A 55,067-nucleotide genomic window follows, 5' to 3' on the forward strand; every position below is an offset into this window, starting at 1 on the left:
TGGCGATCAGACAGATCCGTTCGCGGACCTGCTCACCGATCGCCTTCGGGCGTCCCCCGCTCCATTTTGGGTCCAGCGCGTCGAACCCCCGCTCGTTGAACGCGTGGATCACATCCCGCACATACTCCGCGCTGACCTGCAACAACGACGTGATGTCCCGCACCGCCCGGCCCTGGCCGGACATCATCACCACGATCGCCCGCCGCAACCGGATCGGATCCTTGCTGGTCCTGGTCACCCGCTGAAGCTTGCGGCCCTCCTCCATCGACAACGACCGCACGAACACCTCGGGCCGACGAGCCACAACCACCTCCCACACTCGATTTACGGGAGACAGCCTGACCCACCACAACCAAGATCAATTACCGGGTCAACCTATCGAGACGAGCCACTAGGTCAGCGCTTCCCAGCGGTCCCCAGGCGCTCGTTCGCCTGGGGACCGCTTTGTTGCGCCCGCCGAATGGGTGAAGCCGGTGGGCCGGGCGCAGCTCGCCCGTTGCGCCACAACGGGCGCGACCAGGTGTGGGAGGCGATTTCTGGCAACTGGCAAGACTAGGGATGCTCACGCAGCGCACCTACGGTCCCACGTACGTGGCCGCAAGTTCACTCGATCGTGGACAGGCCGTCGTTGACGTGAAAGGACCGTTCCCGGATGAAGAAGCGCTACACGGCGGCACTGGCGTCCCTGGGCTTGGCGATCACCGGTCTGGCGGCGGTCCCCGCCGCGGCGACCGTCGCCGAGGCCGCGCCGGGCGCCTACGACCAGTTCATCGTCACCTTCGACAGCGCCGCGACCCGGCAGGTGGCCCACCGAGGCCTGACCAAGGTGCGCGAACTCGGCGCGGGCGGTGTCGTGGTGAAGGCGGCCCGCGGCGTGGACCGGGTGGGCGCGGAGCGGCTCATGGCCGACCTGCGCAGGCAGTCCGGCGTCGTCAGCGTCGAGCCGGACCTGCTGATGACCGCCCAGGCCACGCCGACCGACCCGCGCTACCCGGAGCAGTGGCACTACTTCGAGGCCGCGGCGGGCATGAACCTGCCCGCGGCCTGGGACACCGCCGACGGCGCGGGCGTGACCGTCGCGGTGCTCGACACCGGCATCACCGCGCACGCCGACCTCAGCGCGAAAGTGCTGCCCGGCTACGACTTCATCAGCGACGCCACCATCGCCCGCGACGGCGACGGCCGCGACGCCGACCCCAACGACGAGGGCGACTGGCACGCCGCGGGCGAGTGCGGCTCGACCACGCCGAGCAACTCGAGCTGGCACGGCTCGCACGTCGCGGGCACCGTCGCCGCGGCGACCGACAACGGCGTCGGCGGCGCGGGTGTCGCGCCGAAGGCCAAGATCCTGCCGCTGCGCGTCCTGGGCAAGTGCGGCGGCCGAACCTCCGACATCGCCGACGCGATCACCTGGGCCTCCGGCGGCCGGGTCAGCCGGGTCCCGGCCAACCCGAACCCGGCCAAGGTCATCAACATGAGCCTCGGCGGCTCCGGCGCGTGCAGCGGCACCTACCAGCGCGCCATCGACGCCGCGGTCTCCCGCGGCACCACCGTCGTCGTCGCAGCGGGCAACTCCAACGCGAACGTCTCCGGCTTCACCCCGGCCAGCTGCCGCAACGTCGTCAGCGTCGCCGCCGCCGACCGCGAGGGCAACCGCGCCTTCTACTCCAACTTCGGCGCGGGCATCGACGTCACCGCCCCCGGCGGCGAGGTCCGCGACGAGACCGACGCCCCCGGCACCCGCACCAAACCCCAAGACGGCGTCCTGTCCACCGTCAACAGCGGCACGACGACCCAGGCCGCCGACGACTACAAGACGTTCATGGGCACCAGCATGGCCGCCCCGCACGTCGCAGGCCTGGTCGCCCTGATGCTCGGCGAGACCCCGCTGCTGCCGTCACAGGTGGAAACCGCCCTCAAGGCCAACACCCGCCCGCTCCTCGGCTCCTGCTCCGACGGCTGCGGCGCAGGCCTGGTCGACGCCGCTGCGACCATCGCCGCCATCTGACCCACCCCTGCCAGTCAGCCGCGGGCTGACAAGCCTTGGGTAGGTCTCGTCGCAGGCGTGGGTGCCAGCGACGAGACCTACCGGCGGCCACCGCGCCGGAGGTAACCAGGGGTTTCGGGGTATTTCTCGGCCTGGATGTCAGCGAGGGCGAACACCACGCCGTGGGCTTGGACCCGACCGGCGACCGGCCGCACAACGGGCCACTGCCCAACAGCGAACCCACACCGCGGGCGCTGTTGGGCAAGCTCGCCGCCCACGGGCCGCTGCCGGTGGTGGTCGACCAACCACCGGCGATCGGCGCGCCGCCGGTCGCGGTCGCCCGCGCCTGCGGGCACCAAGCCGCCTACCTGCCCGGCCTGGCCATGCCTCGCATCGCCGACCTCTACCCGGGACGGCAACCGCATCCGCGGCCTGCTCACCGGCACCCACCCGGCTCCAGAACCCGCCATCGGCCCGAAGATCGCGCGCCGTGCTGGAAATCCTGACTCGCCGCCGCGGCCCGACCGGCATCGCCCAAGCGGGCCGCCGCAAGCTCACGGCGATCGCCGCCACGCCCGTGCCCCGCTTGGGCGACACGCTCATCGCGGCGATCATGACCGCGCTGGAGGAACAGACTGCCGTCGTCCCAGGCACCAACGCCGCCCTGATCTGCCTGGCCCGCCGCTGCGATGTCCTGTTCACCATGCTCCGCGACAAGACCCACCACCGACACCCCCGAACCGCTCCCGCTCCGACCCCGGCGTGACAACCACGTAGGGACACCCCCCGCTTGCCCAGCCCCAGGCTTCCGCCCCTGAGGTGGCTCCCACCGCGCCCGTCGCGGTGAGAGCCACCTTCGTGGTGATCAGGGCAAGAGATCACGGATGGCGGCGTCGAGCAGCGCCCCGGCGTTGGCGTGGCCCGCGCTGTTGGGCTGGATCAGCGTGAGACGTCGCGACCCCTGCGGGGCAGCGGCGCAGATGGCGTCGAGCTCGCTCGGGTACCGCGTCTCCGGCGGCCCGCACACGCCCTCGACCCATTTCTCCGGCCGGGGCTGGCAGACGTCGTGTCCCTGGCTGGCCCTGGCGAGGTCGAGGAAATGGGCCCCGTGCTCGACGGAGGCGGCGGCGATGACGAAGTTGAGCGCGTTGTTCAGTTCCCGTAGCCACCCCAGGTCGCCGTAGGTGATCGAGCCCAGCGCAGACGCGGAGAAGTGCGTGAGGTCGTCGCGGCGGCAGGTCGCCGGGTCCTCGGGCACGATCGACGGGTAGCCGATCGTGATGATCTCCGCTCGGGGAGCCCGCGCCCGCACCGCCCGGAGCATGGCCCGGTACTCCCTGGCGATTCGGGCGAACTTGGCCTCGACGGTCTCCCCGTCCGGCGGGCTGTCCCGGTGCAGGTCATGGCAGGGCGTGTCCCGGTCAGGCTTTTGCGCGCCCGCGGGCACGCAGTCGAGCAGCAGCTTGCCGAATGGCAGGTCGTCCGCACCGATCCCGATCGTGACCAGGTCGGTGCCCGGGTTCAGCGCCTCCACCTGTGGCGGCACCTCCGGCCACCCGTCCGGCGGCGCGCCACGACCGGTCGGCTGTTGCAGGTTGCGCACCACATCGGCGATGGTCGCGCCAGAGCAGGCCGCGTTGATCACCAGTCTCACCGGCGTCTCGGGCGGGTCCGCCGCCAACCGGTCGGCCGCGACCATCGGGTACGCCGCGTCCGTGCGCTCGCACCCGTCCATATGCCCCATGGGCTCCCCGGCGAAAACACCCGCCGTGGACGAGTCGCCCAAGGCGACCCATTCCCACGTCTCGGGCTCCGCGCTCGCCGTCGGCGCGGCAAGGCTCGACACGAGCGCCAGCAGAGCCGCCAGCACGCCCCACAGAGCCTTGGCCCGATTCATCACTCCCCCTTTCCAGGAACGGATCGACGCCGAACCGGCGCCTCTCCTCCTTGCTACGCCGAGCCGGCCTCGGCGCGACACCAGGTGCAACCGATCGGGTGCTTTCGGTAGCCGAACGGGTCATATCCCTTGCCAGGGCCCCAATCCCGTCCGACCTGATACTTTGATCATCTCGGCATCGGCGCCGGTGAACATCCGAATCCGCGATCACCGCGCTCACGATGGGATTTCCGCGATGAACCAGCCGCCGCGCGCCTATCCCTTCCGCGAACCGCACCGGCTCACGCTGGAACCCGAGTACGCCAGGCTTCGCGAAGAGGAACCGGTAAGCCGGATCAGCCTCCCCTATGGCGGAGAGGCATGGCTGGCCACCCGGCACGAGGACGTCAAAACGGTGCTCGGCGACTCGCGGTTCAGCCGGGCCGCGCTGCTGGGCCGCGACGTGCCCAGGACGTCCCCGCGACTGCTGCGCGACGCGACGCTGCACACGATGGACCCGCCCGAGCACAGCAGGCTGCGCAAGCTGGTGTCCAAGGCGTTCACACCGCGCCGCGTGGACCTGCTGGGGCAGAAGGCACGTGCGGTCACCGAGGATCTGCTCGACCGCGTCCAGGAGCAGGGCCCGCCCGCCGACCTGATCGAGGGACTCGCCGCGCCGCTGCCGATCGCGGTCATCTGCCAGATGCTCGGTGTCCCGGTCGCCGACCGGGAGCGGTTCAGCGGCTGGATCGACGTCGCGCTGGCCACCACCGCGTTCGAGCCGGACGAGATCGTGCGGGCATTCGACCAGCTCAAGACCTATCTCGCCGAACTGGTCGCGCACCGCCGCGAACACCCTTCCGACGACCTGCTCGGCGCGCTGGCGCAGGCCAGGGACGTGGAGGACCGGCTCAGCGAAGACGAGCTGGTCGTCCTCGGGGTGACGCTGCTCTACGCCGGGCTGGAAACCACCTCGAACCACATCGGCAACTTCGCCTACAACCTGCTGACCCACCCCGCGCAGTCGGCGCTGCTGCGCGCGGACCCGACCCTGCTCGACACCGCGATCGAGGAACTGCTGCGCTTCACCCCCACCGTCACCTCGGCCGGTTTCACGCGCATCGCCACCGAGGACGTCAAGCTCGGCGGCGTCCTGATCCGCGCGGGCGACGCGGTGATGGTCCAACTCGACGCGGCCAACCGGGACGACCGGGCCTTCGAGCGCCCCGACGAGCTGGACGTGACCCGCAAGGCCACCGGCCACCTGGCGTTCGGCCACGGCCCGCACTTCTGCGTCGCGGCGCAGCTCGCCAGGGTCGAGCTGCGGGTGGCGATCGGCGCCCTGCTCCGCCGGTTCCCCACGGTGCGGTTGGCGGTTCCGGAAGAGGAGCTTTCCTGGCGGCGGGGCAGGATGGTGCGCGGCCTCGACGCGCTTCCCGTGACCTGGTAAGTGGTGATTGTTCAACGCCAGCTTGGACAGGTGCGTTATCCCGAGAACCGAACTATGGTGCCCGTCATTCATCCGAGGGAATGGCGGGTTCAATGGCGAAGCTGCGAACCAGAGGCGTGGACAAGGCAAGACAGACCGTCGCGGGAACCTTCGACCGGTCAGCCGAAACCTACGAGTCGGTAGGCGTGGACTTCTTCAAGATCTTCGCCCACCATCTCCTGACAGACGTACCCCTGAATCCCGGCTCCCGGGTCCTGGACGCGGGCTGCGGTCGCGGCGCGGTCCTGTTCCCCGCCGCCGCGTTAGTCGGTCCTACCGGTTCGGTCTTCGGCATAGACCTCTCCCCCGCCATGGTCGACCGCACCGCGCACGAGATCAACGCCCGCGGCCTGACCAACGCGAACGCCGTCGTGATGGACGCCCAGGAACCCGACCTGCCGCCACGGTCCTTCGACACCATCCTGTCGTCGTGCGTCGTGTTCTTTCTCCCCGACCCGATCGCCGGTCTACGCGCCTGGCGCGACCTCTTGAAGCCCGGCGGCAGACTCGGCGTGACCACCTTCTGCGGAAACGACCCTCGCTGGTCGGCAGTGGAGGACGTGTTCCGCCCGAACATCCCCCCAGCCATGCTCTGGGCCATGGCCAATCCGGCCAGCCCCTTCGCCACCACCGACACCTTCCACCGAGCCCTGGAGTCGGTCGGCTACCGCCACCCGACGTCGAAGATCCGAACGCATGAGATCACCTTCACCGATCCCCAGCAGTGGATCACCTGGTCGTGGTCCCACGGCCAACGCGTCTTCTGGGAGCTGATCCCCCGCCAAGACCTCCCCGCCGCGCGGTCCGAAGTCCTGGCCCGCCTGGAGCCGCTACGCGAACCGAACGGCGCTCTCCGCATGTGCCAACAGGTCCGGTACACGGTCGCCCACCGCTGACACACCGCTTCCGTACCGTGGTCCCGTGCGCAGACACATCGAGTTCGACCGCTTGCACAACTTCCGGGACATCGGCGGCTACCGCACCACCGACGGCAAGACCGTGCGGTGGAAGAGGCTCTACCGAGCCGACACCCTTTCCAGACTGCAAGGCAAGGACTGGCAACGCTTCTTGTCCTTGGAGCCGCGCACGGTGATCGACCTGCGCTACCCCTGGGAAATCACAAGAGACGGCCGTGTGCCCGATTACCCCGGTCTCGGTTACCACAACCTCAGCATCGAACACCGCCCGTACGACCAGGCCGCCCAAGCCACCGACGTCGACCCTGTCCCCTACCTCGCCGCCCGCTACGCCGAGGTGGCGGAAGACGGCGCCACGGAGATCCGCCGGGCCTTGGAACTAATCGCCAACCAGGAAAACGCCCCCACCGTCGTCCACTGCACATCCGGTAAAGACCGCACCGGCCTGATCAGCGCCCTCGTCCTATCCCTGTTAGGCGTATCCGAGGAGGACATAGCCACCGACTACGCCCTCACAAACCTCGCCACCCCACACCTGATCACCCTCTGGCGAACCTCCTACCCGGACAAGACCCACCTCTGGCCCGGATACGGCCAAGCCCCAGCCACCCTCATGCGCCTGTTCCTGGCCAACCTGGCCGAAGCCCACGGCTCCGTGCGCGGTTATGTCACCAAGCGCCTGGGCTTGCCGGAAGAGTCGATCGACACCCTGCGCGGCCACCTTCTGGCCGAACCGTCCTGTTGAGACAACCGAATCCCGCTTGCCCCATGAGAGCTGGAAGATCCGCGAAGATCACGGGGCCAACCGGTGGTCAGGGGTGGTGGGGCGGGTCGGGCTCGAACCGACGGCCAAGGGATTATGAGTCCCCTGCTCTGACCAACTGAGCTACCGCCCCCAGCGTGATGGATCTTACCCGGGGCATCGCGGTCTGGACGCGATGCCCGACCTTGATCCGCGAAGAGCCGGGAAAACAAGGAACCCCAGGTCAGTGACCTGGGGTTTTGGCTCCTCCAGCTGGACTCGAACCAGCAACCCTTCGATTAACAGTCGAATGCTCTGCCAATTGAGCTATGGAGGAAGGTCGCTCCGCTGGGCCGTGGCCCAACGAGCGGTAACTCTAGCGCATCGCCGTGAGCTGTCGCGCCGGGGTCCCCCACCGCGCGCCGCAGCGGCTCGCGGGCCGGTAGGGGAGGATGTGCGCAGGACAAGACTACCGGGAGGCGAGCACTGTGATGGGGTTCCTGTTGGGGGCCGGAGTGGGGTACATCCTCGGCGCCAAGGCGGGCCGAAGCCGCTACGACCAGATCGTGCGCACCTACCGGAAGATCGCCGACCATCCCGCGGTGCAGGGGGCGGCTGGGATCGCCCGGGCGAAGCTCGGGGAGAAGGTGGGGCGGGGCTAGGCCCTGTCTCAGGACCTAGGCGAAGCGGAGCCGGTCGCCGGTGCCGATGACGCCGGGGCGGGTCACGCGGGCGTAAGCGCCCAATGTCAGGTCGTACGGGGTCAGGGACGCGAGCAGGTGGGGGCGGGCCGGTAGGGCGTTCTGGGCCTGACTGAGCATGGCGCAGCGGGTGACCAGCCGGGTGATCTCCAGTTCGGCCGTCCCGATCCGGACCCGCCTGCCCACCCAGGCGTCCTCGACGCGGTCCGCGCCGTCGACGTCGACCACGACGTTCGGGCGGGCCCTCGGCCACTCGGCGCCGGACCAGCGCAGCGAGGCGCTGGTGATCAGGTGCACGGGCGCGGCGTCGAGGTGGGGCACGTCGCGCTCCTCGACCACCGCCACGGGCCTGCCGACGACCTCCGACACCGCGTCGTGGACCTTCGAGTCCGTCGTGGCGAACTCGCGGCCGTCGGGCAGGCCCACGACCGTGCGCACGCCCCAGACCTGCTTCGACCACATGTCCAGCAGCCCCGGCAGGCGGACGAACCGCCGGGTGCTCTTGCCCGACCCCAGCTTCCCGTCCTCGGTGCGCAGCGCCCACCGCCGGTCGCCGATGACGCCGCGCTCGTCGAGTTCGAGCACTTCGGCGCGCTCGCCGCGCAGCGACTTGACCGGGTAGCGGGCGAGCACCCGCACCGAGGTCACGGGGTTCTCGCGACGAAGAAGATCCGGCGGAACGGGAACCACGTGCACCCGTCCGCCCGGCGCGGGTACGCCTCGGCCAGCCGGGGCGCCAGGGCGGCCTGGAACTCGGCCCACTCGTCGTCGGACAGCGCGGCGCGGATGGGCCGCAGCGCCGTCCCGGTGATCCACTCCAGCACCGCGTCCTCGCCGTCGAGGCGCTGCACGTAGGTGGTCTCCCAGGCGTCGATCTCGCAGCCCGCGCCGGACATCACCTCGGCGTACCCCTCAGGGGCCAGCACCGAGTCCTCTTCCCGCAGCTGAACGGGTTCGAGCCGGTCCCGCCACCGGGATTCGGCCACCAGGGCGCGCACCAGCCGGTGGGACGGCGCGGCGAAGTTCCCGGGCACCTGCACGGCGATCCAGGCGCGGGAGGGCAGCTTGGCCGCCCAGCGGACCAGCAGCTCGGCGTGGTCGGGAACCCACTGCAGCGCGGCGTTGCTGATCACCACGTCGGTGCGGTCGCCGGGGTCCCAGTCCCGCAGGTCCATGTCCCGCGCCGCGACACCGCGCTGCCGCGCCGCCTCCACCATTTCGGGCGAAGAATCGATGGCCGTCAGCCGCGTGTGCGGCCAGCGCTGCGCCATCGTGATAGTCAGGTTGCCCGGCCCGCACCCCAGGTCGACCACCTCGCGCGGGCTCTCGGCGCGCACCCGGGCGAGCAGGTCGAAGAACGGGCGGGCGCGGTGGTCGCCGAAACTCAGGTACTTCGCGGGATCCCACATCGACGCCTCCCAAGTAAACCGTACGTACGTACTTTTTACTGTAGTTGGTGGATCAGGAGTCCGCGAGCCCGTTCACCTGACCCATCTTCGCGGCGACCTCGGCGGCGATCGTCCGCACGACATCGAGATCGGTGTCCGGATCCGACCGGACCTGCAGCACCGTGCCGTCCTGTCCGGGCACTTTGCGCTGCACGAACCACGCCCCGCCGCCGGGCAGGTCGCGGTGATGCCGGGACCGGATCGAGCCTTCGACCCGCCGATACACGGCCTGCGGCAGCTTCCCTGGCGCCACCACGACGAACCGCCGCGGCGGCCGGTCGGCCAGCAGCACGGCCTCGCCCACCCGCTCGACCTCCTCGGCCTCCACGATCACGAACGCGCCGCCGCCCCAGGTCGCCTTGGACACCAGGTGCCACCCGATCCGCCGGGGCCCGTCGCCGTCGGGAACCCACAGGCCCAGCGAGGTGGCCACCAAGTGCCCGCCGTCGCGGACCTCGGCGGCGGTGGCCACCGCCTCGTCCGGCGCGAGCCGACCGGTGAACCCCTTCGGCAGCCCGCCCAGAAGCCTGCTCAGGAAACCGGTCATTTCATGCTCCCGGCGGCCTGCTCGCCCAGCGCCTTGTACCACTCCTCCATCGCCACCAAGTCGCCCCACAGCGCCCGCGCCTCGTCCGGCTGCTCGACCGGGGACACCCGCTGCAACCGCGACTTGATCTCGGCGATCTGCCGGGCGACCAGCTCACGCTGCAACGCGGCGAGGATCGCCGAGGCATAGCGCTCGGCCGCGGCGTTCTTGTTCGGCAGCGGCATCGGCTCGACCCCGAGTTCGCTTACCAGCTTGCGCACCGTCGGCGCGGCGCAGTTCTTGGCCACGACCTCGAGCAACTCGGCTCCCGCGAGACCGGAGGCCGCGCCGCCCGCGTCCAGGATCGCCCGGTGCAGCGCGGCGTAGGCCGGGTCGGTGAAGACCTCGACGGGCAGCGAGTCGTACATCGGGCCGGCGAGCGCGGGCTCCTGCAACGCCAGCTTCAGGACCTCGCGCTGAGCGTGCAGCCGCGGGTTGCGCGGGTCCGGCCGCGCGGGCCCCTCGACGTCGACGGCCAGCGCGCCCTGGTTCGGGTCCACCTGCCGGGCCCGGCGCGACGACGTGGCGACCGCGCCGCCCGCGCTCTCCCGGACCCGCCGCACGACCGTGGCCGTGTCCTCCCAGCCGACCCACCCGGCGAGCTGGCGGGCGTACTCGTCGCGCAGCGCGTGGTCCTTGATCCGCGCGACCATGGGGACGGTGCGGCGCAGCGCCTCGACCCTGCCCTCGGCGTTGTCCAGGTCGTGCGTGGCGAGTTCGGCGCGGATCGCGAAGGCGAACAGCGGCCGCCTGCGCGCCACGAGGTCGCGCACCGCGACATCGCCCTTCTCCTGCCGCAGCTCGCACGGGTCCATGCCGTCGGGGGCGATGGCGATGAAGGTCTGCGCGGCGAACTCCTGCTCGCCCTCCTCGAACGCCTTGCGGGCCGCCTTCTGCCCGGCCTCGTCACCGTCGAAGGTGAAGATCACCTCGCCGCGGAAGGCGTCGTCGTCCATGAGCAGCCTGCGCAGCACCTTGATGTGCTCCGCGCCGAACGCGGTGCCGCAGGACGCGACAGCGGTGAGGACGCCCGCGGCGTGCATGGCCATGACGTCGGTGTACCCCTCCACGACGACGACCTGGTGCCGTTTGGCGATTTCCCGCTTGGCCATGTCGAGGCCGAACAGCACCTGCGACTTCCGGTAGATGGGGCTGTCGCTGGTGTTGAGGTACTTCGCCTGGATCTGGTCGTCGTCGTAGAGCCTGCGCGCGCCGAACCCGACGACCTCGCCGCCGATGTCCTTGATCGGCCACAGCAGCCTGCGGTGGAACCGGTCGATCGGCCCCTGCCGCCCCTCCTTGACCAGACCGCCCTTGATCAGCTCCGCCACCTCGAAGCCGCGGCCGAGCAGGTGCTTGGTCAGCTTGTCCCAGCCCGCGGGCGCGTATCCGCAACCGAACGTCGCCGCGGCCGCCTCGTCGAACCCGCGCTCGGCCAGGAACTCCCGCGCCTTGATCGCTTCCGGCCCGCGCAGCTGCTCCGCGTAGAACTCCGCCGCCGCCTTGTGCGCGTCGATAAACCGGGACCGCGTGCCCCGGTCCCGCTGGACGCTGGTGCCGCCGCCCTCGAAGGTCAACTGGAGCCCGACCCGCTCGGCGAGCCGCTCAACGGCCTCGACAAACGACAGGTGGTCGATCTTCATGACGAAGGCGATGACGTCGCCGCCCTCGCCGCAGCCGAAGCAGTGGAAAGTGCCGTGCGTCGAGCGCACGTTGAACGACGGGGTCTTCTCGTCGTGAAAAGGGCAGAGCCCCTTGAGCGCGCCGCCACCGGCCCGGCGCAGCTGGACGTACTCCCCCACGACCTCATCGATCCGGCTGCGCTCGCGAACCAGCGCTATGTCGCTCTCCCGGATGCGTCCTGCCACGGTCCCCGAGTCTAGGCGCGCGCGCCGAACCACAGCGCTCAGGTCGCTACGACGTTCAGGCGACCTCGACGTCCGGCGCGCTCGGCTTTCCCGCGCCCAGGTCACTCGGATGGTCCAGACCTCGGTCATTACGATGAACGGGTGAGCGACAGCGACCTGGCCCAGCGGTTCACCGAGCACCGGGCCCATCTGCTCGGTGTCGCCTACCGCCTGACCGGCACGCTGTCCGACGCGGAGGACGCCGTCCAGGAATCCTGGCTGCGACTGTCCGGTGTGGACGAACAGGCGCGGGCGGAGATCCGCGACCTGCGCGCCTGGCTCACCACCGTCGTCGGCCGCCTCTGCCTCGACCGCCTGCGCTCGGCCACCGCCCGCCGGGAACGGTATGTCGGCCCATGGCTGCCCGAGCCGGTGGTCACGCCGTTCGGCGCGCCGCCGAGCGAGGACCCGGTGGACGCGGTCGTCCGCGACGACGGGGTGCGCATGGCCGCGCTCGTCGTCCTGGACCGGCTCACCCCGGAGCAGCGGGTCGCGTTCGTGCTCCACGACGCGTTCGGCGTCCCGTTCGGCGACATCGCCGCCACCCTGGGCTGCTCGGACGCCGCCGCCCGCCAGCACGCCTCCCGCGCCCGCCGCGCCGTCGCCGACGCGGACCCGCCGCCACGCGTCGCCATGGCCGAGCAGCGCGTGCTGATCGAGCGGTTCCTCACCGCCCTGGCCTCCGGCGACCTGGCCCAGGTCGTCACCCTCCTGCACCCCGACGCGGTCCTCGTCGGCGACAGCGACGGCAAGGCCCGCACCGCGCGCCAACTCGTCCTCGGCCCGGACAAGATCGGCCGCTTCCTGCTCGGCCTCCTGCGCCGCTACGGCGCGGCCACCACCGGCGCGGGCGACTTGGTCCTGGTCAACGGCGACCTGGGCATCCTCCTGCCCGACATCCCCGCCGACGACCCCCGCCGCGCCCTGAGCCGCCGGGTCACCACGTTCGCGGTCCGCGACGGCAAGATCGCCGCGATCTACGACGTGGTCAACCCGGACAAGCTCACCCGGGTCCAGCCGTAACCCTCCGGGCGTCAGTCGCGCCTTTTCTTCAGGTAGGCGGCGAGTTCGTCGTAGGCGCCCGTGTCGTTGCCGTAGAGGGCGTAGTTGCGCGCCATCTCCAGCCACTCGCCGACGCTCGGGCGCACGGCGCGGGCGGCGTCGGTCAGGTGGCGCTGGGTGATCGGCTCGATCCGCCCTGAGGTCAGCGAGGCGTCCATGGCCACCTCGGTAGCCTGCTCGCAGATCAGCGCAAGGTCGGCTCCGGACCGGCCCGAGGTGATCTTGGCGAGCTTCGCCAGGTCGAGCCGGTCCGTGGGGCGACCGCGCAGGTGGAAGCGCAGGATCGCCTCCCGCGCGGCGAGGTCCGGCGGCAGCACCAGCACGGTCCGGTCGAACCGGCCAGGCCGCAGCAGCGCGGAGTCGATGTCCCAGGGGTGGTTGCTGGCTGCCAAGACGAACACGCCGTCGTTGTCCGTGCTCGCGCCGTCGAGTTCGGCGAGAATCTGGTTCACCACGCCGCGCAGCGCTGACCCGCCACCGCGCAGCTGGGACCGCTTCTGGCCGAGGGCGTCGATCTCGTCGAAGAACAGCAGGCACGGCCGGTTGCGGCGGGCGGTGTCGAAGATCGCGCGCAGATTGCGCTCACTGCTGCCGATCCACATGTCGAGCACGTCGCCGAGGCCGATCTCGTAGAAGCTCGCCCCCAGCTCACCCGCCAGAGCACGGGCGACGAGGGTCTTGCCGCAGCCGGGCGGGCCCCACAGCAGCAGCCCGCCGCGCAGGGACTTGCCGAACCGCAGCCGCAGTTCCGGGTTGCGCAGCGGCTTCAGGAACGACAGCTCCAGCCGCTTCTTCACCTCGGTGAGGCCGCCGACGTCGGCCAGCGTGATCCCGGCCGCGCCGAGCGTGCCGACTCCGGACTCGACCACCGGCTCGCTGGTGGTCCAGCGTTCGAGGATCTCGTCCGCGGTGTCCGGGACCGCCGAGGCCGAGGCCGAGGCCGGGGCCGCCGGGGGCGGGGCGAGCGCCGCGGCGAGGCGGCCGTACGCGGTCGCCTTGGCCTCGTCGCCGACCGCTTCGGCGGCCGCGGCGGCGACGCGCAGCGCGTCGACGTTGTCCGGTTGAGCGGTAAGCACGGCTGTGGCCTGGGCGAGGGCGTCAGCGGGGCGGTCCGCGTCGAGCAACAGGGTGGCGAGGTGGACCCGCACCGGATGGTTGTCCGCGTCGGACGCGAGCACGCCGAGCAGGGCCTCGATCACCGGATCATGCGTCACGCGACGCACGGTACTCCGGCCCGATCTCGCCCCTGATCGACGACTTCTTTACCGTGTGCCGGAAAGTGCCCGCGATCTGCCACTGGGGTGTGAAATGGACGACGTCACCGACGCCGCGCTGCGGCGCGGCCAAGCGCTGCTCGAACTCGGCCGGGCGCGGGAAGCCGAGACGCAGTTGCGGACGGCGCTCGCCGCCCGACCCGAGGACACCTCAGCGCGGGTCATGCTCGCGCAGGCGCTGCTGAGACAGCAGAAGTACGACGAGGCCCACGAGGTGAGCCGCGCCGCACTCGCCGACGCCCCGGAGGACGTCGTCGCACACGCCGTCCACGCCGGTTCGCTGGCCGGGCTCAAGCAGTACTCCGACGCGCTCGCCGTGCTCCGCGGCGGCCTCGCGCTGGCCCCGCACCTCGCGAGCCTGCACCTGCAGGAGGCGTCCATCCTGCTGGCCGACGAGCGCCCCAAGGACGCCCTGGCCAGTGTGGCCAGGGCGCGCGCCATCGACCCCGAGGACTCCGCTGGCGCGACCCTGCAAGCGGCCGCTTTCCATGCGACAGGCCAGTTCGACAAGGCCGACGCCGCGGTGGCCGAGGCCCTGCGCCTGGACCCCGAGAACGCCGACGCCCACCGCATCCAGGGCCTGCTCGCCCTGCGCCGCGGCGGCGGCGAGTCCGCGGTCCAGTCCCAGCGCACCGCCCTGCGGCTGGACCCCACCGACGAAGGCGCCCGCGAGGGCCTGTCGCTGGCCATCAAGAGCCGCAACCCGCTCTACGGTCTCCTGCTGAGGTTCCACTTCTGGATCAGCACGTTGCCCAGGGGCCTGCGCATCGCGGTGCTGATCGCCCCCTTCCTGCTCAGCCGCGTGCTTCGGCCCTACGAGGGGCAAATCTGGGCCGCGGTCCTGCTCGGCGTGGTGATCGGCCTGGTGGTGCTGAACTGGGCCCTCGAACCGATCATGAACTGCGTCCTGCTCCTCAGCCGCGACCGCCACCTGGTCAGTCCCCCGGCCCGCATCGCCACCTACGGGTTCGTCGGCTTCGCGGCCGCCGCCATCGCCTGCCTGGTGGCAGGCAAAGTCAGCGGCCTGGACGGGCTGCTCACCCTCACTCTCGGCCTCGCCCTCTGGGCATTGGCCACCGGCCTCGCCCACACCGTCCGCCCGGGACTGCGCAAGGTGGTGCTGATGGCGGCGGCCGCCGTGGGGGTGTTGGCCGCCCTCGGAGTGGTAGCCGCTCTCGTGGACGCGCCGGGCGCAGCGGTCGCCGGAGCGCTGGTGCTCATCAGCGCCGTCGCCGCCACGTGGTTCACCGTCCTGGCCCGGTAAACGCGGCCAGGCGAACGGCCCGACACCGTCCACAAGGGACAGCTCACATCGCCCGCGAACTCCTCCACCCCAAGTTCGCGGGCGATGCGACGCGGGCGCGAAAGGCTGCCACTGCCTGAGAGCGCCGTAGACGATCCCGTTGTCGCGGTAGCCGCGCGCGGCCCCGTCACGGTGGGCGCGCGGCCTCGTCGCAGTCGCCGCCGCAGGTGATCAGCCACACCTGTGGCGTGGTGTTCCCGTGCACCTCTTCGATCGGGAACTGCTTCTTCGGCACCTGTGTCACCCAGGCGACCGCGAACACCGGGACCGCGCCGGAGTGTCAGGGCGTGGGAACCCGGCAGGCGTCACCCGAGGTGAAGCCCTGTTCGGTGATGCCCAGGGCGCTGTTCATCCTGGCGCGCTGGTTCTCCAGCGCTATCTGATAGGTCAGCTCGATCACTCCCTTCTTTCCGAAGGCCGCCGTCAGTTCGGCGACCTGCTCGTCGGTCACGGCGACCGGGTTCGCGGTCATCGCGTCGGCGTAGGCGATGGCGAGTCGCTCGTCGGCGCTGTAGGCGTCGGACGCGGCGTAGTCATCGATGTGCTTGAGCCGCTCGATGTCCAGTCCGTCGAGGCGCTGCAGCATGGTGCCGAAGTCGACGCACCACGAGCAGCCCAACCGCTGCGCGACCCGGTACACGGCCAACTCTCGGATATTGGCCGGAAGGACCCGGGACGCGCGTTCGGCGCCGAGTTCGTGCTTGGCGGCGGCCATCATGAGCTTGCGGTGGTGCGCCAGCACGGTGAACGGCTCGGGCACCGCGCCGAAGCGGCGCTTGGCGAACCAGTACATGGCGCGCAGCAGCGGTCCGGCTTCCCGGACGCTCACACCGGCGATACGGGACATGGCGTTCTCCTCGCTGTGGCCTGCCCCCAGATCAGGGCAGTTCACCAAGAGGACGAGGCGCCTCGCCCGGGTGTGACAGCTCGACTCACGACGGATCGGTGACGCGGGCCACGAAGTACACCACCCCCGTCCCCACGTGTCGCACCACGAACAGGAACGGCCGGTCCACGGTCACCTCGACCGGTTCGGCGGGCAGGGACATCAGGCGCATCATCACGGCGGTGGCCGCCGCGCCCTCGAAACCCTGTTCGTCGACCTTGAGCACCGACTCGTGCAGCACGGCCTGCACAGCCAGCGGGTCGGGGCTGATACCGGTGAGGTCGGCTTCCGTCGAGAACACCGTCCGCACGCCCAGTTCGAGCAGCGGCCTCGTCAGCTCGGCCTGAGTGGACACTTCGAGCTTCGGCAGGCGCAGCAGGACCTGCCTGGTGCTCGGAGCGTCCAGCAACGCGCCCAAGGACTCCCCGGTCAGGCCGGGCTCGACCTCGGCCAAGTCGCCATCCGGAAGCAGGACAACGGCTTCGACGCCGCCGACCGCGGGCAGGCTGACAACCTGCCACCCGTCCAAAGCCGCGTAGCCCACGCTCTCGTTCAGCGTCATCGTGGGCACCTCGACAGAACCCGCTGGAGCGTGGAAAGGCCGAGGCCGGGTCGCGTCCGAGTCGAACACATTGCGCCAGCCGCACTTCAGGTAGAGCGCGTTGACCAATGACGACACGGTGTCCGACCTGATCGTGCCCTCCGGCAGCAACTCCGGGATCAGGCCGCGCGTGGTCTCCGAGACATCGGCGTTGATCGTGTCGCGGGCCTTCTCCGGCTCGGCCCGGAACGGCGCGTTGCGCACCGCGCCGCTCGACCACCGCGCCAGCTCGTCGGTGAAGGTTCGCTCGATCGAGATCGCCACGTCGGCCCAGAGCGTGTTGGACACCGCGATCAGCGGCGTGTCCTCATCCGGTCGGGGCTCGTCCAACCGGGCCGCCCCGGCGAGCGCCTCGGTCACCTCGTCCAGCTCGCCGAGCAGGGCGACGAGTTCGGCCTGGCTGTCCCCGTGGGCGCCGTGAGCCAGCAGGCCGAGTGCGCTGGCCACGGAAAACGGCGACCAGCACACCTGCTCGCGCGGGTCTGGTGCGACCGCGCGATGCAGGGCGAGGGTGAAATCCAGGTGCGACACAGTTACTCCCGACTCGGTGGTGACCGTGCCTTCGAGTGTGCCGGCTCAGCCGGGGGTGGCTCGGAAGTTATCCACAAGCACCGCGTGCCACATGACCGCCTGCGCGTCCGTGAGCGAGGCGACCTGGTCGACCACCACTCGCAGCCGCCGCGCGTCGTCGCCCGCCGCGTGCCACGCGGGTTGGAACGCGGGCTCGAGGGCGTCGGGCGCCCGGTCAGCCAGCACCGCGACGAGCCGTTCGATGAGTTCACGCTGCCCCGCCTGGAGAATCCGGCGGTCCGGGTCGCTCAGGACGTAGTGGACGGCGGTCGCCTTGAGCAGCGCGACCTCGGCCGCGACCCGCCCGGGCACCACCAGGTCCGCCGCGTACCTGGTCAGCGGCCGGTCGCCGTGGACCCGCCTGGTCCCGGTGACCGCGGCTGAGGCGAACCGGCCCACAAGCTCGCTGGTCAACCGTTTGAGCGCGACCTGCGCGCCGAGCGTGCCGTCGTACTCACGGGCGACGAGATCGGCGACGACCGGCAGGCCGAGCAGCCCGACGGCGGCCTCTTCGAGGCACGACACCGGCTCTGACGAGAAGTGCTTGGCGGCCAACTCGGCGACGACGGCGCGTTCGGCGGGGTCCGCGAGCGCGGCAAGAGAGATCCGTCCCGCCCGGACGCCGTCTTCGACGTCGTGCACCGAGTAGGCCACGTCGTCCGCCCAGTCCATTACCTGCGCCTCTATGCAGCGGACGTCCTCCGGCGCGCCTTCGCGTATCCAGGTGAAGACCGGCAGGTCGTCCTCGTAGACACCGAACTTGACCATTCCCGCCCGGCGTGGCCACGGGTACTTGGTGGCGGCGTCGAGCGAAGCGCGGGCCAGGTTGAGGCCGTGCTCCGCGCCGTCCGCGCCGAGCACCTTCGGCTCGAGCCGGGTCAGGATGCGCAGCGTCTGGGCGTTGCCCTCGAACCCACCGCACCCCTGCGCGGCCAGGTCCAGGGCCCGCTCGCCGTTGTGACCGAAGGGCGGGTGGCCGATGTCGTGGGCAAGCCCGGCGGTGTCGACGATGTCGGGATCACAGCCCAGTTCCTCGGCGATCCCTCGACCGATCTGGGCTACCTCCAGCGAGTGAGTCAACCGGGTACGCGGTATCCCGTGCACTTCCGAACCCTCGTTCGGCCCCACTACCTGCGTCTTACCGGCCAACCTCCGCAAGGCGGCGGAATGCAAGACCCGAGCGCGGTCGCGGCTGAACGGACTGCGGACAGCGGGCCACGCCCCGGGCAGAGTCGAACCCTTGGGGGACTCGGCGAACAAGCGCTCACCGTCGTGCTCGGTGTAACCGGAACTCACAGAGGGAGACTACGTGCCTCAGCCGACTTCCCCGTCGATCGCGATCCGATCGGCGGACGCGTTGGTCGACCGGTAGTACAAGAGCGCGGCGGTCTCCCGCAAGATGTACCGGGCCTGCGTCTCGCGGGTTCGCACGATCGGGCCGGTGTGCGTCGGAGAGGTCCACGCGTCCAGGCCTGCGTCCTTGGCCATCGTGCGGGCACGCAGCGAGTGCCATGGGTCGCTGACGATCACCGCTGACGCCCAGCCGCGCTTCTTCACCTCGACCGCGACCGCCCGCAGGGTGCCCAGCGTGTCGTTGCCCTCGCCGACCTCGATGACCTTGTCCTCGGGGATGCCCCGGTCCACCAGCCAGGCACGGCCCGCCTCGGCCTCGGTGAACTTGTCGCCGACGCGCCGCCCGCCGCCGGTGACCACATATCGGGCGACGCCCTCGTCGTAGAGCGCCTTCGCCTGCCGCAACCGGGCCTCCAGGACCTTGGAGGGCTTGCCCGCGTACTGAGCGGCGCCGAGGACGACGACGACGTCAGCCGGGTCGCGGTCATCGATTCTGGCCACCTGCCACACCCGAAAACCGGTTCCGCCGACGACCAGCAGGCCCATCAGCACGAAGCCGAGGAGCAACCGGCGCAGGAAACGGCGAACAGGGTGGGGGTTGGGAGGCACGATTCGCATCCTTCCAGAATCGGCGTCGCGTGGTGCGGCGCGGGCAGGATACGCCAGAGACGAGCGCCACCCCGCCGAAACGCCCGAGTTATCCACAATGCGCGAACTCATCCACAGATCTCGAGGACCCCTGTCAATCGAGAGCCGCGGCCGGTTACCTCGAAGCCATGCACTCAAACCGCGCACTCCTCGATCTCGATCATCTGCCCGGTGTCTTCCCACACGGCGTGGCCCGGGCGTCCGAACTCGTCTCACTCGGGCTGTCCGGCCGCAGCATCCGCAACCGGTGCCTGCCCCGCGGGCCATGGCAACGGCTGCAATCCGACGTCGTCCTGCTCACCGACGCTCCTCCCACCCGCGCGCAGCGGCTGAAGGCCGCGCTGCGGGTCACCAGCCCGGAGGCGGTGGTGACCGGGCGGGAAGCCATGTGGCTCAACGGAATGCCGGTCACGCCCCTCGGCGCGATCCATCTCGTCGTGCCGGACCACGTTCGCGGGCGCGCGGACGGCTCCGTCACCGTCGAGCGGACAATCCGGATGCCGGACCCGTTGTATCGCAGGGGATTTCCCACCGCCCCACTCGCCAGGGCCACAGTGGACGCGTGCAGGCGCACCCCGTCCGCGGGCGAGATCCGTGTCCTGGTCAGCGAAGCGGTGCACCGCGGCGGCGTGCCGCTGAGCTTGCTCCACGAAGAACTGGCCCGAGGTCCCAGCGCCGGGACGACACTGTTGCGGCGCGTGCTCGCCGAGATCGACCGGAAAGTCCGGTCGGCGGGCGCCCGGATCGCGGCGGAACTGGTCGACCTGGCCGGTCTCCCCCAGCCGACGTGGACAGCGCGGTTGAGCACTGTCCACGACGTGCACCTGGCGGTGGTGGACGCGTGGTGGGACAACGTGGGGCTTGCCTGGGACGCGGACATCCACCGGCCGTGGGCGCCGCGCCCCGGCCTGCTCGCGTCGACCCGGGCGGCGCGCCTCACCGCGGCCGGGATCGTCGCGGTCCGCACCGAACCCCCGCGCGTCCGCGACGACACCGCGGCCGTGGTGGAAGAGCTACGCGGCGCTTACCGCTTGGCGTCCGCCCGACCCAGACCGGAGGTGATCGTGTCCTGATCGCGGAGATCCCATGACAGGAGGCCCAAGCTGTGTCGTGCCTCGCACAGCCGTCCGGACCACGGAACCGGCCGGTGTGCATCGCGCGAGCCAGCCCACGTCCCTCGGCCCACGCGGACAGCCGAGTGGACCCGACCCGAAACGCGAGGTGACAATGCCCTGCATTTCCTAGAACTCAGCAGCCGACGAGCTGCCCGGCGAGATACGACTCCAGACGGTCGATCGAGATTCGCTCCTGGGACATGGTGTCGCGTTCGCGCACCGTGACCGCGTGGTCGTTGAGCGAGTCGAAGTCGATGGTCACGCAGAACGGGGTGCCGATCTCGTCCTGCCTGCGGTAGCGGCGGCCGATGGCGCCCGCGTCGTCGAAGTCGACGTTCCAGTGCTTGCGCAACGCGGCGGCGACGTCGCGGGCCTTGGGCGAGAGGTCCGCGTTGCGCGAGAGCGGGAGCACGGCGACCTTGACGGGCGCGAGCCTGCGATCGAGCCGCAGCACGATCCGCTTGTCGACGCCGCCCTTGGCGTTCGGCGCCTCGTCCTCGACGTAGGCGTCGAGCAGGAACGCCATCATCGGACGGCCGACACCCGCGGCGGGCTCGATGACGAACGGCCGGTACCGGGAACTGGTGGCCTGGTCGAAGTAGGACAGGTCCACGCCGGAATGGTTGGAATGGGTGGTCAGGTCGAAGTCGGTGCGGTTGGCGATGCCCTCCAGCTCGCCCCATTCCTGACCGCCGAACTGGAAGCGGTATTCGATGTCCACAGTCCGCTTGGAGTAGTGCGACAGCTTCTCCTGCGGGTGCTCATAGACACGGAGGTTGTCCTTGGTGATTCCCAGGTCGGTGTACCAGCGCATACGCTCGTCGATCCAGTACTGGTGCCACTCGTCGTCGGTGCCCGGCTCGACGAAGAACTCCATCTCCATCTGCTCGAACTCGCGCGTGCGGAAGATGAAGTTGCCCGGGGTGATCTCGTTTCGGAACGACTTGCCGATCTGGCCGATGCCGAACGGCGGCTTGCGACGGGAGGTGGTCTGCACGTTCAGGAAGTTCACGAAGATCCCCTGCGCGGTCTCCGGGCGCAGGTAGTGCATGCCGTCCTCGGTCTCGACCGGTCCGAGGTGGGTCTTGAGCATCATGTTGAACTCGCGCGGCTCGGTGTACTGGCCGCGAGTGCCGCAGTTCGGGCACGGCACGTCGGAGACGTCGTTCTCGGCGACGTCTTTGCCGGTCCGGGCGGCGTACTCCTCGGCGAGCTGGTCCGCGCGAAAACGCTTGTGGCAGGAGGTGCATTCGACCAGAGGATCGTGGAAGGCGGTGACGTGCCCGGAGGCGGCCCACACCTGGCGCGGCAGGATCACCGACGAGTCGAGGCCGACGACGTCGTCGCGACCCTGCACCATCGCCTTCCACCACGCGCGCTTGATGTTGTCCTTGAGCTCAACGCCGAGGGGGCCGTAGTCCCAGGCCGACCTCGTGCCGCCGTAGATCTCTCCGCACGGGTAGACGAACCCACGGCGCTTGCAGAGACTGACGACGGTGTCGATCCGGTCGGCTGGCACTGACCCTCCATGCGGGCGAACTCAAGGTCGGCGAGACAAACAAGGGTAGTCCGCAACGCGTGCGGGCCTGCCGGGGGCTTGCGCGCTCGACCCGCTCCAGACGACGGCCGCGGCGTCGTCCGGAAGGGAAAGAGGCAACGGACCCGAGGACGAGTGGGGAGCAGAGCGGCCTGGCGGCTGTTCCTGCGCTGGTCGCTCAGGCCTGCGGGCGAACGCCGGTCTGAGCTGTGGTCAGGGGGCGCACTCGCAGGCCTTCCGGACGTCCCTGCGCGGGTGCCGGAGGGCCCTCCGGCACCCGCGCAGGACTCCGGGGCGACGCTTGGGGCTCCCTGGGCGGCTTTTCCGGGCGTCGGCAGGGCCTCTTCGGCGGACCTCTTTGGGCGTCGGCGGGAGCACCCCGGGCCGACCTGTGCGGGCGTCCACGGAAGCGACCCCGGCGAACCTCTGCGAACCTCAGCGGGCGTCAGCGGCAGACACCCAGCGGACCTCTGCGAACCTCAGCGGGCGTCAGCGGGAACCACCGAGCGGACCTCTGCGAACCTCAGCGGGCGTCCACGGGAGCCACCCGGCGGACGCTCCGCAGGGTCAGCGGGGGCACCCCGGGCGACCATCTCCGGGCAACAACGGGGGCCACCCCACGTGACCCTCTCCGAGTAACAACGAGGGGGACCTCCCCAGGTGCCCCTCTCCGGGCAACAGCGGGGGCCACCCAGGTGAACTTCTCCGAGTGACGGCGGAGGGTTCCCCGGGCGTCGACGGGTGCGCTGCCGTTGGGCTCACCGGGCTGTGGTCGGGCCGCCTGCCTCGCCGAGGTTGACGGTGTCCGCGTCGGCGGCGAGCAGGCTGGTGTGCCTGCGGGTGGCGCCGGGGGCGGCCTCGACCACGACCTCGTACGCGGCGGGTTCGGTGGTGTCCGCTTCGGCGAGGAGCGGGATGACATGGGCACGGACGTCGAAAGGAGACAGCGACTTGCGATAGGCGGAGACGGAAGCGAACTCCACGGTCAGCACCCACCTGGTCGCCGACTCGGTGGACCGCGCCAGCAACCCCCGCACGCAGCCGGGCTGGGCCAGCAACAGCTCCAGGGCATACTGCGCGCGGGTGGTGAACGGCTCGGGCTCGGCGACGGTGAACCTGGCGATCAGCAGCACGCGCGGGAGCCTTTCCTGGACGGCAGTGCGAGGATGCAGCACCGTAGCCCAACCGCCCCGGGAGGCACTGTGCGGCGAACGCGGTCGTTGAAGGCGCCACTGCTCGCGGGGAGCGGGCCGTTGGCTCGGGTGCCGCCGGTGGCGGCTTTCGCCCTCGTCATCGCGGTGTTCACGGCGGGGGTGCTGGTTCGCGGCTGGCTTGGCGCCGGGTTGCTCGGGCTGCTCGCGGCCGGGGTGCTGGTGCTGCTCGCGGCCACGTGGCGGGTGCTGTCTCCCGCGCACCGGCTCGGGCGGGTGCTGGTCCTCGGCGTGCTCGTGGCGGTCATCGTCTCCGTGCTGTGACCACGGCGCGCACCTCGCTGCCCGCCGTGAACTGCGGAAGCGCCTAATATGAACACGGTAACCATCATCCGGGCAGGCGACTCCGCCGCCGGTCAGCGAGGAGAGGACGACGTCGATCGTGACCTCGGAAGCCGCGTCGCACGAGCTGCGGGCAGCCGCCGAGCAGCACGAACACTCGCCTGACCGGCCGGTGGTCGAGCCGGTGCACCGGCGGCCTGCCGTGACCCTGACCGCGGCGGGCGACCTGCTGCGGGCGCTTGCCGCGCCCGTGCGGATCGCCATCGTGCTGGAGTTGCGCGAAGCCGACCGGTGCGTGCACGAGTTGGTGGAGGCGCTCAATGTCGCCCAGCCGCTCATCAGCCAGCATCTGCGGGTGCTCAAGTCCGCGGGCGTCGTCTATGGGGAGCGACACGGCCGCGAGGTCGTGTACCGGCTCGTGGACGAGCATCTCTCACATATCGTGGTGGACGCTGTAGCGCACGTGGAGGAAGGCGACGCCCGGTGACGATGACTGACCGATCCTCGGCGACCGTGCCCGGCAGGCGCTCCACGCGCCAGCGCACGGCCGTCGCACAACTGCTCGACCAGCTCGACGACTTCCGCTCAGCGCAGGAACTGCACGAGGAACTGCGCAAGCGCGGCGAGGGGATCGGGCTGACCACGGTCTACCGAACGCTGCAATCGCTGGCGGACGCGGGCGAGATCGACGTCCTGCGCACCGATTCCGGCGAGGCCATCTACCGACGGTGCTCCAGCCACCACCATCACCACCTGGTGTGCCGCTCGTGCGGCCACACCGTGGAGGTGGAGGGCCCGGCGGTGGAGCGCTGGGCGGACCGCGTGGCCGCGGAGAACGGCTTCTCCCAGATCAGCCACACCGTGGAGATCTTCGGGACCTGCGAGCGCTGCGCCTGACCATCGCCGCTGACGGCCGCCTTCGACCGTTGGGCGGCTAGCCTGCCTCGCGCGGCCGGATGCCGTCGGACCCAGGCTTGGCCCGTCCGGCACCCGGCTTGGGCGGGTTACTGCTCGTAAGGGTTTTCCGGCTGGGTGATCTCGGTGACGCCCTCGACGGACAGCGTGGGGACGTAGTCGGTTTCCTTGGTGGCCGAGCCGGGCTGGACCTGGCCGGTGACCTCGACCCAGGTGTCGTTGGCCAAGCCCGACGCGGCGGGGCCGTCCAGTTTCACCTTCACCGGGAACGCGTCGGCCGCGCAGCAGGCGATACTGAGGCGAGCCAGGAAAGTGTCGTCGCCCTGGACGACGATGAAGCCGGTCAGGCGCACGGTGCGGCCGTTGAGGGAACCGCCGGAGTCCCAGGCGGCGCGGGCGGCGAAATCGCTCATCGCGATCGAGACGATGTCGCTCTGGGGGATGGCGGGGAACAGGGCCGAGCCGTCGGTGCCCGACGAGCGGCTGGCGGCGGCCCGGTTGTCGCCGCGCATCACCGAGTCGGAACCCAGGGCGGGCGGGGCGATGAGGAAGATCGCCAGCACCGGCAGGAGCAACAGCCATGCGCTGCGGGCCGAGTGGTTGTGGTCGCCGTGGTCGCTCTCGTGGGCGTCCGAAGCGCTGGTCTGCCCCCCTGCGGGGCCGTGGGCGCCCTGCGGGGCACTGGAGTGCTCCCCGCCGCCGCCCTGCGGACCGGCCTGCGCGCCCGCGGGGGCGTCAGGCGAGGCGATGTGGGCGGTGACAGTGTCCACCGGGGTGGCGTGCGCGGCGTGGACGCCGTCGGTCGCCGAGGCGGTGGAACCGGCGCCCGCGTCGGCGTGGCGGGCGGCCAGGAGATCGCGGCCGATGGACACCACGGCCAGCAGGACCATGATCAGGCCGCCCGCGATCAGCCAGTACTGGTGGGCGGGCTTGACGTAGAGCAGGTAGGTGCCGGTGAACGAGATCTTCAGCAGCGCGCCGCCCACCAGGACCAGCAGGATGTTCTGGGTTTCCCGCCTCATCCGACACCTCCGAGGAAGACGACGCCCGAGAGGACCGCGCAGACCGTGGCCACGACGAACGTGGCTGGACCGAAGCGGACCGCGAAGGACTTGCCGAAAGTGCCAGCCTGCAGGGCGAACAGCTTGACGTCGATCGCCGGGCCGACCACCAGGAACACGAGCTTGGGCAGCAGCGGCATCCCCGAGATGGACGCCGCCACGAACGCGTCCGCCTCACTGCACAGGGCCAGCAGGACGGCGAGAGCCGCCATCACGATGACACCGAGGATGATCTGCTCGCCCAGAGTGTTGACCCACTCGCGGGGGATGGCGACGTTCAGGACCGCCGCGGTGAGGCCGCCGATGACCAGGAATCCGCCCGCGTCGACCAGGTCGGCGCGGGAGGTCTCGAAGAACATGCGCCAGCGGGAGCGGCCGTCGAGGTCGGGCATCCGGCGCAGGGCCCGCTCGATGATCCACTCGGCCTTGCCGAAGCGGGCCCAGAGCCAGCCCATGACGATCGCGGTGCCCAGCGAGCCGACCAGGCGGGCCAGCACCATGCCCGGGTTGTTGGGGAACGCGACGTTCGTCGCGACCAGCACGATCGGGTTCACCGCGGGCGCGGCGAGCAGGAACGCCAGGGCGACCGAGGTGGGCACCCCCTGCTGCATCAGCCTGCGGGCCACCGGGACAGCCGCGCACTCGCAGGTCGGCAGGGCCACGCCCGCGACCCCGGCCACCGGGACGGCCATCGACTGCCGCTTGGGCAGGAGCCGGTTCAACGCCGACGCGGGCACGAACGCCGCGATCGCCCCGCTGATGAGCACACCCAGCACCAGGAACGGCAGCGCCTGCACGCAGACGGCGACGAAGATGGTCGAGCCGGTCTGGATGGCCGGGACGTCGAGCCAGGTCGCCAGCCAGCTCTGCCCCACCAGGGCCGCGATCAGCAGGACGCAGAGCACCTCCAGGGAGGTGATCCGCCGCTTCGGCTCGGCCGGGGCCGTGGCCGGCCGGTCCGCGACCGCCACCGGCCCGACCTGGGTTTCGGTGGGCTCAGCGGAGCTGTGCTGTTGTTCGCTCATGAACGCCTGCCGCCCGTCTGGGTCCAGCGGTGCAAGAGGGTCACCCGCCGAATGATGCCGGCCCGCGCATCACTTGTGGGGACCGCTGGCGGCACTTCGCCCACTGTCCGTTCCCAGCAGCTCGCCGCGCAACTGGGAAGCCGTGGAAACCACCAGCATGAGCAGGGTGCCGAGCGCGGGCGCGGTGAGCCCGTCGGCCGGGAAGGCGTAGCGCAGGGTCACGTCCATCCCCCGATCGGTGTGGACGACGCCGAGCGTGCCGAACAGGCCCTGCCCCGCGCGCTCGGACGCCGACACCGCCAGCGCGGGCTCGTCGGGCAGGTCCCAGGCGACGACGCAGGTCAGGCTGAGGACGATCAGCCCTTCGGCGAGCTGCATGGCCTGCACCGCGCACGGGACGTCGGCGTGCCGGAAGGTGAGCGCGCCGTCGTCGTCGACGCGGACGTCGTGGTAGTGCTCAAGGGCCTCGCGGGCCTTGCTGAGCAGGCTCGCGATGTTCGCCGCCTCCGTGGTCATGCGGGTCCTCCCTGGTTGAGCCGCGCGGCGACCTCGGCCGAGTCGGCTGCCGCGCCGAAGCGGCGGTCGCGGCGGGCGTAGGTCTCGACGGCGCTCCACAGCTGGAGCCGGTCGAAGTCGGGCCACAGGATGTCCTGGAAGACCAGCTCCGCGTACGCGGACTGCCAGAGCATGAAGTTCGACGTGCGCTGTTCGCCGGACGGGCGGATGAACAGGTCCACGTCGGGCATGTCGGGCTGGTACATGTGCCGCCCGAGCGTGCGCTCGTCCACCTTCTCCGGGTTGATCTTCCCGGCCGCCACGAGCCGGGCGACCTCCCGGGCCGCGTCGCCGATCTCGGCCCGGCCGCCGTAGTTGACGCACATGGCGAGGTTCAGCACGTCGTTGTGCTTGGTGCGCTCCTCGGCCACCTCGAGTTCCTTGATGACGCTCTGCCACAGCCGCGGCCTGCGCCCCGCCCAGCGGACCCGGACGCCCATCTCGTCAAGCTCGTCGGTGCGGTCGCGGATGACGTCGCGGGAGAAGCCCATCAGGAACCGGACCTCCTCGGGGCTGCGCCGCCAGTTCTCCGTGGAGAAGGCGTAGAGCGAGAGCCACTTGACCCCGATCTCGATGCAGCCGCGCGCCGCCTCGACGACCTGGGCCTCACCGCGCTTGTGCCCCTCGATCCGGGTGAGTCCCCGCTGGTTGGCCCAGCGGCCGTTGCCGTCCATCACGATCGCCACGTGCTTGGGCACGAACTCGGCCGGAATCGCGGGCGGACGCGCGCCGGAGGGGTGCGGATCCGGGGGCGCGATCGGCCGCCCCGCCTCACGCCTGCTGATCCGCCGCCGTCGCAGCACCACACACTCCTTCGCATCCCGGGACTTGGCACGCCGACCCTACTGACCCGCCCGGCCCAACCGACGCGGCACCGTGGCCTAACCCTTCTGGCACTCCATCATCCCGGACCCGCCCACCCCGAGACGCCGGTTATCCACATACCCACGATTCATCCACAGATTTCGCGCACCCCTTCCACCAGCCCCGGCACCCGATAGACTGGAGCGGGGCGGTCCCCCGGGAAGGGTGGGCCATGCCGTCCGCGCGCGCGAGCGGCGCTCACCAGTGGTGGGCTGGTTTGGCGAGGCGGTCGGGCGAGGCGGTCGGGCGAGGCGACTGGGGGGCGGGGCGGTCTAGTCAGGCGGCTGGGGAACGCGGCTCAGCAGGTCGGGCTGACCAAACCGGTTGGGCGGGACTGGTCTGGGGCAACGGCTCAACGGACGGGACAACCAAGCGGTTGAGCAGGACGGTTTTCAACCTGAGCGGACTGACCACGCAGTCAAGCGGCACGGTGCCGGGCAGGACCTGGCCAGGTAGTCAAGCGGCGCAGTCCAGCAGGACGGGACGGCCACGCGATCGAGCAGCGCAGTCCAGCAGGACGGGACGGCCACGCGATCGAGCAGCGCAGTCCAGCAGGGCGGGACGGCCACGCGATCGAGCAGCGCAGTCCAGCAGGGCGGGACGGCCACGCGATCGAGCAGCGCAGTCCAGCCAGGTGAGCCCGGCAGGCAGTCGGGGGGCGACTCGGCAGGGCGGGCCGCCAGGGGCAGGGCGGGGCTAGGCATCCGCGGCACGACGGGCACTGCGACGCGAGCCGTCAGACAGCGCCCATGGCGGGGAGGGGCGAACTGGCCTGGCACCGCCTGCGGGTTAGTCGGGGTCTGCGGGCGGTGTAGGCGGGCGGGGGTCGAAGGGGCGGCGTTCGACCAGGGGGAGGGAGCGCAGTTGGCGTTCCAGGTGCCATTGGAGCAGGGCCGCGACCAGGCCGCTGGTCTCGCGGCGGGCGGCGTCGGTGGCGCGTTCCGCGGTGTCCCAGCCGCCGGTGGCCAGGGCGTTCATCAACGTCAGGGACTCGTGGGCGGGGCTGGCGGAGCCGGGGGGCTTGCAGCGGGGGCACACCGAGCCGCCCGCTGGGACGCTGAAGGCCCGGTGGGGGCCGGGGTCGCCGCAGCGGGCGCATTCGGTGATGGCGGGGGACCAGCCCGCGAAGGCCATGGCGCGGAGCAGGAACGCGTCCAAGACCAGCGACGCGTCCCGGTGGCCGTCGGCGAGAGCGCGCAGGGCGCCCGCCACCAGCAGGTAGAGGCGCAGGACGGGTTCGCCCTCTTCCGCTGACATGCGGTCGGCGGTTTCGAGGACGGCGCACGCCGCGGTGTAGCGCTGGTAGTCGTGGACCAGGCCCGCGCCGAAGGCGTCGAGGGTGTGCACCTGGGTGATCACGTCCAGGGTGCGGCCGGTGTAGAACTGCACGTCCACATGGGCGAACGGCTCGACCCGGGCGCCCAGCCGCGACGTGGTGCGGCGGACGCCCTTGGCCACCGCGCGGACCTTGCCGTGTTTCTGGGTGATCAGCGTGATGATGCGGTCGGCCTCGCCGAGCTTCTGCACGCGCAGCACGACCCCCGTGTCGCGGTACAGGCTCACCGGGTCATTCTCGCACGCGCTATAGCGCCGCCAGGCCCACGATCAGGAAGATCAGGGCGGTCACACAGCCCAGGCCGCCGAGGATGTTGCCGATCAGGCAGATCGTCTTCGTCGTGTTCGACGCCGACTCGGCCATCTGGTAGTTGCCCTGCATCTTGTACTGGGTGACCTCGTTCGACTTCATGATCGCGAGAATCCCGAAGATCAGGCCGCCGATGAAGATCGTGGCGATCGCCCAGCCCTTGTAGTCCGGGATGGCGTTGATGTCGCCGTAGCCGGGCTGGCCGTACCCGTAGCCGGGCTGCCCGTAGGGGGCGGGCTGGCCATAGGGCTGCTGCCCGTACGGCGCGGGCTGGCCGTAGGGCTGCGGCTGCTGGCCGTACGGCTGGCCGTAGGGCGGCTGGCCCTGCGGTGGCTGCTGGCCGTAGGGCTGCGGCTGGCCATAGGGATTGGTCACGTTGGTCCCCCTCGAACACCGACTCAGTGCGCGAGAGCGTAACGGGTGCCGCCGACAGACTCGCCGGGGATGTCCGCAACCGCGGTCGCGCTCACACGTACAGCCCAGTGAAGGGCAGGTTCCTGGCCGCGAACCACAGCGCCAGCACGGTGACCGCCGCGTGCGGCGCCCACCGCCAGTGCAGCCAGCTGCGCACGTGCCTGGCCCGCACCCGGCCGACCGCCCAGGCCACCGTGCTCCACGCGAACAAGACCAGGAAGACCAGCGACACCGCGTTGTAGTGCAGCGCGTCGAGCAGGCGGCCGTGCAGCAGGCTGTAGACCATCCGGAACCCGCCGCAGCCGGGGCAGCAGATCCCGGTGAGCGCCTTCGTCGGGCATTCCGGGAGCCAGCCGCCCGGGGTGGTCGGATCAGCCAGCGCCACGGCGACGCAGCCAGCGGCGGCGGCGCCGACGAGGGCCAGCGGCGGGCCGAGGGCGGCGGGCAGGGACCGGCGGGGAACGTACACGGCTACGCGAGGATGACGACCGTGCCCGCCGCCCAGTCGTGCAGGCCGCGCAGGCGGCGCTCGTCGTAGGCCGCGGTCAGGAAACAGATCAGCGGGAACACCCACAGCACCGCCGCGCGCACCGCCGCCCGCTTCCAGCCGGGCTGGTCGCCGGTGGCGTCGTGGGCGATCTCCACGCCGAGGATCTTCTTGCCCGGGGTGGTGCCGCGCGCGCCGACCAGCGTGGTGTCGTAGACGAACCCGACCAGCGACACCGCGACGACGATCGCGACCGCGCGCAGCACCGGGTCGGTCAGCCCCGGCAGGGACAGCACCGCCAGCACGGCGGGCACGCCGACGACCGTCGTGTCGATCAGCCGCGCGCCGACCCGGGCGCCGAGAGTGGCCAGCGGGACGACGCCGCGCGCGCCGACCGCGACGCGCTCGATGTCCGGTCGGTGCTCCATTTCAGAATCCCAGTCGGCGCAGCTGCTTGGGGTCGCGCTGCCAGTCCTTGGCGACCTTGACGTGCAGGTCCAGGTACACCCGGGAGCCCAGCAGCGCCTCGATGTGCTTGCGGGCGGTGCTGCCGACGTGTTTGAGCCGCTCGCCGCGGTGGCCCAGCACGATGCCCTTCTGGCTGGCCCGCTCGACGTAGAGCAGCGCGTGCACGTCGATCATGTCGTCGCGGCCCTCGCGGGGGACCATCTCCTCGATGGTGACCGCGATCGAGTGCGGCAGCTCGTCGCGCACGCCCTCCAGCGCGGCCTCGCGGATCAGCTCGGCGACCAGGGTGGCCTCCGGCTCGTCGGTCAGCTCGCCGCCGGGGTAGAGCTGCGGGCCCTGGGGCAGCCGGGCGACGAGCAGGTCGGCGAGGGTGGACACCTGGAAGCCGTCCACCGCGGACACCGGCACCAGCTCCGCGAACTCCATGACCTCTTGCAGCGCAAGCAGTTGCTCGCCCACCTGGTCGGGCGAGACCAGGTCCGTCTTGGTGACGATGCCGATGACCGGGGTGCGCTTGGCGACCTTGGCCAGCTCGGCGGCGATGAACCGGTCGCCGGGCCCGACCTTCTGGTCGGCGGGCACGCACAGGCCGACGACGTCGACCTCGGACCAGGTGTCCCGGACGATGTCGTTGAGCCGCTGGCCCAGCAGCGTGCGCGGCCGGTGCAGGCCGGGGGTGTCGATGATGATGAGCTGCGCGTCGTCGCGGTGGACGATGCCGCGGATGGCGTGCCGGGTGGTCTGCGGCTTGCTGGAGGTGATCGCGACCTTGCTGCCGACGAGGGCGTTGGTGAGCGTGGATTTCCCGGCGTTGGGCCTGCCGACGAAACAGGCGAAGCCGGAGCGATGGCCCTCGATGGTGCTGGTCACCGACTCATTGTGCCTTCCGCGCCCCGGGCGGGGTGATGCGGTGCAGCTCCAGCGTCGCGGGCAGCGGCGCGACCCCGGGGCCGCCAGCAGCGAGCCAGGTGTCGATGTCGTCGACGGCCGCGTCGGTCAGCACGAACCCCAGCCACACCGGTTTCCCGCCCTTGGCCTGCACGACGACGACGTTGGACGTCGCGCAGGTGTCGAGGCATTCGGCGACCCTGACCATGGCGCCGTGCCGGGCGGCGACGTCCTTGATGCGGGCCAGCTGGTAGCCGTGGTCGACGTCGGGGTGCTTCTTCACGGTGCCGCAGCAGCAGTCGCGGCACACGGTGACCCGGACGCTCATAGGACCACCTCACTTGTTCGGTGGCCCCGCGCGCCTGCGCACCGCGTCAATGGTTCACTCGCAAGCTCGCTCACCTGAGCACGTCGATGACAGCGCCGGAGGCGTCGGCGAGCAGCACCGGGGCGGCCTCGGCCAGGTCGCGCACGGCGGCGACCGACGCCGCGTCGACCTCGCCCGCGTCGGTGACCACGGCGGCGGCCTCCAGGCCACCGGCCCCGCTGGACACCGCGGCGGCCACAGCGGCCTGCAGCGCGGTGAGCCGCAGCGAGGGCAGCGCGACGGTGGCCGCGGCGTAGGTGCGGCCGTCGGTGTCGCGGACGGCGGCACCCTCTGCCGCGCCGGTCCTGGCCCGACTCGACCGGGCCAACGTGACGATCTTCGCGTCCTCCGGGTCCAGCTCAGCCACGCTCGCCGCTCCTCTCCCACTCCTGGTCGTCGGCGGCGCCGGTCCGCACGCGCGGGTCGACCGCCCCGTCGGCCTGCGTCGGTCGCACGACCACCGAGGTGATGCGCATCCGGCCGCGGTTGTCCTTGCCGCCCTCGGCCCGGAACCGTAGCCCGCTGATCTCCGCCTCCGCACCCGGCAGTGGCACACGTCCCAACCGCTGGGCGAGCAGGCCGCCGACGGTCTCCACGTCCTGGCCTTCGAGTTCCAGGCCGAACAGGGCGCCGAGATCCTCCACCGGGAGCCGGGAGCTGACCCGGACCGCGCCGTCGGCCAGGTGCTCGACGGGCGGGCGGTCGTCGGTGTCGGACTCGTCGGTGATCTCGCCCACGATCTCTTCGAGGATGTCCTCGATGGTGAGCAGGCCCGCGGTGCCGCCGTACTCGTCCACGGCGATGGCCAGGTGGTTCTTGGAGAGCTGCATCTCGCGGAGCAGGTCGTCCAGGCGCTTGGTGTCGGGCACGAACGTGGCCGGGCCCATGGTGTCGGCGACGGTCTGGGTCTCGGCGGACTCAGTGCGCTCTATCGAAGCGCGGACCAGGTCCTTGAGGTTGACCACGCCGACGATGTCGTCCACGCTCTCGCCGATCACCGGGATACGGGTGTAGCCGGTGCGCAGCGACAGCGCCAGCGCCTGGCGCACCGACTTCGCCTGCTCGATCCACACCATCTCGGTGCGCGGCACCATGACCTCGCGGGCGATCGTGCCGCGCAGCTCGAACACCGAGTGGATCATCTCGCGCTCGTCGGCGTCGACGACGCCGCGCTCCTGGGCCATGTCGACCAGCTCGCGCAGCTCGACCTCGGAGGAGAACGGGCCCTCCCGGAAGCCCTTGCCCGGGGTGATGGCGTTGCCGACGAGGATCAGAAACCGCGACAGCGGGCCGAGCACCGAGCCAAGCACCCGCACCGGGCCCGCCGCGATGAGTCCCACGCCGTAGGGGTGCTGGCGGCCGATGGTGCGCGGGCCGACGCCGACCAGGACATAGGACACCACGGTCATGCCCAGCACCGCCGTCAGCCCGGCGACCCAGCCGGGGCTGACCGAGCGCATACAGACGAACGCGACCAGGACCGTGGCGGCCAGCTCGCAGCTCAGCCGCAGCAGGAGCAGCAGATTGATGTGCCGGGGCCGCTCTGAGACGACCGCCAGCAGCTGCTTCGCGCCGGTGCGGCCCGCCCGGACCAAGCCCTCGACCCGCGCTTTCGACACCGCGGACAGGGCGGCGTCAGCTCCGGCGAAGCTCCCCGCGGCCAGCACCAGCACGACCGCGATGACGAGCAGGCCGAGCGAATCGGCGGACACCCGCGCTCAGTCCTCAGGCCGATCGGGCTCGGCCAGGCCGACCGCGCCGAGCAGCTTGTCGTCCTCGACGCGCTGCTCCGCGCGCCGCTTCGCCTCGGCGGCCGCCGTGCGGAAGTCGGCGAGGATGCGCTTCTGCAGGGTGAACATCTCGCGTTCCTCGGCGGGCTCGGCGTGGTCGTAGCCGAGCAGGTGCAGCACACCGTGCACGGTGAGCAGGTGCAGCTCATCGATGAGCCCGTGCCCAGCGGCGCGCGCCTGCTCCTTGGCGAAGGCCGGGCACAGCACGATGTCGCCGAGCAGCGCGGGCCCGGCCTCGGACGCGTCCGGCCTGCGCGCGGAGTCCAACTCGTCCATCGGGAAGGCCATCACGTCGGTGGGACCGGGCAGGTCCATCCAGCGCTCGTGCAAGTCGGCCATCACGTCGAGTTCGACGAGCAGCACCGACAACTCGGCGAGCTTGCTGACGTTCATCCGGTCCAGCGCGAACCGGGCGGCCGAGACGATCGACGCTTCATCGACCGCCACCCCCGACTCGTTGGCGATCTCGATGCTCACCGGCTCATTGTCCCCACCGTGGTCCGGCCTCTCTCAGCGGCCCTGCCGCCTGCCGCCCGCGCGCACCGGCCCGCGCCGGGTCTCCTCTTCTTCCTCCTGGCTGACCGTCCAGCGCTCGTAGGCGTCCACGATGTCGCCGACCAGCTTGTGCCGGACAACGTCGCCGCTGGTGAGCTGCGAGAAGTGGACGTCGTCCACGCCGTCGAGGATTTCCTTGACCACGCGCAGGCCGCTGCGCTGCCCACCGGGCAGGTCGATCTGGGTGATGTCGCCGGTGACCACGATCTTCGAGCCGAAGCCCAACCGGGTCAGGAACATCTTCATCTGCTCGGGCGTGGTGTTCTGCGCCTCGTCGAGAATGATGAACGCGTCATTGAGGGTGCGGCCACGCATATATGCGAGCGGGGCGACCTCGATGGTGCCAGCCTGCATCAGCCGGGGGATCGACTCGGGGTCGATCATGTCGTGCAGGGCGTCGTAGAGGGGGCGCAGGTACGGGTCGATCTTCTCGTAGAGGGTGCCGGGGAGGAAGCCGAGGCGTTCGCCTGCCTCGACGGCCGGGCGGGTGAGGATGATGCGGTTGACCTGCTTGCCCTGCAGCGCCTGCACGGCCTTGGCCATGGCCAGGTAGGTCTTGCCGGTGCCCGCCGGGCCGATGCCGAAGACGACGGTGTTCTCGTCGATGGCGTCGACGTAGCGCTTCTGGTTGAGCGTCTTGGGCCGGATGGTGCGGCCGCGCCGGGACAGGATGTCGAGGCTGAGCACCTCGGCGGGCGACTCGCCGACTCCGGCGGAGAGCATGGCGACCGTGCGGCGGACGGTGTCCGGGCCGATCTGCTGGCCGCGCCCGGCGAGGGTGGCCAGTTCGGTGAAGACCCGCTCGGCGAAGGCGACGTCGGCCGGGGCGCCGGAGAGGGTGACCTCGTTGCCCCGGACGTGGACGTCCGCGTCGAGCAGGTCCTCGGCGAGGCGGAGGTTCTCGTCGCGCGAGCCGAGCAGGCCCAGCACGGCGCCATCGGGGATGGCGAACCGGGACTGCGCGTCCTCGGCGGTGGTCGGAGTGGCAGAAGGACGGGGGTCTCCCCCCGGTGCGGTACCCGTCACGTGCTCTCGGTCCTGCCTTCTGCGCCACCGCGCTGTTCGGTCGTGCTCAGCCTGTGACTGCGATGCTAGTCCCAGGGACCGACAGCGCGCATCGGTGAAAACGGCTCAGCGGCCGAACCCGCCAAGCTGCTCGCCGCCGAGAACATGCAGGTGGGCGTGGAAGACAGTGCGCGAGGCGTCCTCGCCGGTGTTGAACACGAATCGGTAACCGGATTCCTCGATCCCCTCGATCCGGGCCACTTCCGCGCCCGCGGTGAGGACGTCGGCGAGCAGCTTGGGGTCGCTCGCGGCCAGCTCCCGCGCGTCCTCGTGGTGCTCGCGGGGCACGACGAGCACGTGCACGCGCGCCTGCGGGCCGATGTCGCGGAAGCAGTACACGGTGTCGGTGCTGTGCACGGCCGTCGAGGGCACATCGCCAGCGATGATCTTGCAGAACAGGCAGTCCGCCGCACTCATGCGCACAGGGTAATGGGATCACGGTCACGCGGGGAACGGCGGACCGCGAAACGCCGCCGACACGGCAGCGAAACGGTTTCCCGCCACTTCGGACTACCCGAGATAGATCAGCTTCACCTATTCGGGGAATGACGACCAAGACACGAAAGGGGGATACTCATCGGTCGGAGGACCAGCGGAGAGAATTGCCCACATTCCCGCCTCATTCGGCGTGCGGATGGCGCGGCCGCGGTCCGGTGCGGGGCGGGCGGACATGCGGGTTCTGGAGACGGTCGGCTTCGACGAGGTCGTGCGCCGGTTCACCGCCGTGCACCTGGTCGACCGCGCGCACGAGGCGAACACCGACCGCGACGCGCTGCTGTCGCTGCGGCGCGCCGACGCGCTGTTCACGCGGTGGACGAGAGTCGCGTTAGGACGGTCTGAGGCGCGGGACGTCGTTCTGCCGTGGCACACCGGCGAAGGAGGCGCGATCACTCCCGTCCCCCGTCCGGGCTCACTGTCGCCGACGCCGCGACGCGGCTTTCGGAGATCACTCGCCGCTACGCGGCGCTGTGCCCGACCTGCTGGCGCAAGCTTGAGCGCATGGGCGCGCGGGAGCCGACACCGGTTTTCCTGAGCACACGCGCGATCGGCCGCCCCGGCTACGCGGACCTGCGCGTCCGGGGCGGCCTGGTCCACCTCGACGGACTCCACCGCCTTGTGTCCTGGGAACTGAACACCGTGCTCGCCGACGCGGGAGTGGCGGCGTATGTGGCCGGTCTCTGAGCGCGCGGGCTGGTCCGGTGCTGGACGACGTGCCCGCGTCGCCGTCGCCGAGGCGGTGGTCCTGGCCGCCAACGGCTCGGCCTGCCGCCGCGATCGGCGACAGCGGAAATCCCGGCCGGAAAAGAAGGAAGCCGCGCGGGCGGTGAAGCCTGGGGGTCGCTCCACCGCCCCGCGCGGCGCCGCCGGACCGAGGGGGGAGGTGTCCGGCGGTAGTCGTCGCACGCGTCCACGGCGGACCGTGGAGGCGTTGCCGGTAAAGAATAAACCCTGGTCGCCGGTCAGCGCCAGCGTTCGGTCAGCGCGCCCAGCGCGCCCAGCGCCACCGCGGCGGCGGTGGAGGTGCGCAGAACGGACGGTCCCAACCGGACCGAGCGCGCGCCAGCCGCTTCCAGGGCGGCGATCTCGTGATCAGCGAGTCCGCCTTCCGGGCCGACGACAAGCACGAGGTCACCCGTTTCGGGCAACGCGACCTCCGTCAACGGCGTCGACATGTGCGCTTCGAGCACGAGAGTGGCCGAACTTTCCCCCACGAGGGTGATGAGCCCGGGCAACCCGACGGGGTCGGCCACCTCGGGCACCCAGGGCCGCCGAGCCTGCTTCGCGGCCTCCCGGGCGGTGCTGCGCCAGCGACTGAGAGCCTTCTCACCACGCGGTCCGTCATCCCATTTGGTGACACAGCGGGCCGCGCGCCAGGGGACGACCGCGTCCGCGCCCGCCTCGGTGGCCAGCTCCACCGCCAGCTCGCCCCGGTCGCCCTTGGCCAGCGCCTGGGCGACCACGACGCGCGGCGCGGGCCGCGGCTCGGTCCAGCGGTCGACCACGGTCAGGTCGAGCGAGTCGCGGCCAGCGGCGGCGACCGCGCAGCGGGCCACCGCTCCCCGGCCGTCGGACACCAGCAGTTCCTCGCCGACGCGCAGCCTGCGGACGGCCGCGGCGTGCCTGCCCTCGGGACCGTCGAGGGTGAACGCCGCGGCCGCGGGCAGCGCGTCGACCAGGAACAGCGCCAGGGTCATCGGGTGTGGCGCGACCGCAGCCGGGAGAACAGCCCGCTCGGGCGGCCGTTGGCGCCTGCCAGGGTGTGCTCTTCCTCGCCGCGCAGGGCGGCCAGCTCGCGCAGCAGCTCGGTCTGCCTGGGGTCGAGCTTGGTGGGCACCTCGACCTCGATGTGCACGTGCAGGTCGCCGCGGCCGTCGACGCGGCCGGTGGAACGCAGCCGGGGCAGGCCGCGGCCGGGCAGGACCAGCTCGGTGTCGGGCTGGGTGCCCGGCTCCAGCTCCAGCTCGACGGAGCCGTCGATGGTCTCCAGCGGCAGCGCCGCGCCCAGCGCCGCGGTGGTCATCGGGACCCGCAGCGTGCAGTGCAGGTCCGCGCCCGCGCGCTCGAACGTCGAGTGCGGCAGTTCCTCGACCTCGACGTAGAGGTCGCCCGCCGGGCCGCCGCCCGGGCCGACCTCGCCCTGGCCGGACAGCCGCACCCGCATCCCGTCGGCGACACCGGGCGGGATCTTCGCGGTGATGGTGCGCCGCGCCCGGACCCGGCCCTCGCCCGCGCACTGGCGGCAGGGGTCGGGGATGACCTCGCCGAGGCCCCGGCAGGTCGGGCAGGCGCGCGCGGTGACGACCTGGCCCAGGAACGAGCGCTGCACCGACTGCACCTCGCCGCGCCCGCCGCAGGTGTCGCAGGTGATCGGGGACGTGCCCGCGGCGCACCCCGAGCCGCGGCAGACGTCGCACAGGATCGCGGTCTCGACCGCGATCTCCCGGCTGACACCGGTCGCGCACTCCTCCAGGGTCATCTGGATGCGCAGCAGCGCGTCCGACCCGGGCTGGACCCGGCTGCGCGGGCCGCGGCCACCGCCGCCGCCCGCCGCGCCGAAGAAGGCGTCCATGATGTCGCCGAGGCCGCTGAACCCGGCGAACGGGTCGCGCCCGCCACCGCCGCCGTTGCCCAGCGGGTCGCCGCCCATGTCGACGATCTTGCGCTTCTGCGGGTCCGACAGCACCTCGTACGCGGCGGTGACCTCGCGGAAGCGCGTCTGCGCCGCCTCGTCGGGGTTCACATCCGGATGCAGTTCGCGCGCGAGCTTGCGGTACGCGCGCTTGATCTCGTCGGAGGTCGCGTCCTGCCGCACCCCGAGAGTGCCGTAGTAGTCCCTCGCCACCGTGTCCAGTCCTCCTGCCCCGGGCACGCCGGGGACACATTGTCGTCTTTCGGAAGAGCCCTCTTACTGCCCGAGGATCTCGCCGACGTAGTTCGCCACCGCGCGGACCGCGGCGATGTTGGTGGGGTAGTCCATCCTGGTCGGCCCGACCACGCCCATGCCCCCGAGCAGGGTCGCACGCGTGCCGTAGCCGATGGACACCACCGACGTGCTGCGCATCTCCTCGGCCTCGTTCTCCCCGCCGATGCGCACCGTGATGGTGCCCGGGTCGGCGGTGGCGGCGAGCAGCTTGAGCACGACGACCTGTTCTTCCAGGGCCTCCAGCACCTGGCGCAGCGAGTTGGGGAAATCCGCGGCGTTGCGGGTGAGGTTCGGGGTGCCGCCCAGCACCAGCCGCTCCTCCGGGTGCTCCACCAGCGACTCGACCAGCACCGTGGCCAGCCGCGTCATCGGCTCGCGCAGCTCGTTCGGCGCGGTCTCGGGCAGCTCGGCGACCTTGGCGGCGGCGTCGGTGAGCCTGCTGCCGGACAGGGTCGAGTTCAGCATCGCGCGCAGCCGGGCGACGGCGTCGTCGGACACCACGTCGCCGAGGTCGACCATGCGCTGGTCGACGCGGCCGGTGTCGGTGATCAGCACCATCATCAGCCGGGCCGGGGTGATGCTGACCAACTCGACGTGCCGGACAGTGGACGTGGTCAGCGTCGGGTACTGCACGATCGCGACCTGGCGGGTCAGCTGGGCGAGCAGCCGGACGCTGCGGCGCATCACGTCGTCGAGGTCGATGGCGCCTTCCAGGAAGCTCTGGATGGCGCGGCGCTCGGCGGCGCTGAGCGGCTTGACGTCGCTGAGGCGGTCGACGAAGAGCCGGTAGCCCTTGTCGGTGGGGATGCGGCCCGCGCTGGTGTGCGGCTGCGTGATGTAGCCGTCCTCTTCCAGCGACGCCATGTCGTTGCGCACTGTGGCGCTGGACACTCCGAGGTTGTGCCGCTCGACGATGGCCTTCGACGCGACCGGCTCCTGATTGCTCACGTAGTCGGCGACGATCGCCCGCAGCACCTCGAATCGGCGCTCGTCAGTGCTGACCACCTGCCACCTCCCTCGCGTGCTTGACCCGTGTCGAGTCAAGTTTACGGAGCCACGGGGGTGCTTGGTCGATTCGCCCTGAGATCGACCGAGGGTTGCGCCCGCGTCCCGATCATCTGAATGATGCTCGGATCGGTTCCACCCACGCGGTGTCTGGAGCGGCATAGTGTCATCCCCCCTGACCACGGTGTTCCTGCCGATCGCCCTGGCGATCATCATGTTCGGCCTCGGCCTCACGCTGACGGTGGCCGATTTCACCCGGGTGGCCAAGATGCCCAGAGCGGTGCTGCTGGCGCTGGCCGTGCAGGTGATCGTGCTGCCCGCGCTGTGCCTGGGCCTGGTGCTGCTGTTCGACCTGGAGCCGGACCTCGCGGTGGGGATGATGCTGCTGGCCGCCTCCCCGGGCGGCACGACGGCCAACATCTTCAGCCACCTCGCGGGCGGCGACGTGGCGCTGAACATCACCCTCACCGCCGTCAACTCGGTGCTGGCGATCGTGACGCTGCCGATCATCGTGAACCTCTCCCTCGCGGGCTTCCTCGGCGCGTCGGGGACCATCGGCCTGCAGCCGGGGAAGATGCTGCAGGTGTTCGCGATCGTCCTGGTCCCGGCGGCGGTGGGGATGGCGATCGCGCGCCGGTTCCCGGCAGCGGCCGCCCAGCTGCGCGGGCCGGTGCGGATCGCGTCGATCGTGGTGCTGGTGGCGGTGATCCTGGGCGCGATGTACGCCGAGCGGGCCAACATCGGCCGCTACATCGGGGCGGTCGGCCTGCTGGCGGTCCTGCTGTGCGTGCTGAGCCTGGCCATCGGGTACGCGGTGCCGCTGCTGGCCGGGGTCCCCCGCCCGCAGGCGATCGCCTCGTCGTTCGAGATCGGCATCCACAACAGCGCCCTGGCCATCACCATCGCCCTGTCACTGCTGAACAACGCGACGATGGCGGTGCCCGCCGCGGTGTACGGGGTCGCCATGTCGGTGCCTGCCGGGATCTTCGCCTGGCTGATCAGCCGCCGGAAAGCACCGGTCGCCGCGGTCGCCTGACTCAGCCCTGCCCAGCCCCCCACTCCAGATTCCGCAACGCCGCGGCAGCCGCGATCCGGACAATGGGGTCCTCATGCCCAGCCGCCCCCGCCACGATCGCGGTCGAATCCGGCCCACCGATGAGACTCGCCAGATAGACGGCCTTGCACGCGAGCACCGTCTCCGGTCCCGCGGCCAACTCGGCCAGATGGGGCAGCACGGCGGGCCCGAGCGCGGCGACGTCCGCATAGTCGACCGTGTCCGCGGCCAACCGTCTGCGCATGTCCTGCAAGGTGACCGACATGGGCGCTCCCGGAGTTGGCTGGAAACAGGATGCAGCCAACAAGAGCCCCGAAGACTGCCCCGGATACCCGATTGACGGAAACTCGCCGCCCAGCCACGCCCCACCTGCCACAGTGACGCCCATGATGAGCCCCCGGGCATTCGCGGCCCTCGCGCTGCTGCTGACGGCAAGCTGCACAACCGAGACAGCACCACCCGCTCCCCCACCGCAGGCAGGCTGGGCGCACTGCCGCGACAACCCGGCACAGGTGGTCGTGTACACGAAGGGCGATCCGGAAATGCGCCAGGCCGCCGACCAGTTGCGCGGTGACCCCGAAGTCGGTTCGCTGGCGATTGAGGATCGACTGGCGGCCTACGAGCGGTTCAAGGTGATGTTCAAGGACCAGCCCGAACTGGTGAAGCTAGCCCGCCCAGAGGCGCTGCCCGCGTCGGTCTGGGTGGCGGTCGCCCCCGGTGTGGACCAAATCCGCTTCGCGGACCGGTTGCGGCAGGAACTGACCGTCGAGGACGAGATCGTCGGCAACCCCTGCGAACACCACGACAAGTCGATGTGACCCTCGCTGGCCACCACCCGCCAACCGCCCCTGCCAGGTGCTCAACACGGGCACAGCAGGAAACCAGCCCTCCTGCCAAGCAGCACCGACGCCCGCCCAGCGAGCAAACAGACGCCAAGCCCCCTCACACGCGAACCGGCACCTTCGCGGCCCCACGCAGATTGATCCGCCCGTTCCACTCGACCTCGCCATCCAGCGCCAGGTCAGGGAAACGCCGCACCAACCGCCCGATCGCGACCCGCCCTTCCAACCGCGCGAGAGCGGCCCCAAGACAGTGGTGCGGCCCAGCCCCGAACGACACGTGATACCGCGCATTGGGCCGATCCAGCTTGAGCTCGTCGGCGTCCGCCCCCCAGAAACGCTCATCCGTGTTGGCCGACGCCAGACTGGCCACCACGAACGTTCCCGGCGGAATCTCCCGCCCACCCACCTCGAACGGCGCGAGCGTGATCCGCCGACTCGACTGCACCGGGCTGTCGTACCGCAGCAGCTCTTCAACCGCGTTGCCGATCAACTCGGGATCAGCGCGCAGCGCCGCCAACTGCCCGGGATCGCGCAGCAACGCCACGACCCCGTTCGAGATCAGGTTGACCGTGGTCTCGTGCCCCGCCACATACAGCAGCACGACCTGAGCGACCAGCTCGTCGTCGCTGAGGACAGCGCCGTTCTCCTCGGCATGGATAAGAGCGGTAAGCAGGTCGTCCCCAGGGTTCGCCCGCTTCCAGGCGATCACCTCAGCGGTCAGCGCGGCCAGTTCCGCGTCAGCCGCCGAGATGCGCCGGGCCAGGTCCGGGTCGGCCAGCGGCTCCAGCGAGCGGACCAGGGTCCCGGTGAGCTCCCGGATGTGCGCCTCGTCCGCGGGCGGCATTCCCAGCATCTCGTTGATCACCGTGAACGGCAGCGGGAACGCCAGCTCGTCGACCAGGTTGGACCGGCCCGCCTCGGCCATGCGGTCGAGCGCGGCGTCGACCAGTTCGACCACCCTCGACTCAAGCGCGGCGATGGCGCGCGGGGTGAAGACCTTGGCGACCAGCCCGCGCAGCCGGGTGTGGTCGGGTGGGTCGCGGTCGAGCATGGACAGTCCGCCGGACCGCCAGTCCTCGCCACCGGCGGCCTCGCGCATCTGGTCGCGGACCGGGTGCGGGGCCAGGTTGCGCTGTTCGGCCGACATCCCGGCGCGCAGGAGGGCGGTCACCTCCGCGTGGCGGGTCAGCAGCCAGAACCCGAGCGGGTGCTCCTGGACCGGGTCGAGGTCGCGCAGCTCCCGGTAGTGCGGGTACGGGTCCTCGGTGAACCCCGGCGCGAACGGATTGAACAGCGTCTCCGTCATCGCTTCACCTTCTCGGCGTCGGTCACATACACGTTGTATGTGAGTAGGGTCTCAGCCTATGTCTGCTGTCAAGAGTCGGCGGGAGCAGTACTCCGACGCGACGCGGGCGGCGCTGATCGATGCCGCCACCAAGCGGTTCGCCACCGACGGCTTCACCGCGACCGGCCTTGAGGACATCGCCACCGACATCCAGGCGACCCGGGGCGCGGTCTACCACCACTTCAGCAACAAGAAAGCCCTGTTCGAGGCCGTCCTGCACGAGTTGGAGAGCGAGTCGACCAAGCGCGTCGAAGCCGCGTACACCGCGGCGGCGGACCCCTGGTCGGGGGCGATCGCCGCGCTCGACGCGTACCTCGACTTCTGCCTCGACCCGGTCTACAGCCGAGTGGCCTGGCGCGAAGGGCCGATCGCGCTGGGCTGGGCGTCCTGGCTCGCCCTGGAGCAGGAGCACGCCTACGGGGTGATCGAGACCATCCTGCGGGCCCTGGTGGACCGCGGCCTGCTCGGCCCGGTGCCGCTGGCGACCACGACCCGGGTCATCTTCTCCGTGATCGGCGCCGCGGGCGTCGGGCTGGCCGAGGCCGACGCCGCCGAGCAGCCCCGGCTGCGCGCGGAGTACGGCGAGGTGATGCTGCGGATGATCACCGGGCTCCGGCCGGGCTAGGCCCTGTCTCGAAGTGCCGGTGCGTGTCAGTCGCGATCGGGGTGGTTCCTGGCGGTGCGGCCGCGACGTCCTCGTACCGGTGTTGCACTCGGGCGTCGTTGCACTCGGGCGTCGCGGCCGTGCCGCCAGGGGCCGCATCCGGCGCGGCTGGCGTGTGCCTGCACTTCGAGACAGGGCCTAAGTCAGCCGTCGGACGACCGCGTCGGCGAGCAGCCTGCCCCGTGAGGTGAGCACGCACCGGCCCGCGGCCAGCGCCGGGCCGTCGAGCAGGCCGTCGCGGACCGCCATCTCGGCCTCGGCGACCGCCGGGCGGTCGAGCGCGTCGACCGGCAGGCCCTCGGCGAGCCGCAGTTCCAGCAGCACCCGCTCGACGCGCTGGTCGTCGGCGCTCAGCCGCTCCCGCCCCGCCGCGGGAGAGCGGCCCTCGGCGAGCAGCGCGGCGTAGCGGGCCGGGTGCTTGACGTTCCACCAGCGCACGCCGCCGACGTGGCTGTGCGCGCCGGGACCGGCGCCCCACCAGTCGCCGCCGAGCCAGTAGCCCAGGTTGTGCCTGCACCGCGCCGCGTCCGACGACGCCCAGTTCGACACCTCGTACCAGCGCAGACCGGCCGCCGACAGGCCTGCGTCGACCTGCTCGTACCGGTCGGCCAGCACGTCGTCGTCGGGCATCGGCAGCTCACCGCGCCGGACCCGGCGGGCCAGCGCGGTCCCCTCCTCCACGATCAGCGCGTAGGCGGACACGTGGTCGACCCCGGCGTCCAGGACCGCGTCCAGCGACGCGGCCAGGTCCTGCGGGCGCTCGCCCGGGGTGCCGTAGATGAGGTCGAGGTTCACGTGCCCGATCCCGGCCGCGCGCGCCTCGCGGGCGGCGGCGACGGCCCGGCCGGGCGTGTGCGTGCGGTCGAGCACGGTCAGCACGTGCCGGGCGGCGGACTGCATCCCCAGCGAGACCCGGGTGTAGCCTGCGTCGGCGAGACCGGCGAAGAACTCCGGCGAGGTCGACTCCGGGTTGGACTCCGTGGTCACCTCGGCGCCGTGGGCGAGGCCGAAGGCGGCGCGGACCGCGTCCAGGACGGCGGCGAGACCGTCGGCGCCCAGCAGCGACGGGGTGCCGCCGCCGACGAACACCGTGTCCACGCGCGGCGGGTCGCCGAGCACCCGGGCAGCCAGGTCCAGTTCCCGGCGCAGCCCGTCGAGCCAGGACGCGGGCGACGCGGACGTGCCCAGCTCTCCCGGGGTGTAGGTGTTGAAATCGCAGTAGCCGCAGCGGGTGGCGCAGAACGGCACGTGGACGTAGAGCCCGAACGGCCGCGCGCCCAGTCCGGCGAGCGCGGCAGCGGGCAGCGCGCCGTCCGCGGGAGCGGGTTCGCCTTCGGGAAGTGTGGAAGCCACCACACCATCATCCCAGGTGGGGACGGCACTTTCGGCGGCCGGGCGCAAGGGACGTGGCGGTCGTCCCAGTATGCGGATGGCGGTAGACCACACCTTGGACGCATGGCACGCTGAGCCCATGTTCGCGACACAAGTCTTCCTGGTGGCCCGCCGCCACGTGGACTTCCGTCGCGTCTCCAGCGCGATGTGCCGTCAGCACCGCTGACCGCCGCCGCGAATTCGCATTCAGCAGGCGTCGGGCGCGCCACTGAGTGATCCCCACCAGTTCCGCACGGGGTTGCCGAGGGCGCGCGCGAGCGCCCCGACCCCGGAGGACTACCGGTGGCTCCCACCACACCCCCCACCGACACCCCGGCAGCCAAGGGCAAGCGCGCGCCTGCCCGCCGGGGCGAGGGCCAATGGGCGCTCGGCTACCGCGAGCCGCTGAATCCGAACGAGCGGTCCAAGAAGGACGACAACCCGCTGCACGTGCGGGACCGGATCGAGAACATCTACGCGCGGGGCGGCTTCGACAGCATCGACCCGGGCGACCTGCGGGGCCGGTTCCGCTGGTACGGGCTCTACACCCAGCGCAAGCCCGGGATCGACGGCGGCCGCACCGCCACGCTGGAGCCCGAAGAGCTGGACGACGAGTACTTCATGCTGCGCGTGCGCATCGACGGCGGCGCGGTCACGACCCAGCAGCTCGCGGTGATCGGCGAGGTGTCGCAGACCTACGCGCGCGACACCGCCGACATCACCGACCGGCAGAACATCCAGTACCACTGGATCCGCGTCGAGGACATGCCCACCATCTGGGCCAAGCTCGAAGGCGCTGGCCTGACCACGATGGAGGCCTGCGGCGACAGCCCCCGGGTCATCCTGGGCTCCCCGGTCGCGGGCATCGCCGCCGACGAGGTGATCGACGGCACCCCGGCGATCGATGAGATCAAGCGCCGGTTCATCGGCGACAAGGCGTTCTCCAACCTGCCGCGCAAGTTCAAGTCGGCCGTCTCCGGGCTGCCCGACGTCGCCCACGAGATCCACGACGTCGCCTTCGTCGGCGTCGTGCACCCCGAGCACGGCCCCGGGTTCGACGTGTGGGTCGGCGGCGGCCTGTCGACCAACCCGATGATCGGCCAGCGGCTGGGCGCGTGGGTGCCGCTGGACGAGGTCGCCGACGTCTACGGCGCGGTGATCAGCGTGTTCCGCGACTACGGCTACCGGCGGCTGCGGCACCGCGCCCGGATCAAGTTCCTCGTCAAGGACTGGGGCGCGGCGAAGTTCCGCGAGGTCATGGAGGAGAAGTACCTCGGCCGCAAGCTCGTCGACGGGCCCGCCCCCGAGGTCCCGGACGTGCAGCGCGACCACGTCGGCGTGCACCGGCAGAAGGACGGCAAGTTCTACGTCGGCGCCGCCCCCATCGCGGGCCGGGTGTCCGGCTCGACGCTGGTCGAGGTCGCCAAGGCCGCCGAGCGGGCTGGCTCGAACCGGGTGCGGTTCACCCCGCTGCAGAAGCTGGTCGTGCTCGACGTCGCCGAGGGCGAGGTCGCGGGCCTGCGGGCGGAGCTGACGAAGCTGGGGCTGCAGACCGAGCCGTCGCCGTGGCGGCGCGGGATCATGGCCTGCACCGGCATCGAGTTCTGCAAGCTCGCCATCGTGGAGACCAAGGGCCGCGCGGTCGACCTGGTCACCAAGCTGGAAGCCCGGCTCACCGACATCACCGATGGCGTGACGGCTCCGATCTCGATCCACATCAACGGCTGCCCGAACTCCTGCGCCCGCATCCAGACCGCGGACATCGGACTCAAGGGCCAGATCGTCACCGACGACGACGGCAACCAGGTCGAGGGCTTCCAGGTGCACCTCGGCGGCGGTCTCGGCCTCGACGCCGGGTTCGGCCGCAAGCTGCGCGGGCACAAGGTGACCGGCGACGAGCTTCCCGACTACGTGGAGCGGGTCGTGCGCAACTTCGTCGCCAAGCGCGAGCCGGACGAGCGGTTCGCCCAGTGGGTCACCCGGGCTGACGACGCGGACTTGCGATGACCAGCCGACGTACTTGTCGCAGCGGAGGCTGCAATCAGCACAGCCGACGTACTTGTCGCAGCGGAGGCCGCATATGACAGAGCGGGCGACGCCGTTCTACTGCCCCTACTGCGGCGACGAGGATCTTCGTCCGCGGGAGGAGCCGCAGGCGGCCTGGCTGTGCGCGGGCTGCCGCCGGGTCTTCACGGTCACGTTCATAGGGCTCAATCTCAACACCGCACCAGCGGAGGCGGGTCGATGACCACCACACTGCAAGAGATCGCCGAGAAGGCCGAACGCGAACTGGCCGAGGCAACGGCCGCCGAGGCGCTTGCGTGGACCACGCAAACGTTCGGCGACAAGTTCATCGTGGCCTCGAACATGCAGGACGCCGTGCTGATCGACCTGGCCTACCAGGCCAAGCGCGACATCGACGTGCTGTTCCTGGAGACCGGCTACCACTTCGCCGAGACCATCGGCACCCGGGACGCGGTCGCGGTGGTCTACCCCGAGGTGCGCATCGTCAACGCCGAGGCCGAGCAGTCGGTCGCCGACCAGGAGGCCGAGTTCGGCCTGCTGAACAAGACCGACCCGACGCGGTGCTGCTTCCTGCGCAAGGTGGAGCCGCTGCGCAAGACCCTCGCGAAGTACGACGCGTGGGTGACCGGTGTGCGCAGGGTCGACGCGCCGACGCGGGCGAACACCCCGATCGTGCAGTGGGACGACCGCAACGGCCTCGTCAAGGTCAACCCGATCGCGGCGTGGTCGGACGACGAGTTCAACAGCTACATCGCCGACCACGGGATTCTGGAGAACCCGCTGGTGAGCGAGGGCTACCTGTCCATCGGCTGCGCGCCGTGCACGGCCAAGCCGCTGCCGGGCCAGGACGCGCGCAGCGGCCGCTGGGCCGGGCAGGCCAAGACCGAGTGCGGATTGCACGGGTAGGGACACATGAGCATCTTGGAAACCAAGCCCCTGGACGCGCTGGACCGGCTCGAATCCGAGGCGGTCCACATCTTCCGCGAGGTCGCGGGCGAGTTCGACCGGCCGGTGATCCTGTTCTCCGGCGGCAAGGACTCGACCGTGCTGCTGCACCTGGCGGTCAAGGCGTTCTGGCCAGCGCCGGTGCCGTTCCCGCTGCTGCACGTGGACACCGGGCACAACCTGGACGAGGTCATCGCCTTCCGCGACCGCACCGTCGAGCGGTACGGGCTGCGGCTGGTCGTGGCGAGCGTGCAGGACTACATCGACGACGGCAGGCTGGCGGAGCGGCCGGACGGGACGCGCAACCCGCTGCAAACCGTGCCGCTGCTCGACGCGATCACCGAGAACAAGTTCGACGCCGTCTTCGGCGGCGGGCGCCGCGACGAGGAGCGCGCCCGGGCGAAGGAAAGAATCTTCAGCCTGCGCAATTCCTTCGGCCAGTGGGACCCGCGCCGCCAGCGTCCCGAACTCTGGAACCTCTACAACGGCAGGCACCGGGCAGGCGAACATGTTCGCGTGTTCCCCCTGTCCAACTGGACCGAACTCGACGTCTGGCGCTACATCCAGCGCGAGCGCATCGACCTGCCGTCGATCTACTTCGCGCACCGCCGCGAGGTTTTCCAGCGCGACGGCATGTGGCTCACAGCCGGGCCGTGGTTCGGTCCGCGCGCGAACGAGCCGGTCCAGGAGCTGACGGTGCGGTACCGGACCGTCGGCGACGGCTCGTGCACGGGGGCGGTGCTGTCCGAGGCCGCCGATCTCGACCAGGTCATCGCCGAGGTGTCGGCGAGCAGGCTCACCGAGCGAGGCGCTACCCGCGCGGACGACCGACTGTCCGAGGCGGCCATGGAAGACCGCAAGCGGGAGGGCTACTTCTGATGACTGATCTGCTCCGGCTGGCCACGGCGGGCAGCGTCGACGACGGCAAGTCCACGCTCGTGGGCAGGCTGCTCTACGACACCAAGTCCGTGCTCGCCGACACCCTGGACGCCGTGCACCGCGCCAGTGTCGACAAGGGACTGTCCACTCCGGACTTGTCGCTGCTGGTCGACGGCCTGCGCTCCGAGCGCGAGCAGGGCATCACGATCGACGTGGCCTACCGCTACTTCGCGACGCCCAAGCGGTCGTTCGTGCTCGCCGACACCCCCGGACACGTGCAGTACACCCGCAACACGGTCACCGGCGCGTCCACCGCGCAGCTCGCCGTGCTGCTGGTCGACGCGCGCAAGGGCGTGCTGGAGCAGACCCGCCGCCACGCCGCGGTGCTGGCCCTGCTCGGCGTGCCCCGGCTCGTGCTCGCGGTGAACAAGGTCGACCTGGTGGGCTACGACGAGGAGACCTTCGAGGTCATCGCCAAGGAGTTCACCGACCACGCCACGGCCCTGGGCTACCCGATCGGCTCGGTGCTCTCGATCCCGGTCTCGGCCCTGGTCGGCGACAACGTGGTCGAGCGCTCCGCGCACACCCCCTGGTACGGCGGGCCGACGCTGCTTGAGCACCTGGAGACCGTGCCGGTCGAACCGGACCCGCACCACACGCCGTTCCGTTTCCCGGTGCAGTACGTGATCCGCACGAACACCGCCGAGCACACCGACTACCGCGGCTACGCGGGCCAGGTCGCCGCGGGCACGGTCCGCACCGGCGAGGAGATCGTGGTCCTGCCCGCCGGGCTGCGCACCACGGTCACCCGCATCGACACCCCGGACGGCGAACTGGCCGAGGCCGAGGCGGGCCGCTCGGTGACGCTGGTGCTGGCCGACGAGATCGACATCTCCCGCGGCGACCTCATCGCCGGGGTCGCCGACGCACCGGTCGCCGTGGACGAGTTCGAGGCGACCGTGGCGTGGCTGTCGGACAAGCCGCTGCGGCCGGGGGCGCGGGTGCTGGTCAAGCACGGCGCGCGCACGGTCCCGGCCATCGTCGGCGAGCTCAGCGCCCGCTTCGACGAGCAGAAGCTGGCCTCGGTGGCCAACCCCGACACCCTGGCGCTCAACGAGATCGGCCGCGTGCAGGTGCGCACGGCCGAGCCGCTGCCGGTGGACGACTACGCCGCCAACCGGCGCACCGGGGCCTTCCTGGTGATCGACGCGGCGGACGGGTCGACCCTCGCAGCGGGCCTCGTGGGAGCGGGCCTCCCGGCACTGGAGACGGACCCGAGCTGTACCAGCGGCGGAAAAGCCGCCGCCACGCCCGGTCCGTGACCGCCCCCGGAGTCTGAGAGGCCTGACGTTGAGTCTGCACCGAAAGCGCGCCGCGACCGCGATCGCGTTATCCCTGATCGCCGCCCTCGTGGGCTGCTCCCGCGTCGGGTCCAGCGACACCGCCGACGCGGCAACCGACAAGGGCGAGGCGGCCGAGCTGCGGCTGGGGTACTTCCCCAACGTCACGCACGCCTCCGCCCTGATCGGCCTGGAGAAGGGCCTGTTCGCCAAGGAGCTGGGCGCGACCAAGCTGGTCCCGACCAAGTTCACCGACGGCTCGACCGAGGTCGCGGCGTTCCTCGGCGGCTCGCTCGACGCGGGCTTCATCGGCTCCGGCCCGGCGATCAACGCCTACGCCAAGTCCGACGGCGAGGCCGTGCGGCTGGTCGCGGGCGCCACTTCGGGCGGCGCGCAACTGGTCACCTCCGCCGAGATCGCCACCCCGCAAGACCTGGCAGGCAAGACCGTGGTCACCCCGGCGCTGGGCAACACCCAGGACGTGGCACTGAAGAAGTGGCTGGTGGAGCAGGGCCTCAAGGACAAGGTCCAGGTCGACAACCGGGACAGCGCGCAGACCTTCGACGCGTTCAACAAGGGCGAGGTGCGGGCCGCCTGGCTGCCCGAGCCGTGGTCGTCGCGGCTGGTGCTCGACGCGGGCGCCAAGGTCCTCGTCGACGAGAAGGACCTGTGGGCCCAGGGCAAGTTCCCGACCACGGTGCTGCTGGTGCGCACCCGGTATCTGCGCGAGCACCCGCAGACCGTGCGGAAGCTGCTGACGGGCCTGCTCGCGGCCAACGACTACGCCAAGACCGACGAGGCCGGAGCCAAGGCCGCGGTGAACAAGCAGCTGGAGGCGCTGACCGGCAAGGGCCTCGGGGGCCCGGTCATCGACCGGGCGTTCACCTCCATCGAGCTGAACCCCGACCCGCTCGCCGCGACGTTCCCGCGGCTGGCCAAGGACGCGGTCACCGCGGGCGTCATGGAGAAGGAGCCGCAGGTCGCCGGGTTCACGGACCTGACCGCGCTCAACGCGGTCCTCAAGGCGGCGGGCAAACCCGGGGCCGACGCCGCGGGCCTGGACAAGAAGTAGTCAGTGGACGACCGAGGAAGGCAGGCGAAGACCATGACCGCCACGCTTGAGGCCACCCCCGCGCACGCGGGCACCGAGGCCGCGGTTCGGCTGACCGATGTCCGGAAAACCTTCGGCCACGGCCACCGCGCCGTGACCGCGCTCGACGGAATCGACCTGCGCGTCGAGCCCGGCGAGTTCGTCTGCCTCCTCGGCGCGTCCGGCTGCGGCAAGACGACCCTGCTCAACCTGATCGCCGGTCTCGACGCGCCGTCCTCCGGCGAGATCGCGCTGACCACGACCCGGCCCGCGGTGATGTTCCAGGAGGCCGCGCTGATGCCGTGGCTGACCGCGGCGCGCAACGTGGAGCTGCCGCTGCGGCTCGCGGGCGTCAAGCGGGCCGACCGGGTGGCGCGCACGACCGAACTGCTCGACCTGGTGCGGCTGCGCAACGTCGGCGACAAGCGCCCGCACGAGCTGTCCGGCGGTATGCGCCAGCGGGTCGCGCTGGCCCGCGCGCTGGCCTCCGCGCTGGACGGCAACAACGGCGAGGCCGCGTCGCTGCTGCTGATGGACGAGCCGTTCTCCGCGCTCGACGCGATCACCCGCGACGTGCTGCAGGGCGAGCTGCTGCGGGTCTGGGAGGCGACCGGCACCGCGGTCGTGTTCGTGACCCACGACGTGCGCGAAGCGGTCCGGCTGGGCCAGCGGGTCGTGCTGCTGTCGTCCAAGCCGGGCCGGGTCGTGCAGGAGTGGGCCGTCGACGGCCTCACCGGCGCCGACGAGGCCAAGGCGATCGAGAAGATCAACGCCCGGCTCCGCGAGGTGATCAGCAGCCATGCCGCGTGAGGTGGCCGACCAGGTCGAGGACTCCGCCGCCGTCGAGGCGGGCCTGGACGCCCTCGACACCCCGCCGCGGAGCAAGGCCAAGGGCACGCTGACCCGGTCGATCCTCTCGCCGATCGTCGCGCTGGCGCTGTTCGTCGCGGTGTGGCAGTTCCTGTGGTCACGAGCGATCTGGCCGGAGTTCCAACTCCCCGCGCCGATCGCGGTGTGGAACGAGATCTGGAAGGTCATCGACAGCGGGCAGGTGTGGGAGTTCCTCTGGGTCTCGGTGCACCGCGCGATCATCGGATTCCTGGTCTCGGTGGCCGTGGCGACCCCGCTGGGGCTGCTGCTGGCCAAGGTCCCGCTGGTGCGGGCGGCCATCGGGCCGACCATCTCCGGCCTGCAGAGCCTGCCGTCGGTCGCCTGGGTGCCCGCGGCGGTGCTGTGGTTCGGCGCCACCGACGCCGCGATCTACACCGTCGTCCTGCTCGGCGCGGTCCCCTCGATCGCCAACGGGCTGGTCGCGGGCATCGATCAGATCCCGCCGATCCTGCCCAGGGTCGGCAAGGCGCTTGGCGCGGGCAGGCTCGACGCGGCCCGCTACATCCTGCTGCCCGCGGCCCTGCCCGGCTACCTCGCCGGACTCAAGCAGGGCTGGGCGTTCTCCTGGCGGTCGCTGATGGCCGCCGAGCTGATCGCCACCTCGCCGCAACTCGGGTTCGGTCTCGGGCAGTACCTGCACAACGGCATGGCCCTGTCGGAGATGGAGATGGTGATGGCGGGCATCCTGCTGATCTTCTTCGTCGGCGTCGGCATCGAACTGCTGGTGTTCCGGCCGCTGGAACGCGCCGTGCTGCGCGCCCGCGGGCTTACCGGAGCGCTGTAAGCAGATGCCCGCTGTTCCCCTGGTGGCCGTCGCGCACGGCAGCCGAGACCCGCGCTCGGCTGCCTGCGTCGGCGACCTCCTGGCCGTGGCCAGGACCCGGCGGCCCGACCTGGACGTGCGCGGCGCGTTCCTGGACCTGTCGGCGCCCCGCCTTGCCGACGTGCTGGCCGCCCTGCACGGCGAGGGCCACCGCACGGTCGTCGTGGCGCCCCTGCTGCTCGGCCGCGCTTTCCACGCCCGGGTAGACCTGCCCGCGTTGATCGATGAGGCGCTGGGCAGGCTTCCCCGGCTGTCGGTGACCGTCGCCGACGTCCTGGGACCGGACGCGGCCCTGGAGCGGGCCGCGCTGCGCAGGCTCGCCGAGATCGACGCCCGCCCCGGCGACCGCGGGCTCGGCGTGGTGCTGGCGGCCACCGGGTCGTCGCACCCGCCCGCGAACGCCCGGGTCCACGAGATCGCCGACCGCTGGGCGCGCACCCAGGGCTGGTCCGGCGTGCGCGCCGCCTTCGCCTCCGCCGCCGACCCGGGCGTGCCCGCCGCCGTGGCGGCCCTGCGCGCCCGGGGAGCGGAGCGGATCGCGGTCGCCGGGTACTTCCTGGCCCCCGGCCTGCTCCCCGACCGGGTCGCGGCCGAGGCCGCCGCCGCCGACCCGGGCGCCCGGGTCGCCGCGCCGCTCGGCCCCGCCGTCGAAGTCGCCGACCTGCTGCTGTCCCGCTACGACGAGGTCGGCACCGCCCGCGCCCGCACAGCCTGACCAGCGCTTTCGACGGCCGGTCGAGGTCACCGGCCTGCGCGACTCGCGACGCGGAAAGAGCGCGCCGGTTCCGTTCGAGGTGTGGTCGCGCCGCCGCGAGGTCGACGGCCGATCATCCGCGAACCCGCCCTCGACACCGTCGCACCCGAGCGTGGTGGCCCCGGCTGCCCGGGGCCACCACACCGGTCACGCGAGCAGGGCGCGCATCTCGGCGATCTCCGCCTCCTGCGCGGTGATCACCGCGTCAGCCAGGTCCCGCACCCGCTGGTCGGACGCCTTGGCCTTGGCGTCCTTGGCCATGGTGACCGCGCCCTCGTGGTGGCGGATCATCATCTCCAGGAACATCCGGTCGAACTCCTGCCCGGACGCGCCAGCGAGGGCGACCATCTCGTCGTCGGTCATCGTGCCGTGCGCGCCGTGCCCCGGCCCGGCCGACTGGCCCCACTCGCCCAGCCACCTGGTCATCTGCTCGATCTCGGGGGCCTGCGCCCGCTCGATGCGCGCGGCGAGGTCCTTCACCCGCTGCCCGCTCGCCTTGGTCGCGGCCAGCGCGGACATCTCCAGCGCCTGCCGGTGATGGGTGATCATGTCGCGGGCGAACGCCACGTCGGCGGGGTTGTGGGCGGTGTCCGCGGACGAGGAAGCCGCCGGGTGGTCGCCACCGTGCGGCTCCTGCCCCGCCGAACACCCGGTCAGCGCCAAGACCGCGCCGAGAACGAGAACTGTCTTCTTCATATCGACTCCACCAGAACGTCGTCGGATCGGACGCGTGCCGAACCGCGCGGCCGGGTCGTCCGGTCGCCGGTTCGAGGTGGTCGGTCTAAATCCGCCAGACCTGCAGGTCGGCGCGCGCGGGCGGCCCGCAGCCGCTGCCCGCCACCCCGGCCCACGCGACCCGCCCCAGCAGCCCCTCGGGCGGCGGCGCGGAAACAACCGGCAGGTCGAGCACGGCGTCGGGGTGGACCGGCAGGGCGCCCGACTCGCACACCGGGCCGACATGCCCGTGCTCGACGGGCGCGTGATCATCGGCGGGATGGGTCTGCTGGGCCGCGGAGGAAAC

General features: G+C 71.2%; 60 protein-coding genes, 2 tRNA genes and 2 pseudogenes (1 of these 64 running past the window's edge). 26 read left to right on the plus strand and 38 right to left on the minus strand.

The window, feature by feature from the left end:
* Positions 1 to 304: helix-turn-helix domain-containing protein (locus BLS56_RS28440; protein WP_228772010.1), on the minus strand; the 304-nt coding region annotated here is incomplete at its 3' end.
* Between the two features lie 348 nt (positions 305 to 652).
* Between BLS56_RS28440 and BLS56_RS28445 the strand changes: the two genes are divergently transcribed.
* Complete coding sequence (locus BLS56_RS28445; RefSeq protein WP_091457161.1) at positions 653 to 2,008, plus strand: S8 family peptidase; 1,356 nt, start codon at positions 653 to 655, stop codon at positions 2,006 to 2,008.
* 131 nt (positions 2,009 to 2,139) lie between these two features.
* Positions 2,140 to 2,705: pseudogene (locus tag BLS56_RS33215) on the plus strand (IS110 family transposase); the annotation flags it as partial.
* Positions 2,706 to 2,852: 147 nt separating this feature from the next.
* Here BLS56_RS33215 and BLS56_RS28455 read toward each other — a convergent pair.
* Complete coding sequence (locus BLS56_RS28455) at positions 2,853 to 3,884, minus strand: SGNH/GDSL hydrolase family protein (RefSeq protein WP_091457164.1); 1,032 nt, start codon at positions 3,882 to 3,884, stop codon at positions 2,853 to 2,855.
* A gap of 235 nt (positions 3,885 to 4,119) precedes the next feature.
* On the opposite strand from BLS56_RS28455, the gene BLS56_RS28460 reads away from it, so the two are divergent.
* The 3 genes from BLS56_RS28460 (at position 4,120) to BLS56_RS28470 (ending at position 7,014) form a co-directional block, all read left to right on the plus strand.
* Entirely contained in the window at positions 4,120 to 5,313 is a 1,194-nt protein-coding gene (locus tag BLS56_RS28460) for a cytochrome P450 (RefSeq protein WP_091457166.1), read from the plus strand.
* Positions 5,314 to 5,405: 92 nt separating this feature from the next.
* Entirely contained in the window at positions 5,406 to 6,248 is an 843-nt protein-coding gene (locus tag BLS56_RS28465) for a class I SAM-dependent methyltransferase (RefSeq protein ID WP_091457169.1), read from the plus strand.
* 25 nt (positions 6,249 to 6,273) lie between these two features.
* Positions 6,274 to 7,014, plus strand: coding sequence for a tyrosine-protein phosphatase (locus tag BLS56_RS28470; RefSeq protein ID WP_091457171.1), 741 nt, complete (start codon positions 6,274 to 6,276; stop codon positions 7,012 to 7,014).
* A gap of 74 nt (positions 7,015 to 7,088) precedes the next feature.
* Here the strand turns inward: BLS56_RS28470 and BLS56_RS28475 are convergent.
* Both BLS56_RS28475 and BLS56_RS28480 read right to left on the minus strand, forming a co-directional pair.
* Positions 7,089 to 7,165 (minus strand) — tRNA-Ile (locus BLS56_RS28475).
* A 107-nt stretch (positions 7,166 to 7,272) separates the two neighbouring features.
* Positions 7,273 to 7,348, minus strand: a tRNA-Asn gene (locus BLS56_RS28480).
* Between the two features lie 115 nt (positions 7,349 to 7,463).
* Here BLS56_RS28480 and BLS56_RS31040 point away from each other — a divergent pair.
* Positions 7,464 to 7,673 carry a hypothetical protein gene (locus BLS56_RS31040; protein WP_139191047.1) on the plus strand — a complete coding sequence of 70 codons (210 nt, stop codon included), beginning with the start codon at positions 7,464 to 7,466 and terminating at the stop codon, positions 7,671 to 7,673.
* A gap of 15 nt (positions 7,674 to 7,688) precedes the next feature.
* On the opposite strand, the gene BLS56_RS28485 is transcribed toward BLS56_RS31040, so the two are convergent.
* From BLS56_RS28485 to dnaG, 4 genes are read right to left on the minus strand one after another with little or no spacing between them, the layout of a single operon-like run.
* The gene (locus BLS56_RS28485; protein ID WP_175483097.1) at positions 7,689 to 8,360 is read right to left on the minus strand and encodes an MOSC domain-containing protein; all 672 of its coding nucleotides are present in this window, start codon (positions 8,358 to 8,360) and stop codon (positions 7,689 to 7,691) included.
* Positions 8,357 to 9,121, minus strand: coding sequence for a trans-aconitate 2-methyltransferase (locus BLS56_RS28490; protein WP_091457176.1), 765 nt, complete (start codon positions 9,119 to 9,121; stop codon positions 8,357 to 8,359). The genes BLS56_RS28485 and BLS56_RS28490 overlap by 4 nt, the downstream gene beginning before the upstream one ends.
* 52 nt (positions 9,122 to 9,173) lie before the next feature.
* Positions 9,174 to 9,707, minus strand: a complete 534-nt coding sequence (locus tag BLS56_RS28495) for a hypothetical protein (RefSeq protein ID WP_091457179.1) — start codon at positions 9,705 to 9,707, stop codon at positions 9,174 to 9,176.
* Complete coding sequence (gene dnaG / locus BLS56_RS28500; protein ID WP_091457182.1) at positions 9,704 to 11,614, minus strand: DNA primase; 1,911 nt, start codon at positions 11,612 to 11,614, stop codon at positions 9,704 to 9,706. Before dnaG ends, BLS56_RS28495 begins: the two co-directional genes overlap by 4 nt.
* A gap of 141 nt (positions 11,615 to 11,755) precedes the next feature.
* Between dnaG and BLS56_RS28505 the strand changes: the two genes are divergently transcribed.
* On the plus strand, positions 11,756 to 12,676 hold the full coding sequence (locus BLS56_RS28505) for a sigma-70 family RNA polymerase sigma factor (protein WP_091457184.1): 921 nt from the start codon (positions 11,756 to 11,758) through the stop codon (positions 12,674 to 12,676).
* Between the two features lie 11 nt (positions 12,677 to 12,687).
* Here BLS56_RS28505 and BLS56_RS28510 read toward each other — a convergent pair whose 3' ends face one another.
* Positions 12,688 to 13,929 carry an ATP-binding protein gene (locus BLS56_RS28510; RefSeq protein ID WP_091457187.1) on the minus strand — a complete coding sequence of 414 codons (1,242 nt, stop codon included), beginning with the start codon at positions 13,927 to 13,929 and terminating at the stop codon, positions 12,688 to 12,690.
* A 94-nt stretch (positions 13,930 to 14,023) separates the two neighbouring features.
* Here BLS56_RS28510 and BLS56_RS28515 point away from each other — a divergent pair, with 94 nt between their 5' ends.
* Complete coding sequence (locus BLS56_RS28515) at positions 14,024 to 15,253, plus strand: tetratricopeptide repeat protein (RefSeq protein WP_091457189.1); 1,230 nt, start codon at positions 14,024 to 14,026, stop codon at positions 15,251 to 15,253.
* 319 nt (positions 15,254 to 15,572) lie between these two features.
* Here the strand turns inward: BLS56_RS28515 and BLS56_RS28520 are convergent, their stop codons facing one another.
* The 4 genes from BLS56_RS28520 to BLS56_RS28535 form a co-directional block, all read right to left on the minus strand.
* The gene (locus tag BLS56_RS28520) at positions 15,573 to 16,139 is read right to left on the minus strand and encodes a carboxymuconolactone decarboxylase family protein (RefSeq protein ID WP_091457191.1); all 567 of its coding nucleotides are present in this window, start codon (positions 16,137 to 16,139) and stop codon (positions 15,573 to 15,575) included.
* Positions 16,140 to 16,224: 85 nt separating this feature from the next.
* On the minus strand, positions 16,225 to 17,310 hold the full coding sequence (locus BLS56_RS28525; protein WP_091457193.1) for a serpin family protein: 1,086 nt from the start codon (positions 17,308 to 17,310) through the stop codon (positions 16,225 to 16,227).
* 45 nt (positions 17,311 to 17,355) lie between these two features.
* Positions 17,356 to 18,645, minus strand: coding sequence for a deoxyguanosinetriphosphate triphosphohydrolase (locus BLS56_RS28530; protein WP_091457195.1), 1,290 nt, complete (start codon positions 18,643 to 18,645; stop codon positions 17,356 to 17,358).
* Between the two features lie 18 nt (positions 18,646 to 18,663).
* A complete protein-coding gene (locus tag BLS56_RS28535) occupies positions 18,664 to 19,320 on the minus strand; it encodes a YdcF family protein (protein WP_091457198.1) in 657 nt (218 codons plus the stop codon).
* A 218-nt stretch (positions 19,321 to 19,538) separates the two neighbouring features.
* On the opposite strand from BLS56_RS28535, the gene BLS56_RS28540 reads away from it, so the two are divergent.
* The gene (locus tag BLS56_RS28540) at positions 19,539 to 20,423 is read left to right on the plus strand and encodes a hypothetical protein (RefSeq protein ID WP_091457200.1); all 885 of its coding nucleotides are present in this window, start codon (positions 19,539 to 19,541) and stop codon (positions 20,421 to 20,423) included.
* Positions 20,424 to 20,598: 175 nt separating this feature from the next.
* Here the strand turns inward: BLS56_RS28540 and BLS56_RS28545 are convergent, their stop codons facing one another.
* Positions 20,599 to 21,984 (minus strand): glycine--tRNA ligase, encoded by a 1,386-nt coding sequence (locus BLS56_RS28545; RefSeq protein ID WP_091457202.1) that lies wholly within the window; start codon positions 21,982 to 21,984, stop codon positions 20,599 to 20,601.
* Between the two features lie 776 nt (positions 21,985 to 22,760).
* Positions 22,761 to 23,135 (minus strand): antibiotic biosynthesis monooxygenase family protein, encoded by a 375-nt coding sequence (locus BLS56_RS28550; RefSeq protein ID WP_091457204.1) that lies wholly within the window; start codon positions 23,133 to 23,135, stop codon positions 22,761 to 22,763.
* A gap of 69 nt (positions 23,136 to 23,204) precedes the next feature.
* Here BLS56_RS28550 and BLS56_RS28555 point away from each other — a divergent pair, with 69 nt between their 5' ends.
* The 3 genes from BLS56_RS28555 (at position 23,205) to BLS56_RS28565 (ending at position 24,392) form a co-directional block, all read left to right on the plus strand.
* Positions 23,205 to 23,477 carry a hypothetical protein gene (locus BLS56_RS28555; RefSeq protein WP_228772011.1) on the plus strand — a complete coding sequence of 91 codons (273 nt, stop codon included), beginning with the start codon at positions 23,205 to 23,207 and terminating at the stop codon, positions 23,475 to 23,477.
* Positions 23,478 to 23,667: 190 nt separating this feature from the next.
* Positions 23,668 to 23,982: an ArsR/SmtB family transcription factor gene (locus BLS56_RS28560; RefSeq protein WP_228772014.1), complete on the plus strand. Its 315-nt coding sequence runs from the start codon at positions 23,668 to 23,670 to the stop codon at positions 23,980 to 23,982.
* 2 nt (positions 23,983 to 23,984) lie between these two features.
* Positions 23,985 to 24,392, plus strand: coding sequence for a Fur family transcriptional regulator (locus BLS56_RS28565; RefSeq protein WP_091457209.1), 408 nt, complete (start codon positions 23,985 to 23,987; stop codon positions 24,390 to 24,392).
* 107 nt (positions 24,393 to 24,499) lie between these two features.
* On the opposite strand, the gene BLS56_RS28570 is transcribed toward BLS56_RS28565, so the two are convergent.
* The 15 genes from BLS56_RS28570 to BLS56_RS28640 all read right to left on the minus strand — a co-directional run bounded on the left by BLS56_RS28570 (position 24,500) and on the right by BLS56_RS28640 (position 36,011).
* A complete protein-coding gene (locus BLS56_RS28570) occupies positions 24,500 to 25,432 on the minus strand; it encodes a TIGR03943 family putative permease subunit (RefSeq protein ID WP_091457212.1) in 933 nt (310 codons plus the stop codon).
* Complete coding sequence (locus BLS56_RS28575; RefSeq protein WP_091457215.1) at positions 25,429 to 26,496, minus strand: permease; 1,068 nt, start codon at positions 26,494 to 26,496, stop codon at positions 25,429 to 25,431. The genes BLS56_RS28570 and BLS56_RS28575 overlap by 4 nt, the downstream gene beginning before the upstream one ends.
* A gap of 69 nt (positions 26,497 to 26,565) precedes the next feature.
* Entirely contained in the window at positions 26,566 to 27,012 is a 447-nt protein-coding gene (locus tag BLS56_RS28580) for a hypothetical protein (protein ID WP_091457217.1), read from the minus strand.
* Positions 27,009 to 27,854: an isoprenyl transferase gene (locus BLS56_RS28585; protein ID WP_175483098.1), complete on the minus strand. Its 846-nt coding sequence runs from the start codon at positions 27,852 to 27,854 to the stop codon at positions 27,009 to 27,011. The genes BLS56_RS28580 and BLS56_RS28585 overlap by 4 nt, the downstream gene beginning before the upstream one ends.
* An 850-nt stretch (positions 27,855 to 28,704) precedes the next feature.
* Positions 28,705 to 29,478 (minus strand): DNA repair protein RecO, encoded by a 774-nt coding sequence (gene recO, locus BLS56_RS28590; protein WP_091457220.1) that lies wholly within the window; start codon positions 29,476 to 29,478, stop codon positions 28,705 to 28,707.
* Positions 29,479 to 29,497: 19 nt separating this feature from the next.
* Complete coding sequence (locus BLS56_RS28595; protein ID WP_091457221.1) at positions 29,498 to 29,935, minus strand: CD225/dispanin family protein; 438 nt, start codon at positions 29,933 to 29,935, stop codon at positions 29,498 to 29,500.
* Between the two features lie 91 nt (positions 29,936 to 30,026).
* Positions 30,027 to 30,443, minus strand: a complete 417-nt coding sequence (locus BLS56_RS28600; protein ID WP_091457224.1) for a DUF2752 domain-containing protein — start codon at positions 30,441 to 30,443, stop codon at positions 30,027 to 30,029.
* A 2-nt stretch (positions 30,444 to 30,445) separates the two neighbouring features.
* Positions 30,446 to 30,889, minus strand: coding sequence for an RDD family protein (locus BLS56_RS28605; RefSeq protein ID WP_091457226.1), 444 nt, complete (start codon positions 30,887 to 30,889; stop codon positions 30,446 to 30,448).
* A gap of 1 nt (position 30,890) precedes the next feature.
* Positions 30,891 to 31,787: a GTPase Era gene (gene era, locus BLS56_RS28610; protein ID WP_091457316.1), complete on the minus strand. Its 897-nt coding sequence runs from the start codon at positions 31,785 to 31,787 to the stop codon at positions 30,891 to 30,893.
* A gap of 16 nt (positions 31,788 to 31,803) precedes the next feature.
* Positions 31,804 to 32,145 carry a hypothetical protein gene (locus BLS56_RS28615; RefSeq protein ID WP_091457228.1) on the minus strand — a complete coding sequence of 114 codons (342 nt, stop codon included), beginning with the start codon at positions 32,143 to 32,145 and terminating at the stop codon, positions 31,804 to 31,806.
* Between the two features lie 70 nt (positions 32,146 to 32,215).
* Positions 32,216 to 32,551, minus strand: coding sequence for a cytidine deaminase (locus BLS56_RS28620; protein ID WP_091457230.1), 336 nt, complete (start codon positions 32,549 to 32,551; stop codon positions 32,216 to 32,218).
* Entirely contained in the window at positions 32,544 to 33,896 is a 1,353-nt protein-coding gene (locus BLS56_RS28625) for a hemolysin family protein (protein WP_091457232.1), read from the minus strand. The genes BLS56_RS28620 and BLS56_RS28625 overlap by 8 nt, the downstream gene beginning before the upstream one ends.
* A 6-nt stretch (positions 33,897 to 33,902) precedes the next feature.
* Entirely contained in the window at positions 33,903 to 34,451 is a 549-nt protein-coding gene (gene ybeY, locus BLS56_RS28630) for an rRNA maturation RNase YbeY (RefSeq protein ID WP_091457234.1), read from the minus strand.
* 33 nt (positions 34,452 to 34,484) lie between these two features.
* Positions 34,485 to 35,555 (minus strand): PhoH family protein, encoded by a 1,071-nt coding sequence (locus tag BLS56_RS28635; protein ID WP_175483099.1) that lies wholly within the window; start codon positions 35,553 to 35,555, stop codon positions 34,485 to 34,487.
* A 105-nt stretch (positions 35,556 to 35,660) separates the two neighbouring features.
* Entirely contained in the window at positions 35,661 to 36,011 is a 351-nt protein-coding gene (locus tag BLS56_RS28640) for a histidine triad nucleotide-binding protein (protein WP_091457239.1), read from the minus strand.
* Between the two features lie 253 nt (positions 36,012 to 36,264).
* Between BLS56_RS28640 and BLS56_RS33180 the strand changes: the two are divergent.
* Positions 36,265 to 36,776: pseudogene (locus BLS56_RS33180) on the plus strand (DUF6309 family protein).
* A 278-nt stretch (positions 36,777 to 37,054) separates the two neighbouring features.
* Here the strand turns inward: BLS56_RS33180 and BLS56_RS28650 are convergent.
* The 3 genes from BLS56_RS28650 to hrcA all read right to left on the minus strand — a co-directional run bounded on the left by BLS56_RS28650 (position 37,055) and on the right by hrcA (position 40,023).
* Positions 37,055 to 37,789, minus strand: coding sequence for a 16S rRNA (uracil(1498)-N(3))-methyltransferase (locus tag BLS56_RS28650; RefSeq protein ID WP_091457243.1), 735 nt, complete (start codon positions 37,787 to 37,789; stop codon positions 37,055 to 37,057).
* Complete coding sequence (gene dnaJ, locus BLS56_RS28655) at positions 37,786 to 38,937, minus strand: molecular chaperone DnaJ (protein WP_091457246.1); 1,152 nt, start codon at positions 38,935 to 38,937, stop codon at positions 37,786 to 37,788. The genes BLS56_RS28650 and dnaJ overlap by 4 nt, the downstream gene beginning before the upstream one ends.
* A 63-nt stretch (positions 38,938 to 39,000) precedes the next feature.
* Positions 39,001 to 40,023, minus strand: a complete 1,023-nt coding sequence (gene hrcA / locus BLS56_RS28660) for a heat-inducible transcriptional repressor HrcA (RefSeq protein ID WP_091457249.1) — start codon at positions 40,021 to 40,023, stop codon at positions 39,001 to 39,003.
* Between the two features lie 163 nt (positions 40,024 to 40,186).
* On the opposite strand from hrcA, the gene BLS56_RS28665 reads away from it, so the two are divergent.
* On the plus strand, positions 40,187 to 41,059 hold the full coding sequence (locus BLS56_RS28665; protein ID WP_091457251.1) for a bile acid:sodium symporter family protein: 873 nt from the start codon (positions 40,187 to 40,189) through the stop codon (positions 41,057 to 41,059).
* A gap of 1 nt (position 41,060) precedes the next feature.
* Here BLS56_RS28665 and BLS56_RS28670 read toward each other — a convergent pair whose 3' ends face one another.
* Positions 41,061 to 41,342, minus strand: coding sequence for a hypothetical protein (locus tag BLS56_RS28670; RefSeq protein WP_091457253.1), 282 nt, complete (start codon positions 41,340 to 41,342; stop codon positions 41,061 to 41,063).
* A gap of 121 nt (positions 41,343 to 41,463) precedes the next feature.
* Between BLS56_RS28670 and BLS56_RS28675 the strand changes: the two genes are divergently transcribed.
* Positions 41,464 to 41,895 (plus strand): permease-like cell division protein FtsX, encoded by a 432-nt coding sequence (locus BLS56_RS28675; protein WP_139191050.1) that lies wholly within the window; start codon positions 41,464 to 41,466, stop codon positions 41,893 to 41,895.
* Positions 41,896 to 42,019: 124 nt separating this feature from the next.
* Here the strand turns inward: BLS56_RS28675 and BLS56_RS28680 are convergent, their stop codons facing one another.
* Entirely contained in the window at positions 42,020 to 43,225 is a 1,206-nt protein-coding gene (locus BLS56_RS28680; RefSeq protein ID WP_091457258.1) for a cytochrome P450, read from the minus strand.
* Between the two features lie 58 nt (positions 43,226 to 43,283).
* Here BLS56_RS28680 and BLS56_RS28685 point away from each other — a divergent pair, with 58 nt between their 5' ends.
* Positions 43,284 to 43,889 (plus strand): TetR/AcrR family transcriptional regulator, encoded by a 606-nt coding sequence (locus BLS56_RS28685; protein WP_091457260.1) that lies wholly within the window; start codon positions 43,284 to 43,286, stop codon positions 43,887 to 43,889.
* 177 nt (positions 43,890 to 44,066) lie between these two features.
* Here the strand turns inward: BLS56_RS28685 and hemW are convergent, their stop codons facing one another.
* A complete protein-coding gene (gene hemW / locus BLS56_RS28690) occupies positions 44,067 to 45,281 on the minus strand; it encodes a radical SAM family heme chaperone HemW (RefSeq protein WP_228772012.1) in 1,215 nt (404 codons plus the stop codon).
* Positions 45,282 to 45,399: 118 nt separating this feature from the next.
* On the opposite strand from hemW, the gene BLS56_RS33185 reads away from it, so the two are divergent.
* The 10 genes from BLS56_RS33185 (at position 45,400) to BLS56_RS28735 (ending at position 54,007) form a co-directional block, all read left to right on the plus strand.
* Positions 45,400 to 45,486, plus strand: coding sequence for a putative leader peptide (locus BLS56_RS33185; protein WP_407640560.1), 87 nt, complete (start codon positions 45,400 to 45,402; stop codon positions 45,484 to 45,486).
* A 116-nt stretch (positions 45,487 to 45,602) separates the two neighbouring features.
* Positions 45,603 to 47,306, plus strand: a complete 1,704-nt coding sequence (locus BLS56_RS28695; protein ID WP_091457265.1) for a nitrite/sulfite reductase — start codon at positions 45,603 to 45,605, stop codon at positions 47,304 to 47,306.
* 73 nt (positions 47,307 to 47,379) lie between these two features.
* Positions 47,380 to 47,547 carry an Insertion element protein gene (locus BLS56_RS28700; RefSeq protein ID WP_091457267.1) on the plus strand — a complete coding sequence of 56 codons (168 nt, stop codon included), beginning with the start codon at positions 47,380 to 47,382 and terminating at the stop codon, positions 47,545 to 47,547.
* On the plus strand, positions 47,544 to 48,230 hold the full coding sequence (locus BLS56_RS28705; protein WP_091457270.1) for a phosphoadenylyl-sulfate reductase: 687 nt from the start codon (positions 47,544 to 47,546) through the stop codon (positions 48,228 to 48,230). The genes BLS56_RS28700 and BLS56_RS28705 overlap by 4 nt, the downstream gene beginning before the upstream one ends.
* A gap of 6 nt (positions 48,231 to 48,236) precedes the next feature.
* Positions 48,237 to 49,148, plus strand: a complete 912-nt coding sequence (cysD, locus tag BLS56_RS28710) for a sulfate adenylyltransferase subunit CysD (protein ID WP_091457273.1) — start codon at positions 48,237 to 48,239, stop codon at positions 49,146 to 49,148.
* On the plus strand, positions 49,148 to 50,470 hold the full coding sequence (locus tag BLS56_RS28715; RefSeq protein ID WP_091457274.1) for a sulfate adenylyltransferase subunit 1: 1,323 nt from the start codon (positions 49,148 to 49,150) through the stop codon (positions 50,468 to 50,470). Before cysD ends, BLS56_RS28715 begins: the two co-directional genes overlap by 1 nt.
* Before the next feature lie 34 nt (positions 50,471 to 50,504).
* Entirely contained in the window at positions 50,505 to 51,560 is a 1,056-nt protein-coding gene (locus tag BLS56_RS28720) for an ABC transporter substrate-binding protein (RefSeq protein WP_228772015.1), read from the plus strand.
* A 33-nt stretch (positions 51,561 to 51,593) separates the two neighbouring features.
* On the plus strand, positions 51,594 to 52,388 hold the full coding sequence (locus BLS56_RS28725; RefSeq protein ID WP_091457277.1) for an ABC transporter ATP-binding protein: 795 nt from the start codon (positions 51,594 to 51,596) through the stop codon (positions 52,386 to 52,388).
* Positions 52,378 to 53,253: an ABC transporter permease gene (locus tag BLS56_RS28730; protein ID WP_091457279.1), complete on the plus strand. Its 876-nt coding sequence runs from the start codon at positions 52,378 to 52,380 to the stop codon at positions 53,251 to 53,253. The genes BLS56_RS28725 and BLS56_RS28730 overlap by 11 nt, the downstream gene beginning before the upstream one ends.
* Positions 53,254 to 53,257: 4 nt before the next feature.
* Positions 53,258 to 54,007: a sirohydrochlorin chelatase gene (locus tag BLS56_RS28735; protein ID WP_091457281.1), complete on the plus strand. Its 750-nt coding sequence runs from the start codon at positions 53,258 to 53,260 to the stop codon at positions 54,005 to 54,007.
* A gap of 186 nt (positions 54,008 to 54,193) precedes the next feature.
* Here the strand turns inward: BLS56_RS28735 and BLS56_RS28740 are convergent, their stop codons facing one another.
* The gene (locus BLS56_RS28740) at positions 54,194 to 54,742 is read right to left on the minus strand and encodes a DUF305 domain-containing protein (protein WP_091457284.1); all 549 of its coding nucleotides are present in this window, start codon (positions 54,740 to 54,742) and stop codon (positions 54,194 to 54,196) included.
* A gap of 85 nt (positions 54,743 to 54,827) precedes the next feature.
* Positions 54,828 to 55,067, minus strand: partial view of a DUF6153 family protein gene (locus BLS56_RS28745; protein WP_139191051.1) — the 3' portion only. It continues 108 nt past the right edge of the window; only the last 240 of its 348 coding nucleotides appear in the window; the start codon falls outside the window, past its right edge — the gene reads right to left on this strand; its stop codon occupies positions 54,828 to 54,830.

This window comes from Actinokineospora iranica, from assembly GCF_900101685.1.
GTDB lineage: Bacteria > Actinomycetota > Actinomycetes > Mycobacteriales > Pseudonocardiaceae > Actinokineospora > Actinokineospora iranica.

What these genes read in the sequence shown, in the direction of transcription:
- BLS56_RS28445 (WP_091457161.1), top strand. Translation starts at nt 653, where the DNA reads ATGAAGAAGCGCTACACGGCGGCACTGGCGTCCCTGGGCTTGGCGATC.
- BLS56_RS28455 (WP_091457164.1), bottom strand. Translation starts at nt 3,884, where the DNA reads ATGAATCGGGCCAAGGCTCTGTGGGGCGTGCTGGCGGCTCTGCTGGCG.
- BLS56_RS28460 (WP_091457166.1), top strand. Translation starts at nt 4,120, where the DNA reads ATGAACCAGCCGCCGCGCGCCTATCCCTTCCGCGAACCGCACCGGCTC.
- BLS56_RS28465 (WP_091457169.1), top strand. Translation starts at nt 5,406, where the DNA reads ATGGCGAAGCTGCGAACCAGAGGCGTGGACAAGGCAAGACAGACCGTC.
- BLS56_RS31040 (WP_139191047.1), top strand. Translation starts at nt 7,464, where the DNA reads ATGTGCGCAGGACAAGACTACCGGGAGGCGAGCACTGTGATGGGGTTC.
- BLS56_RS28490 (WP_091457176.1), bottom strand. Translation starts at nt 9,121, where the DNA reads ATGTGGGATCCCGCGAAGTACCTGAGTTTCGGCGACCACCGCGCCCGC.
- BLS56_RS28495 (WP_091457179.1), bottom strand. Translation starts at nt 9,707, where the DNA reads ATGACCGGTTTCCTGAGCAGGCTTCTGGGCGGGCTGCCGAAGGGGTTC.
- BLS56_RS28515 (WP_091457189.1), top strand. Translation starts at nt 14,024, where the DNA reads ATGGACGACGTCACCGACGCCGCGCTGCGGCGCGGCCAAGCGCTGCTC.
- BLS56_RS28520 (WP_091457191.1), bottom strand. Translation starts at nt 16,139, where the DNA reads ATGTCCCGTATCGCCGGTGTGAGCGTCCGGGAAGCCGGACCGCTGCTG.
- BLS56_RS28535 (WP_091457198.1), bottom strand. Translation starts at nt 19,320, where the DNA reads ATGCGAATCGTGCCTCCCAACCCCCACCCTGTTCGCCGTTTCCTGCGC.
- BLS56_RS28565 (WP_091457209.1), top strand. Translation starts at nt 23,985, where the DNA reads ATGACTGACCGATCCTCGGCGACCGTGCCCGGCAGGCGCTCCACGCGC.
- BLS56_RS28570 (WP_091457212.1), bottom strand. Translation starts at nt 25,432, where the DNA reads ATGAGGCGGGAAACCCAGAACATCCTGCTGGTCCTGGTGGGCGGCGCG.
- BLS56_RS28575 (WP_091457215.1), bottom strand. Translation starts at nt 26,496, where the DNA reads ATGAGCGAACAACAGCACAGCTCCGCTGAGCCCACCGAAACCCAGGTC.
- BLS56_RS28580 (WP_091457217.1), bottom strand. Translation starts at nt 27,012, where the DNA reads ATGACCACGGAGGCGGCGAACATCGCGAGCCTGCTCAGCAAGGCCCGC.
- BLS56_RS28605 (WP_091457226.1), bottom strand. Translation starts at nt 30,889, where the DNA reads ATGGAGCACCGACCGGACATCGAGCGCGTCGCGGTCGGCGCGCGCGGC.
- BLS56_RS28615 (WP_091457228.1), bottom strand. Translation starts at nt 32,145, where the DNA reads ATGAGCGTCCGGGTCACCGTGTGCCGCGACTGCTGCTGCGGCACCGTG.
- BLS56_RS28640 (WP_091457239.1), bottom strand. Translation starts at nt 36,011, where the DNA reads ATGAGTGCGGCGGACTGCCTGTTCTGCAAGATCATCGCTGGCGATGTG.
- BLS56_RS28650 (WP_091457243.1), bottom strand. Translation starts at nt 37,789, where the DNA reads ATGACCCTGGCGCTGTTCCTGGTCGACGCGCTGCCCGCGGCCGCGGCG.
- BLS56_RS28670 (WP_091457253.1), bottom strand. Translation starts at nt 41,342, where the DNA reads ATGTCGGTCACCTTGCAGGACATGCGCAGACGGTTGGCCGCGGACACG.
- BLS56_RS28675 (WP_139191050.1), top strand. Translation starts at nt 41,464, where the DNA reads ATGATGAGCCCCCGGGCATTCGCGGCCCTCGCGCTGCTGCTGACGGCA.
- BLS56_RS28680 (WP_091457258.1), bottom strand. Translation starts at nt 43,225, where the DNA reads ATGACGGAGACGCTGTTCAATCCGTTCGCGCCGGGGTTCACCGAGGAC.
- BLS56_RS28685 (WP_091457260.1), top strand. Translation starts at nt 43,284, where the DNA reads ATGTCTGCTGTCAAGAGTCGGCGGGAGCAGTACTCCGACGCGACGCGG.
- BLS56_RS33185 (WP_407640560.1), top strand. Translation starts at nt 45,400, where the DNA reads ATGTTCGCGACACAAGTCTTCCTGGTGGCCCGCCGCCACGTGGACTTC.
- BLS56_RS28700 (WP_091457267.1), top strand. Translation starts at nt 47,380, where the DNA reads ATGACAGAGCGGGCGACGCCGTTCTACTGCCCCTACTGCGGCGACGAG.
- BLS56_RS28705 (WP_091457270.1), top strand. Translation starts at nt 47,544, where the DNA reads ATGACCACCACACTGCAAGAGATCGCCGAGAAGGCCGAACGCGAACTG.
- cysD (WP_091457273.1), top strand. Translation starts at nt 48,237, where the DNA reads ATGAGCATCTTGGAAACCAAGCCCCTGGACGCGCTGGACCGGCTCGAA.
- BLS56_RS28715 (WP_091457274.1), top strand. Translation starts at nt 49,148, where the DNA reads ATGACTGATCTGCTCCGGCTGGCCACGGCGGGCAGCGTCGACGACGGC.
- BLS56_RS28725 (WP_091457277.1), top strand. Translation starts at nt 51,594, where the DNA reads ATGACCGCCACGCTTGAGGCCACCCCCGCGCACGCGGGCACCGAGGCC.
- BLS56_RS28730 (WP_091457279.1), top strand. Translation starts at nt 52,378, where the DNA reads ATGCCGCGTGAGGTGGCCGACCAGGTCGAGGACTCCGCCGCCGTCGAG.
- BLS56_RS28735 (WP_091457281.1), top strand. Translation starts at nt 53,258, where the DNA reads ATGCCCGCTGTTCCCCTGGTGGCCGTCGCGCACGGCAGCCGAGACCCG.
- BLS56_RS28740 (WP_091457284.1), bottom strand. Translation starts at nt 54,742, where the DNA reads ATGAAGAAGACAGTTCTCGTTCTCGGCGCGGTCTTGGCGCTGACCGGG.